Here is a 54,621-nt window from a genome sequence, read left to right as displayed (position 1 = left end):
CGGCGCGTCGTGGACGCGTCGACGGGTTCTCCGCTCCTGGCGTCGATGATGCGCAGCACGCAGCGAGCCTAGGCGCGCCGACGGCCGTACGCACGACAGCCGTTCCGGACAGAACGCCGGACCGCCGTTCAAGACGTCGACAGCCGTTCACGGGAATCATGGAGTGCGCTCGTCCGTTGCAGTACGTGACGGCGAGACGACTCGGCCGAAGGAGGCCCCCGGTGTATGGCGACGACGCGACGGTCCGCAGGATTCTCACCGAGCTCGGCGACACCTGGGCCGTGGTGGGCCTGTCGTCGAACCAGTCCCGCGCGGCGTACGGCGTCGCCGAGGTCCTCCAGCTGTTCGGCAAGCGGATCGTGCCGGTGCACCCCAAGGCGGAGACGGTGCACGGCGAGCAGGGCTACGCCTCCCTCGCCGACATCCCCTTCGACGTGGACGTGGTCGACGTCTTCGTCAACAGCGACCTCGCCGGAGCGGTCGCCGACGAGGCGGTCGCCAAGGGAGCCCAGGCGGTCTGGTTCCAGCTCGACGTCGTCGACGAGGCCGCCTACGCCCGCACCCGGGCCGCCGGCCTCGACATGGTGATGAACCGCTGCCCCGCCATCGAGATACCGCGCCTTCGCTGACCGCGCGCCTCACTCACCTGTCCGGCCACCGTCATAATGCTCGCGTGGTCATACCTTCCCCCCACCCCAACTCCCTTTCCCCGCACCGCTCCCCGGTCGTCATCGTGGGCGCCGGGCCCGCCGGTCTGACGCTCGGGAACGTCCTGCGGGCCGCGTCCGTCGACTGCGTCGTGCTGGAGGTGGAGAGCAGGGAGTTCATCGAGCAGCGGCCACGGGCCGGGGTCCTGGAGGAGTGGGCCGTGCGCGGGCTCGAACGGCGGGGCCTGGCCGGGAACCTGCTGGAGCGGGCCCAGCGGCACACCCAGTGCGAGTTCCGTTTCGCGGGCGGGCGCTACCGGCTGTCGTACACCGAGCTGACGGGGCAGCACCACTGGATCTACCCGCAGCCGTTGCTGGTCACGGACCTGGTCCGGGAGTACGCCGACGTGCGCGGCGGCGACATCCGCTTCGGAGTGCGGGACGTCCGGCTCCACGACCTGGACACCGACCGGCCGGCGGTGTCGTACGTCTGCCCGGACACCGGCGAACGTCAGGTGATCCATTGCGAGTTCGTGGCCGGTTGCGATGGCGCCCGCGGTGTGACGCGTGCCGCGCTGCCGCCGGAGCGGGTCCGCATCGCGCGGCACGACTACGGCATCGGCTGGCTGGCGCTGCTCGCCGAGGCGCCGCCGTCCTCGGACTGCGTGGTGTTCGGCATCCATCCGCGCGGCTTCGCCGGACACATGGCCCGCAGCCCCGAGGTCACCCGGTACTACCTTCAGTGCCCGCCCGGAGAGGACCCGGAGAACTGGTCGCACGAGCGGGTCTGGGCCGAGCTCCAGGAGCGGCTCGGCGCGCGGGACACCCCGCCGCTCACCGAGGGACGGCTGATCGAGAAGCGGGTGCTCGACATGCACAACTACGTGGTCGAGCCGATGGCGTTCGGCCGGCTCTTCCTGGCCGGTGACGCGGCCCACCTCACCGCGCCGATCGCCGCGAAGGGCATGAACCTCGCCCTGCACGACGCCTTCCTGCTCGGCGACGCGCTCGCCGCCTACCTCACGAAGGGCGACGCGAGCGGGCTGAACGGCTACTCGGCCGACTGTCTGGGCCGGGTCTGGGACTACCAGGAGTTCTCGCGGTGGCTGTCCGACGTGTACCACGGGACCGCGTCGGGCGACCCGTACCACGCGGGCACCACGCTGGCGCGGCTGCGCCGCCTGTTCACCTCGCCCACCGCCGCGTCCGCATTCGCGGAGCAGTACCTCGGCATGGACCCCGCCCTCTGACGCGGCACCGGAGTCAGTCGTGCTCCGGCCGCCCGGTGAGCCGGTGGTCGGCGAGGTTCAGCGCCTCGTCCACGACCCTGCGCAGATGGCCGTCGCGCAGGGCGTAGATCACCCGGCGGCCTTCCTTGCGCGTGGTCACCAACCCCGCCAGCCGCAGCCGTGCCAGATGCTGGCTGACCGCGGGCCGCGCCGCGCCGCAGGCCTCGGTGAGAGTCGTCACGTCCGCCTCGCCCTTGCTCAGCGTGTGCAGCAGCGCGAGGCGGGTGCGGTCGCCGAGCAGGGCGAGAAGTTCGGCGGCCAGCGCGAACTGCTCCTCGCCGGGGCTGCGCGGATGCGCATCATGTGCAGGTGATAGGTGCATGCGTGCGCTCATACGCACATAATGGTGCCGAGGACGGCGTACGTCCAGCGACGCGCACCGGAAGGGGAGAAACCGTGAGCGACCGCCACGACCACGGGCACCGGCACGAACACGGCCACGCGCACCACCACCACGACGACCAGGGTCACGGCCACGGCCACAGTCACCACCGCACCGACGGCCTCCGCCGTCTCCTCCCCCACCGCCTGGCCCATCTCCTCACCCCGCACTCCCACGACACGGCCGACAAGGTCGACTCGGCGCTGGAGTCCTCCGCCCGCGGTATGCGTGCCCTGTGGGTGTCGCTGGCGGTGCTCGGCGTGACCGCGCTCGCGCAGGCCGTGGTGGTCGTGATGTCCGGGTCGGTGGCACTCCTCGGCGACACGGTGCACAACACCGCGGACGCGCTGACGGCCGTACCGCTCGGGATCGCCTTCGTGCTGGGCCGGCGCGCGGCGACCCGCCGCTTCACCTACGGCTACGGGCGCGCGGAGGACCTGGCGGGCATCGTGATCGTGCTGACGATCGCCGCGTCGGCCGCCTTCGCGGGCTGGACGGCGATCGAGCGGCTGCTCGACCCGCGTCCGGTGCAGCATGTCCCGGCGGTCGCGGTGGCGGCCCTGGTCGGTTTCGCGGGCAACGAGTGGGTGGCCCGCTACCGCATCCGCGTCGGCCGCTCGATCGGCTCGGCGGCCCTGGTCGCCGACGGACTGCACGCGCGCACGGACGGGTTCACCTCACTGGCCGTGCTGCTGGGCGCCGGCGGCTCGGCGCTGGGCTGGCAACTGGCCGACCCGATCGTGGGCCTGGCGATCACCGCGGCGATCACGCTGGTGCTGCGGGACGCGGCGCGGGAGGTCTTCCGGCGGGTGCTGGACGCCGTCGACCCGGCCCTGGTGGACAGGGCCGAGCGGGCGCTGCGCAAGGTGCCGGGCGTGCAGGAGGTGGGCGAGCTGCGGCTGCGCTGGATCGGGCATCGGCTGCGGGCCGAGGTGGCGGTCGTCGTCGACGGTGAGGTCACGGTACGTCAGGCCCACGCGATCGCCGTCGAGGCCGAACACGCCCTGCTGCACGCCGTACCGCGCCTCACCGCGGCGCTGGTGCACGCCGACCCGGCCCACACGCCCGGCGAAGTGGACCCGCATCTGCCGCTGGCCCACCACGCCACGGCCTGATCGCCGGGGTCAGGCGACGCCCAGCCCCTCCAGCACGACGGCGCCCGGAAGTTCCGCGAAGGCCTTGCCCGGCACCAGCAGCTTGCCGCGCCGCCGGCCGCTGCCGACCAGGACGTACGGCAGGTCGACCACGGCCGAGTCGACCAGCACCGGCCAGCCCTCGGGCAGTCCGATCGGGGTGATGCCGCCGTACTCCATGCCGGTCTCGCCGGTCGCCGTGTCCATCGCGGCGAACGAGGCCTTGCGCGCGCCGAGTCGGCGGCGGACGACGCCGTTGACGTCGACGCGGGTGGTGGAGAGCACGACACAGGCGGCCAGCGTGGTCTCGCCGCCGCGCTTGCCCGCGACGACCACACAGTTCGCCGACTGCTCCAGCAGCTCCCGGCCGTAGTGCTCGACGAAGACCTCGGTGTCGGCCCACTGCGGGTCGGTGTCGACGTAGACGATCTGGTCGGCGGGGACGCTGCCGTGCCAGTGCCGTACGGCGTCGGCGACCGGGCCGGTCAACTCGTCGAGGCAGTCGGGGGCGGGCGTCGCCCGGTCGAAGTGTCCGATGGGTGCGCGCATGTCGGCACGCTAACAGCCGCCGCGCGACCGGCGACGTGGCGTCTCACTGCACGGGCGGCACCGACACGGCCAGCACCATCTCCATCGGTACGTCGCCGTCGTTGCCGTACGTGTGCGGCACCCCGGCGTCGAAGGAGGCGCTGGCGCCGGCCGGGACGCCGTGGTCCACGCCGTCGACGGTGAGCGTCAGTTCGCCGGCGGTGACGTGGACGAGTTCGACCGTGCCGGCCGGGTGCGGGTCGGAGGAGCTGCTCTCGCCCGGCATCAGCCGCCAGTCCCACAGCTCCAGCGGGCCGGGGGCCTCCGTGCCGGCGAGCAGCCGGTTGTAGCTGCCCGCGTCGGTGTGCCACATCCGTACGGCCTGGTCGGCGGGGACGATACGGACCTTGGGGCCCTGCTCGTAGTCGAGCAGGGTGGTGATGCTGACGCCCAGCGCGTCGCCGATCTTGACGACCGTGCCGAGGCTGGGGTTGGTCCGGGCCTGCTCGATCTGGATCAGCATGCCGCGGCTGACTCCGGCGCGGGCGGCGAGGGTGTCCAGGGTGAAGCCGCGCTCGGTGCGCCAGCGTTTGACGTTCCGCGCCAGGGACTGGGTCAGCAGGTCGAGGTCCGACACATTCCGTCCATTATTCTAGATGGCATAGTTCAATCTATTGAACTATGGTGTGGTGCACCCAATCGTTCACTGAACTGTACTGCGAGGCGACTCGATGACGGCACTCTTCGCCCTGGCCACCAGCTTCCTGTGGGGGCTGGCCGACTTCGGCGGCGGGCTGCTGACCCGGCGTACGCCCGCGTTGACCGTGGTCGTCGTCTCGCAGTCGATCGCGGTGGTCGTCCTCGGCGCGATCGTGGTCGCGACGGGCGGCTGGAGCGAGACGGGACCGCAGCTCTGGTTCGCCGTGGGCGCCGGTCTGGTGGGCCCGGTCGCGATGCTCGCCTTCTACAAGGCGCTCGCCCTGGGCCCGATGGGCGTCGTCTCGCCGCTGGGTTCGCTCGGTGTGGCGGTTCCGGTGGGTGTGGGGCTGGTGCTGGGCGAGCGTCCGGGGCTGCTGCAGATCGCCGGGATCGTCGTCGCCGTGGCCGGGGTCGTGCTCGCGGGCGGGCCGCAGTTCCGGGGTGCGCCGGTGCAACGGCAGGCCGTACTGCTCACGCTGCTCGCGGCGTTCGGCTTCGGCGCGGTGATGGCGCTGATCGCGGAGGCGTCGACGACGCTCACCGGGCTGTTCCTCGCCCTGTTCGTGCAGCGCGTCACCAATGTCGTCGCCGGCGGCACCGCCCTGTACATCTCGGTACGGCGCGGCTCCCCCGCCCTGCCCGCGGACGGTTTCCCGTGGGCTTCGCTGCCGGCGCTCGCCTTCGTCGGCCTGGCGGACGTGGCGGCCAACGGCACGTACTCGATCGCCGCCCAGCACGGCCCGGTCACCGTCGCCGCCGTACTCGCCTCGCTCTACCCGGTGGTGACGGCACTGGCCGCCCGCGGCTTCCTCAGCGAACGGCTGCGAGCCGTCCAGGCGGCGGGCGCGGGACTGGCCCTCGCCGGCACCCTGCTGCTGGCGACCGGCTGAGTCAGGCCTCCGGCTCCAGCTCGGCCAGTCGTGCCGCCGTCTCCTCGTCGAGATCCGCGAGCGCCGTCAACTGCTCGGGAGTGACGCCCTCGGGTATCGGCACCGGCGCCGGCGTCCTGAGCGGCGGCTGCCAGCCTTCGACGGGAGTCCAGCGTCGTACGACCCGGGCGGGCGCCCCCGCCACCACCGCATGGTCGGGCACCACCCCGCGCACCACAGCGCCCGCGGCCACCACCACGTTCCGCCCGATCCGCGCACCCGGCAGGATCACCGCGCCGGTGCCGATCCAGCAGCCCGGGCCGATCTCCACCGGTTCCATCCGGGGCCACTGCTTGCCGATGGGCTGGTGCGGGTCGTCGTACGAGTGGTTGGTGGACGTGACGTACACGTACGGGCCGAAATAGCAGTCGTTGCCGATGGTGACCGTCGTGTCGGCGATGACGTGACTGCCGCGACCGAGGACCACACCGTCGCCGACGCGCAGGATGGGCTCGGGGCCGAGGTCGAGGTCGGGCATCAGACCGGCCGTGAGGGTGACCTGTTCACCGACGATGCAGTGGGCGCCGAGGTGGATCCAGGGTTCGCCGAAGACCGTGCCGAGCGGGAAGGCGAGCCGGGTGGCTTCGCCGATCGAACCGAAGTGGAAACGGCCGGGGTTCTCGGCCGTCACCGAACCCACGCGCTGCGCCCAGGCCCAGCCCGCGTGGACGGCGCGCTGCACCTGTCGGTGGCGCCAGGATGAGAACGTGTTCTTGCGCTTCGGCACCCGCTCACGTTACTCAGCGCGGGGTACTGCCATGAGGGCGTGGGCCTGTGATCTTCGCCCTACGGGGTGGCGTACGGTTCGTCTACGACGTTTGGCGGCGAGGAGAGGGCGATGACGCAGAGGGCGCTGGTCATGGGGATCGGGGGCAGGGAGCCGAAGGTGGACGACGATGCGTTCGTGGCGCCGACGGCTTCGGTGATCGGCGACGTGATGCTGGAGGCGGGGGCGAGCGTCTGGTACGGCGCGGTGCTGCGGGGTGATGTCGAGCGGATCTCCGTGGGGGCTCAGAGCAACATCCAGGACAACTGCACGCTGCACGCCGACCCGGGTTTCCCCGTGCGCATCGGCGCGCGCGTGTCCGTCGGGCACAACGCCGTGGTGCACGGGGCGACCGTGGAGGACGACTGCCTGATCGGGATGGGGGCGACCGTGCTGAACGGCGCGGTGATCGGGGCGGGGTCGCTCATCGCGGCTCAGGCGCTGGTGCCGCAGGGCATGGTGGTGCCGCCGGGGTCGCTGGTGGCTGGGGTGCCGGCGAAGGTGCGGCGCGAGCTCAGCGCGGAGGAGCGGGAGGGGGTCACGCTGAACGGGACGATGTATGCGGAGTTGGGGAAGGCGCACCGGGAAGCGCACGGGGCGTGAGGGTTGTGTGCGGTCTGCGGGTGCTCGTGGGTTGCTCGCGCAGTTCCCCGCGCCCTGGGTTCCTTCAGTCCCCGGCGGCGACCGGCTGAGGCTCCGGCTGTACGGCCGCCTCGACCTTCTTCGCCTTCCTCTTAAGGATCAGCATCGACGTGAGGCCGATCGCCACCGCCAGGATCAGGCCCACCCACGAGAAGCGCTTCAGCCACGCCTCCGCGACGACACCCACGTAGTAGATGACCGCCGTCGTGCCGCCCGCCCACAGGATGCCGCCGAAGACGTTGGCGATCAGGAACTTCCAGTACGGCATCCGGAGCACGCCCGCGAGCGGGCCCGCGAAGATGCGGAGCAGGGCGACGAAGCGGCCGAAGAAGACGGCCCACATGCCCCACTTCTCGAAGGCGCGCTCGGCCGTGGCGATGTGCGCCTCGCTGAAGTGCTTCGGGAACTTCTTGCCGAGCCAGGCGAGCAGCGGCCGGCCGCCCTTGCGGCCGATCGCGTAGCCGATGGAGTCGCCGATGATCGCGCCGGCGCTGGCACACGCGCCGAGGACGAACGGGTCGATGTCGCCGTGCTGGGAGGCGAGCAGCGCGGATGAGACCAGGATGATCTCGCCCGGCAGCGGGATGCCCAGGCTCTCCAGGCCGATGACCACTCCCACCAGCGCGTAGATGGCGACCGCGGGTACGGTCTCGAGCCACTCCTGGACGTGCACCGCTGGTTCCTCCCGAACGTCCCTGCACACACGCATACACACGGCGTGCGCCCGGGCCCGGGCGCACGCCGTGAAGCCTACCGGGTCACGATGACACTCCCGGGTCCCACAGATCGCACTGGTGCTCCGAGCCGACGCTCCTGCTGAGCGCGTTGCCGCCCGCGGAGCCGGTGCGCAGGGACAGCACCACCCCGGCACGGCCCGGCATCGCGGGCTGCCCCTCCGCCCGCGGCACCCCGCCCCGGACGAACGACCCCCAGTACTGCACCATCTGCCGGGACAGCGCCCGCTGCTCGGCGTTCAGCGGCGAGTCGAGCCCGAAGTGCTTGAAGAGGTACTGCACCTCGTTGACGTGGGTCGCGCCGAAGTCGAAGTCGGTGGCGAGGTCGCGCAGCGAGGCGAAGGGGGGTGAGGTGCGGTCGGCGAACTCGTACGCGTACACCGGCCCGCGTCCGGCGAGGGTGCGGTCCAGCCGCAGCGCCGGGCAGGCGAACATCGTGTCGCCGAGCGCGGTGCCGTACGCGATGGTCGGCGAGGGGTGCGCGGAGAGCGGGTAGCGCGCCAGGGCCTGCTCGCCGAAGCTCTCGCGCATCACGGTCGGGTACTCCTCGACGGAGAGCGGCGTGCCGTCGAGGTCGAAGGCGGCGAAGGCGAACAAACGTCCTTCGTCCTGGTTCGCCCCGTTCATCACCGGGACGTTCCTGGCGGCGCCCCGGGCGAAGGCCTCTTCCGGCTGGCGCGGCAGGAAGGCCCCACCGGCCACCGGACCCCAGTCGAAACCGGCCTGCGCGGCGAGGATCTCCTCGGCCGGCTTGCCCCGCAGACACGCCAGGTCCGCGCAGCCCAGTTTCTCGGCGAAGTCGGCTCCCTGGTGGACGGCGGCGTCGTGGGTGCGGGCGGCGCAGTCGTCGTAGGCCCCGCTCTGGATGATGCCCGCCCGGAACAGGCCCTTCCCCGTGGGGGAGGCCAGCTGGGTGCACACCGAGCGGCCGCCGGCCGACTCGCCCGCGATGGTGACGCGGGCCGGGTCGCCGCCGAAGCGGTCGATGTTGGACCGGACCCAGCGCAGGGCGGCCTGCTGGTCGAGCATGCCGAAGTTGCCGGAGACACCGTCGCGCACCTCGCCGTCCAGGCCGGCGGCGGCGAGGAAGCCCATGGCGCCGAGGCGGTAGTTGACGGTGACGACGACCGTGCCGGTCTGCCGGGCGAAGGTGTCGGGGACGATGTCCTGACCGGCCCCGGCGGTCAGCCCGCCGCCGTGGAACCAGACCAGGACGGCCCGCCGGGCGGCGCCCTGGGGGACGTACACATTGAGGCTGAGGCAGTCCTCGGTGTGGCTGGGCCGCTCGTAGCCGGGGTCCCAGCTGGACGCCTGCACGCACGTGTTGCCGAAGTCCTGGGCCGTCCGCACCCCCTGCCAGGGCTTCACGGGCCGGGGTTCCGTCCAGCGGAGCCGTCCGACCGGCGGTTCTGCGTAGGGGACGCCGAGGAACTGCCGTCCCTCGCGGGTCGTCTCCCCTCGGACCAGGCCCGCGTCCGTGCGCACGACCGGGTCGGTCTGGTGCGCCTGGGCCGGTACGGGGGCCAGGAGCGCGGCGGCGAGAGCCGTCAGGGCGACGGCGGCGCGGCGGATCATCGGCCCACCTCCACGCTCGCCCGCAGCCGCAGGTCCCGCGACGACGCGCCGACCCACACCGATCGTCTGCCGGTGCCGGGCATCCAGTCGTGCCGCTCGGCGTCCCAGGAGGAGAGGGTGCGCGCGTCGACCCGTACCGTGACCCGCCGCCGCTCCCCCGGCCGCCGGTAGCCGCCCAGCTGGTCGAGCCGGAGGTCGGGCGTGGACTCGTCGGCGTCGGAGACGGTGAGCGTGCCGTCCTTGGTGACGCGGTCACCGGCGGGGCCGTCGGCGAGGCGCAGGGGCGGGACACCGAGGCGGGGGACGCCGGGGACGTGGCCCGCCTGGCCGAGGGAGTCGGGGTCGGTGGCGCCGTGCAGCAGGGGGAGCCTTTCGACGCGGGGACCGGCGCCGGGCTCCGGTCTGTCGGCCGCGTGGGCGCGGATCGGTGGGGTGAGACCGCCGGTCGCGGCGGCGACGGCGATCGTGCCGCCGAGCACGCGCAGGGCGGATCGCCGGGGGACAGTGTCGGTCATGGGCCGTCACTCCTTCGGTGTGCGGGCACGACGATGTGAACCGCAGACACTCGACGGTCCGACTGTGGGTGACTCGTGTCAATGACGCGAACAGGAATGGGCCTGGCGTCGACAAGAAACGAACGCGGGGTCACCCATGGTGGGGTGACCCCGGATCAACTGAGGGAGAGGTTCAGCCCAGCAAGGACTGCGCCAGCGCCGCCCCGCGCGCTGTGACCGCGCCCCGGATTCCGTCCGTCAGGTTGTGCATGCCGGCTTCGAGCACCGCCGGGGCTGCCGGTTCGGCGGGCTCGTCCCGCTCGTCGCAGCAGCCGACCTGGGCGAACCGTGTCTCGTACTCCTCCGGCGCGTCCCCGCCGTCCTGCTCGCGCCCGTCGCGGTCCTGGCCACGCCGCTCGTCGTCACCACCGTGTCGGCCACCGTCCCGCTCACGCCGTTCGGAGTCGTCACGCCGCCTGTCCGGCCGGTCGTCGCGGGAGTCGCGCTCGCGGCCGTCGTCGCGCTTGGGCGAGGTCCCCTCCGACTCTTCGGACTCCTCCGGCTCCCCCGCCTCGCCGTCCACCGCCTCCAAGCGCCACCGCTGCTCCTCGGAGCCGTCCCTCGCGGTGACGACCAGTTCCTCGCCCGCGCCGGGAGCGACGAGTCTGCCCTTGCTCCAGCGGAGGAGCAGTTCGCCGCGTACGGTCAGGTCGTACTGCACCTGGCCGGACGGGGCCCCGCAGTCGGCGAGCGTGACCGTTCCGGACGGGGCGTCGGCGTCGAGGCAGAGCGAGGGGTCGGCGACGCTGCGCAGTTGGCCGTCGTCCTGGTACGACCACTGCTGCGAGTCGGCGGTCGTGCACGCCGCCAGCGTGGCCTCGGCGTTACGGCCGTCAAGGCACAGGCCGATCGAGAGGTTGCGCATGCGCCCCCGGGCGACCTCGACGGGGCGCTCCACGGAGGCGGCGGACGGGGCTGCGGTGGACGGGTGCTCGGACGCCGGGCCGGGGCGGACGGTCCTGCTGCTGGGGGCTCCCCAGGTGGCGCCGGGGTCGGGGGCACCGTTGTCATCGGACCAGCCCCTGGCCGCCAGTACGGTCGCGAGCAGCGCGAGGGAGGTCAGGCCGACGCCGACGGCCACAGTCCTGGCGTGGCGTCGGGGCATCGTGAGGAACCCGGTCCGCGTCGTGGGCCGATGGCGGCCGCCGGATCTCGGGCGAGCGGCGGGGAGGGAGCGCGGCGGGGGTGGCGGTGCCGCCGTGCGGCCGGGACGGGAATCGAGGTAGCGGTGGGCGCCCCAGCCGAGCACGGTCTCGGCGAGCAGGACGTCCAGAGCGCCGTCGAAATGGCTGAGTTGTTCAGCGGCTTGACGGCAGTACCGGCACTGCGTCAGATGCCGTTGCACATCGGGCAGCAGGGAGCCGCCGCGTCGCATGGGGACGTCCAGGAGCCGGTTGTAGAAACGGCATTCCCTGGTGGGCGCGAGTTCTCGGTGGGCGCGGACGCAGCCGACCCGGAATTCCTCGCGGGCCCGCTCCAGGGCGGCGGACGCGGTAAGGGCGTCAATTCCCAGCAAACCAGCCGGTATGGTTATCGTTTCCGTCTCGACCTCGGTGTGCCAGAGGAGGCATTGGGAGGCCGACGGAAGGGCATGGAAGGCGCGCTCCGCCAGGCGCCGCTTTTCGGGCGTCACGGACCTCGCCGCGCGCAGTCCGCGAGCTCCGGTGGGTTTGGCGAGTTCCGGCAGCAGGGCCGTCACATCGTCCTCGGCGGCCCATTCCAGGACCGTGTTCCGGACGGTCATCAGCAGCTGCGGGCGCAGTGCGCCGACGGCCGCCCGGCGGCCGACCACCTGCTGAAAGGCGGCACTGGCCGCCATCGACGCCGAAACCGAGGAAGCGGCCAGACAGATGACGGCGTATTCGTACACCGCGCGCCAGTGCCGGGCCAGCAGCAGCGCGACGGCCCTGAGGTCCGGTTCGGGGTCGGCGAGCCGGGCGAGGAGATCGCGGTCGGACTCCCCCGGGCGCGATCCGGGTCGGGGCGGGTAGGGCGGACGTGGGGGGTAGGGGGGCTGCACTGAACCATTTCCTTCCAAGCCGCAGGGCAGCGCACGGAATGCGCTTCCTTCGGAAAGCAGGTGCTGATTGGTGCGTACTTATGAGCCTGACCTGTGCCTTTACCATCCCGCGGGGGGCATACCTTCGCACACGCGCCGCACAGGAAACAAGGAGTTCGAGTGACCGGGATTCAATGGGCTTGAAATCCCCGGGTGTTACCTCAGGTATCCGCACCCGTATTCGATATCGACAGTGGCGCGGTCCTCAACTTGTGTACGAGGAAGGCCGGTTGACGCACACAATCTCCAACTTCCGGGCAGAGTACGGAGGGTTCTCCCATCCACCTCTCGGTGGAGTCGGTCGCCGACAAGCCCGCCATCCAGTGCGTCGTCCAGGAGACCGCCGTGCCGGCCCGGACGACGGGCAGTGCGGCTGGCGTCGATAACGGCGGGGTCGGCCCAGGTGATGATGTTCAGGGACATGCCACCCATGCCTGCAGTGCACGGCCTGTCGCCTCCGCCCCCGGCGGGCGCCGTTCCACACGGTGATCAGCGCTGCGACGCCGCTGAGGAATCCTCCGGTGCCTGATACTCCGGCGATCACCAGGGTCAACACGCTGACGAGACTGGTCGGGGCCGGTCCGCCGTCATCACTGCTGTGACCGTCAGGAGCGGGCTCGGCGCCACCGTCGGCACCCGGCTCGGCGCCACCGTCAGGACTTGCCGTGCTATCGGTGAATGAATCGGAGTCGGTTTCGGATGCAGGCTGGAGGGAAACGGAGGGGTCGGTGGCCGACCCCTCCACCGCGAGAGCGCAGAAGCAGATCGCGAAGGCGACGAGAGCGATGGTCTGCCAGCGCGGCGCGGAAGCCCTTCGGTTGCCATCGGGCGGCTGGTTTCGCGACGCCCGGCGAAGTCCGCTCAGGACGATTCAGCATCCGACTCACTCCAAACCTCAGCGGGCGCAACGCCTCCGTGGGAACACATGCCTCCATTGCGCCCCAGCTGCCGATGCGCGTCATGGCACTGCATGTCGGGACTTGACGAGGGAGCCGACGAGTCAGCTCACAAGCGCTCTCGCCGGACCGGCTGCGCGCTTGCGGGGCGCAGGAAGATCCGGTGCGGGAGTGGAAGCACGCGCTGACCGCACTGCGTGATGCCGCGCCACTGACGGCGCTCGCGCCTACGGGACAAGGCGGACTGGGCCGTCACAGGTGGACCTGATGGATCTGCGGTGGAGCCGGCAGTCGCCGCAGCTCGGCCGTGCCGCACGATGGTGGCGCGGCACGGCTCAGGGTTTCGTGGCAGGACTTCAGCCGGGGACGGCTTCGGCTTCGGCTTCGGCTTCGGCTTCGGCTTCGGCTTCGGCTTCGGGCGGATGGACTACGGCCTGAGCGGGCCCGACGTCAACCCCCTAATCATCCGAGCCCGAGCTCGACCTCGACCCCCCGCCCGACCGCCCCGCCGCGCGCACCAGTTCGCCCAGCCCCACGGTCACGGCGGCCACCACCCGCACCCAGCGCGGGCCGCCCCGCGACGCCCACACGACGCAGACGCAGCCGCCGACGACGAGCAGGAGAACGACGGACAAGACGAGTATGGCCATGCTGCTCGCCCTCTTTCTGTTGGGTGCGCGCCATCCTGTCAGGAGCCGCAACGGCCGGTCGCATCAGGCCGGTTGGGCAGGGGCCCCGGCGCACGGCCGGGGCCTTCCTCACGGCGGCTCTCAGCTGTTGGGACGCAGCGTCCACACGACGGTCATCTCCGTGGTCACGGCCCCGTCCTCGCGCTGGATGGCGACGGTCACCGGGAACTCCGGCCGTTTGCCCTCGTCGAGCTCGGCGACGACCTCGGCGGCCGGGCGTCCGAGCGTCGCCGTGGCCGTGACGGGGCCCAGGGCGATCTTCTTGAACGCGATCTCGGCGTGCACCGGCAGCGGCACGGCACGCGAGAGCTGGTCACCGAACGCGGCCAGCACGATCGCGCCGCTGGCCGACTCACCCAGCGTGAACATGGCCCCCGCATGCGGCCCGCCGACGTGGTTGCGGTACTCGCTCTGATCCGGCAGCGCCAGCACGGCCTTCTCCGGAGTGGTCTCCAGGTACTCCAGGTTCAGCGTCCGAACCATCGGCACCGTGGCGGCGAGCAACTCGCCGATCGACATCTGATCTGCGCTCATGACCGCATGTTACCCACGAGTAGCTCGCGCTGACCAGATCCGGATCCGGCGTCCGCCATCGAGGCCGCCTGATTTGCTACGTCCCTGACAAAGCCCGGTGACCGAATCGTGTCCCTGGCCCCACTAGGGTTACGGCTCATGTGGCCAGGACAGCAGCCGCCCGGGGGCGAGCAGAACCCGCAAGGGCAGAACAACCCGTATCAGCAGCCGGGGTACCAGCAGCCGAATCCGTACCAGCAACCCGGCTTCCAGCAGCCCAACCCCTACGCGCAGCAGCCGCAGTGGGGTACCCCCGCGCCGATGGGGCCGCCGCAGACACCGCCCGGCGGGAGTGGTGGCGACAACCGGACGAAGCTGGTCGCGATCATCGCGGCCACCGCCGTGGTCGTGACCGCCGGTGTCACGGGCTTCCTGGTCCTCGGCGGCGACAAGGACGACAAGGCCGACGGCGGGGGACAGACGAAGTCGAGCCAGTCGCCGTCGAACTCCGCCGAACCCAGCGCGTCCGGGTCCGGGTCGGACGACAACCCGCGCAACGGCGAGACCGAGAAGGCGACGATCGAGGGCTGGAAGGTCGTCATCAACCCCAAGCGCGGCGTCGCCTTCGACGTGCCGGCGGACTGGGAGGTCGAGTCTCCGGGCGTGACCATCGGCTTCGAGGACCAGAAGTCGGACAGCGCCGAACCACTGATCGTGATGTCGGCACCGGCGTACTACAAGTCGAAGTGGTGCACGACCGACGAGAACAAGGACGGCCGGACCGAGGACACCCACCTGGCCGCCGTGGGCACCAAGGGAGCCGACGGCGCCAAGGACACCGACGAGGTCGCCATCAACACGGTCCCCTGGTGGGTCTTCGGCGGCTACACCCAGCCCGACAAGAAGAGCATCAAGTTCGAGGAGAAGGCCGAGCCCTACACCACCAAGTCGGGCATCGAGGGCAGCATCGCCTGGGCCGAGTCGTCGAACACGCCCCAGAAGGGCAAGTGCGACAGCGACGGCAAGGCGGTCACGTTCGGCTTCAAGAACTCCGCCGGCGACTTCGTGTCGTGGAACTTCTACGGGGCCAAGGGCGTCGAGGGCGAGGTCCCCAAGGCGACCATCATGCAGATCCTGAGCACCGTACGGCTGCACGGGGAGCCCACCGGAGGCTGACCGACAACCGGTTTGGCAAGTCGGGGGTCGGGCGGTGATAGTCGGCCGGTGAACACCGTCGCCGAAGCCTCTCGCCCCGGCCGGCCCGCCTGGGCGGGCCGCAACTACAGCCTGCTGACCGCCGCCGCGGTCGTCACCCACCTCGGCAGCAACGGCGCACTCGTCGCGGCCGCGTTCGCGGTGCTTGAGGCGGGCGGCGACGGTGGCGACGTGGGCCTCGTGGCGGCCGCCCGCACGCTGCCGCTGGTGCTCTTCCTGCTGATCGGCGGCGCGATCGCGGATCGGCTGCCCCGGCACCGCGTGATGGTCGCGGCCAACGCCCTCAACTGTGTCTCGCAGGGTCTGTTCGCCCTGCTCGTCCTCACCGGCGAGCCGCGGCTGTGGCAGATGATGCTGCTGAGCGCGCTGGGCGGCACCGGCCAGGCGTTCTTCGGTCCGGCCGCCGAGGGCATGCTGTTGTCCTCCGTGCGGGGCGAGCAGGTGAGCCGCGCGTTCGCGGTGTTCCGGATGGCGATGCAGGGCGCGTCCCTGGGCGGCGCCGCCCTCGGCGGTGCGCTGGTCGCCGCGATCGGCCCGGGCTGGGTGCTCGCCGCGGACGCGGCCGCGTTCGCCGTCGCCGGAGCGTTGCGCGCCTTCCTCGACGTGAGCCACATCCCGCCGCGCGAGCCGGGCGGCGGGCTGCTGGCGGATCTCCGGGAGGGCTGGCGGGAGTTCGCCGGCCGGCCGTGGCTGTGGGGCATCGTCGTGCAGTTCTCGATCGCCAACGCGGTCGTCGCGGCCGCCGACGCGGTCTACGGCCCACTGGTCGCCCGGGACCATCTGGGCGGAGCGGCGCCATGGGGACTGGCGCTGGGCTTCTTCGGCGCGGGCACGGTCGTCGGCGCGCTGCTGATGACCCGCTGGAAGCCACGTCGGCTGCTCCTCGCGGGCACCCTCGGTGTCTTCCCCCTGGCCCTGCCGTCGGCCGCGCTGGCGGTGCCGTTGCCGGTCGGCGGCCTGTGGGCGGTGATGTTCGTGACCGGCGTGACGGTGGAGGTCTTCGGCGTCTCCTGGATGACCGCCCTGCATCAGGAGATCCCCGAGAACAAGCTCTCGCGCGTCTCGGCGTACGACTGGTTCGGCTCGGTCGCGCTCGTCCCGCTGGCGACGGCGCTGGCGGGGCCCGCCGAGGTGGCGTTCGGGCGGACGGCGGCGCTGTGGGGATGCGCGGCGCTCGTCGTGGTGGTCACGGCGGCGGTGCTGTGCGTCCCGGACGTACGGAACCTGCGGCGCCGTACCCACCACGTGGCCAAGGGCGTGCCGGCCGACTCAGCCGATGCCGAACGCCCCGTCGGGGGGCTCGGGTGAGGGCAGGGCGTCCTCGTCCCGCACCGGCCGCGCACCGCCGATGAACTCCCGCAACGCGGGCCCGTGTTCGACGCGGGCCGGGAAGGCGTCGGCGGCGGTGCGCCGGGCCAGGGCGGCCGTGTCGAGCGGACGGTGCGCGGCGAGCAGCACCGCGTTGCCGAACCGGCGCCCCCGCAGCACGGCCGGTTCGGCGATCAGGGCGAGCTCCTGGAACACCGTGGCGAACGTGGCCAGCTGGGAGCGCAGGAAGGCGAACGGCGTGGCGTCCGCCAGATTGGCCACGTAGACCCCGTCGGCGCGCAGCACCCGCTCGGCCGCACGGGCATAGCCGACGGACGTGAACCCGGCCGGAACCCGTGAGCCGCCGAAGACGTCACCGACGACGACGTCCGCCGAGTCCGCCGGGGCGCCTGCCAGCCAGCCGCGCGCGTCCGCGACATGCAACGCGATCCCCGACCCCGCGCCGACCGGCAGATACTCGCCGACCAGCGCCACCAGCCCCCGATCGGCCTCGACGACGTCCTGCCGCGAACCGGCTCTCGTCGCCGCCACATACCGCGGCAGGGTGAGCGCACCCCCTCCGAGATGCACCACATCCAGCGGCCGCCCCGCCTCCGCGACGGTGTCCAGCACATGTCCGAGCCGCCGCGCGTACTCGAACTCCAGATGCGTCGGCTCATCCAGATCGACATACGACTGCGGCGCCCCGTCGACGGTCAACAGCCAGGCCCGCTCCCGATCGACATCGGGCATCAGCTTGGCGAACCCATGATCGACGGTACGACTGACGGGAATGGCCTCGTTCACCCCTCCATTGTGCGGCTGGTGCAACGCAGCTTGAGGGGCGCGGGGAACTGCGCGACCAGCCACACACGGCCCGCAGTCCCCCACACACAGCACACACCCCTACGAAACGGCGGTCACGGTCCCGGCCCCCACGGTCCGCCCACCCTCACGGATGGCAAACCCGAGCCCCGGCTCCAAGGGCACCTCACGCCCCAGCTCCACGTTCACCGTGACGGTCTCGCCGGGCCGAGCGACCCCCACCACACCGAGGTCGATGTCCCCGACCACATCCGCCGTACGGATGTAGAACTGCGGCCGATACCCGGTGGCGACCGGCGTCGTACGCCCGCCCTCACGAGCCGACAGCACATACACCTGCGCGGAGAACCGACGCCTCGGCACCACACTCCCCGGCGCGGCCACAACATGCCCACGACGGACCGCGTCCCGCGCGACCCCCCGCAGCAGCAGTGCCACGTTGTCCCCGGCCTGCGCCTCCTCCATCGGCTTGCCGAAGGTCTCGAGCCCGGTGACGACGGACTCCAGGTCCGCCCCGAGCACCTCGACCCGGTCCCCGATCCGAACGGTCCCCCGCTCCACCGCACCGGTGACGACCGTGCCGCGCCCGGTGATGGTCAGCACGTTCTCCACCGGCAGCAGGAACGGCGCGTCCAGGTACCGCTCGGGCATGGGCACATACGTGTCCACGGCGTCGAGCAGCGCCTCGATGGACGCCGTCCACCGGGGGTCGCCCTCCAGCGCCCGCAAACCGGACACCCGTACGACCGGCACTGAGTCACCCCCGTAGCCGTGCTGGGTGAGCAGGTCACGCACCTCCAGTTCGACGAGGTCGATGAGCTCCTCGTCGCCCGCGCCGTCCGCCTTGTTGAGCGCCACGACGATGTGGTCGACGCCCACCTGCCGGGCGAGCAGCACGTGCTCGGCGGTCTGCGGCATGATCCCGTCGAGCGCGGAGACGACGAGGATCGCCCCGTCGAGCTGGGCCGCGCCGGTGACCATGTTCTTGACGTAGTCGGCGTGGCCCGGCATGTCGACGTGCGCGTAGTGCCGGGTGTCGGTCTCGTACTCGACGTGCGCGATGTTGATGGTGATGCCGCGCGCCGCCTCCTCGGGGGCGCGGTCGATGCGGTCGAACGGCACGAAGGTGCCGCTGCCGCGCTCGGCGAGGACCTTGGTGATGGCGGCCGTCAGGGTGGTCTTGCCGTGGTCGACGTGACCCATCGTGCCGATGTTCAGATGCGGTTTGGTGCGCACGTATGCCGTCTTGGACATGGCGATACCTCGAAGCGTCTCGATGGTGGCTGGGACCCCGGGGACTGGCCGACCCTCCCCCTGCGGGGTCCGCCGGACGATCCGGGGAGGGTCAGCTTCGGGCGCCGTCGACAGCGGCCAGGAAGATCTCGACGGCAGCCTTCGGGGCATCCGCGACCGCGGATGCTGCGAGGAGGAAGGCGTGCCGGAACATGACGTCGATCATCGCCGACGCCGGGTCGCGCGTCGAATGGTTTTTCCAGGCAGGGGAGTTCAGGCCGTCGCGGCGGGCCCGATGTTTTTCAGCGCCTCCCGCACCGACAGCGGCGCGAACCGGCCCCGCTCCCGCGCGAGGAAGGCGCGTACGGCGTCGGGATCGGTCTTGGCGTACTCCCGCAGACACCAGCCGATGGCCTTGCGGATGAAGAAGTCCGGGTGGCCGGACTGGCGCAGACAGTAAGTGAACAGGCGTTCGACGTCGGTGCGCTCCTTGTAGCGCAGTTGGTGGAGCAGGGCCGCCCGGGCGACCCACAGGTCGTCGTCCACGATCCAGGCGTCCATCCCGGCCTTCAGTCCGGGATCGGCGGCCACCAGTGGGCCGACCACGTGAGCGGCGATCAGGTCGACGGTGTCCCACCACGACACGGTCGTGACGAGTTGCCGGGCCACCGGCAGGAAACCGGACGAGCAGCGGCTCACATGGCGGCGCAGATAGTCGACGGCGAAGTAGTGGTACTCGCGCTCCGGCAGTTGCCAGCAGCGCAGGGCGACGGCGGTGCAGTCGGTCTCGTCCGGGCGGGGCATGCCCTCGACGACCGTACGGGACAGGGTGCGGCGCACGGGCGTGGTCAGGCCGAGGAAGGGCGCGACGTCCTTCATGTACGCCCGCATGGGCGCCGCGCGCGCCGGGTCGGCCGCGGCGCCGTATGTGGCGGTGAGCCGTGCCAGCAGCGTGTCGGCGAGGGTGCTGTGCGGGACACCCACCGTTCCCGCACCTGTGACGCTCATGAGACGAACCATACGGCGATCACACATATCTGTCGGTTAGTGTCACCGAATGCTCGATGCCCACACCCGCTCTGGGGGCACCGCACCGGCCTCTCCCCGGGCCACTGCCACCGAACTCGCGGCCGCCGTCCCCGGTCCCGCCGGCGCCGCGGCCGTCCGCCTCGGCTTCGCCGCCCGCTGCGCGAGACTTCTGTTCTCGCCCTGGGCCCGCTTCTCCGTGCTCGTCGCCCTGCTGGTCGGGGCCGCCGCGGCGGTGCTGCTCTTCGAGCCGCAGCGGCTGCTCGCGCACGGCTGGCCGCCGCAGCTCGGCGGAGTCGTGGCCGCCCTGATCTTCGCGGTCGCGTACGGTCTGATCACCGTCGCGTTCGTGCCGCGACCGCTGCTCAATCTGGCGGCGGGCGCGCTGTTCGGCTCCGAGCTGGGCATCGCCGCGGCGATCGGGGGCTCGGTGATCGGCGCCGGGATCGCCTTCGGACTCGGCCGGTTCCTCGGCCAGGACGCGCTGCGCCCGCTGCTGCGCGGCAAGTTCCTGAAGAGCGTCGACCGGCAGTTCAGCCGGCACGGCTTCCGTTCCATGCTGGCGGTGCGGCTGTTCCCGGGCGTGCCGTTCTGGGCCGCGAACTACTGCGCCGCCGTCTCCCGCATGGGGTGGTTCCCGTTCCTCCTCGCGACGGCGCTCGGCTCGCTGCCGAACACCGCCGCCTACGTCGTGGCCGGCGCCCGCGCCTCGACGCCGACGTCGCCGGTGTTCCTGATCGCGATGGCCGCGATCGCCATTCCGGGGCTGGCCGGCGCGGTGGTGGCCTGGCGCAAACGCCACCACCTGCGCGGCTGACGCCCGGTCAGAGGGCTTACGCGGCTTCCAGGATCATCGCGTTGGCCAGTCCGCCCGCCTCGCACATCGTCTGCAGGGCGTAGCGGGCGCCGCGGTCCCGCATGGCGTGCACGAGCGTGGTCGTCAGACGGGTGCCGCTCGCGCCGAGCGGATGGCCGATGGCGATCGCGCCGCCGTGCACGTTGACCTTCGCGAGATCGGCGCCGGTCTCCTGCTGCCAGGCGAGAACGACACTGGAGAACGCCTCGTTGACCTCGAAGAGGTCGATGTCGTCCAGGGTCAGGGACGCCCTGCGCAGCACCTTCTCGGTCGCCGGGATGACGCCGGTGAGCATCAGCAGCGGGTCGGATCCGGTGACGGCGAAGCTGTGCAGCCGGGCCAGCGGGCGCAGGCCGAGGCGGGCCGCGGTCTCGCTCGACATGATGAGCACGGCGGAGGCGCCGTCGTTGATGGGGCTGGCGTTGCCCGCGGTGACGTTCCAGTCGATCTGCGGGAAGCGCTCGGCGAATGCGGGGTCGTGGTAGGCGGACTTGAGGCCGGCCAGGATCTCGGTGGTGGTGCCCGGTCGTACGCACTCGTCGCGCGCGACCCCGTCCAGGGGCGCGACCTCGGCGTCGAAGAGGCCGCCGTCCCAGGCCGCGGCCGCCTTCCGGTGCGAGGAGACGGCGAAGGCGTCCATCTGCTCGCGCGTGATGGACCACTTGGCGGCGATGAGTTCGGCGCTGATGCCCTGCGGGACCAGGCCCTCCGGGTAGCGCTCGGCGACGCCGGGGCCGAAGGGGTCCTTGCCGGGCGGGACGTTGGACCACATCGGCACGCGGCTCATGGACTCGACGCCACAGGCGACCACGATGTCGTACGCGCCGGACATGACGCCCTGGGCGGCGAAGTGCACGGCCTGCTGGGAGGAGCCGCACTGACGGTCCACGGTGGTCGCGGGGACGGTCTCGGGGAAGCCCGCCGACAGCACGGCGTACCGGGTGGTGTTCATGGCCTGCTCGCCGACCTGGTCGACGGTGCCGCCGACGACGTCGTCGATCAGCGCCGGGTCGACACCGGAGCGCTCCACGAGGGTGCGCAGGGTGTGGGCGAGGAGTTCTACGGGGTGGACGTGCGCGAGCGAGCCGTTCGGCTTGCCCTTGCCTATGGGCGTGCGTACGGCTTCGACGATGACTGCGTCACGCATGCTGCGGGCCTCCTTGGCCGCCGGAGCGATTACCAGTGAGTAGGAAATCTGGATCCACCATAGCTCCGTCAGTTGGAAAATCAAACCCCCACCTAGACTGGGCTGCATGGCCGCCACCAAAGACCCGCGCCCCTGCTCGATCGCCGATGCCCTGGCGCTCGTCGGCGAGAAGTACTCCCTGCTCGTCCTGCGGGAGGTGTGCCTCGGCAACGGCCGTTTCGACCAGCTCGTGCGCAACATCGGCGCCCCGCGCGACATCCTGGCCACCCGCCTGCGCCGCCTGGTCGACGCCGGGATCCTCACCAAGCGGACCTACAGCGAGCGCCCGCAGCGCTTCGAGTACCGGCCCACCCAGGCGGGCCTCGAACTGGAGCCGGTCCTGCTCACCCTCATGGAGTGGGGCAACCGCCATCTCCGCAAGGACGACCGCCCCATGGTCGTCGAGCACATCTGCGGCCACGAACTGGTCCCGCTCGTCACCTGCCAGGCCTGCGGCGACCCGGTCCAGCACGAGGACCTGACTCCCCACCCCCAGTCCCCGGGCTGGACCGTCACCGGCCCGACGGCGGCCTAGCCGCCCGGATACACGTCGAGCCGCCCGCACATCCCGAACTTGCCGCGCGCCGAGGGCTGTTCACTGCGTACGACCGCCCCCGCGAGGTGGGACACATCCCCCCGCTCCAGCCGGTCGAGCTGCTCCCCCGTCGCCGCGGCCGCCGCCTCGGCGCCCCGGCGCCAGCGGTCACGCCACTCGGCGAGCCGGGGCCGTACCAGCGCGCCCGCGGCCCGGTGGAACTCGGCCAGCGCTTCGGGGCCGGACGCGCGCAGCGCGCGGTAGCCCTCCAGGGCGAGGTCGCGCCGGGCCCGGGCCACACGCTCCTGCTCGGCGACGGGCGCGTCCGCCGGGATCGTGGTGGCGGCGGCGTAGGTCTCCGGGTCGGTCAGATACTCCGGCGGCAGGGTGAGCACCGCGTCCCCGGCCTCCGGCAGCCCGCTGTTCTGCATCAGGACGGTGATGCGCAGGTCGTCGTCGTTGACCAGCCGGTGGATCGTGCCCGGCGTGAACCAGGCGACCGTGCCGGCCGCGAGCGGCGTCACCTCGTACCCGGACGTCGTGAGCGTCTGCACCGCGCCGTGCCCGCCCGTGACGACGTACGCCTCCGAACAGGTCAGGTGCAGGTGCGGGGTTCCGCCGCACACGCCGTCCGCGGCCGGCCAGTCGTAGACGGACAGGTGCGACACGGCGACCCCGCCCGGCAGCCCGGTGAACACGCCGGTCAGCTCCTCGGCGTTCACCATGGGTGCGCCTCCAGGTACTTGGCGATCTCGTCGCGCTCCCAGACGCCGTCGGCGACGACGACCCGGTAGCGGCGGGTGAGGGTGTCGCCCGGGGCGAGCTCCAGTTCGTCGTGGAAGGCCCAGGAGGGGGCTACGGCGGCGAACGGCTCGTTGCGGACGAACCAGTGGGCCGGGTGGGCGCCGCCGGCGCCGGTGTGGTCGTTCTCGGGGGCGTGCGCGAACACGAGGGTGGCGTGGCCGTCGACGCCGTCGTGCTCGCCGGAGTACGCCAGCCAGGGCGCCTGCCGGCCCATCAGGCCGGGACCCTCGCTGTCCGGCCCGAGGACACGGCCGTCCCGGAAGGCACGCGGTCCGCGCCAGAACAGGCCCGTGTAACCGGCCATCTCGCGCCCGGCGGTGGTCGGGCTGCCGAAGAGCAGCGGCTCGTCGCGCCGGTTGGTGATGGCGCTGGTCCAGGTCAGCGCCCACGAACCCGCCGCCGGGTCGACGTCGTGCACCTCGATCCGGCGCCGCTCGTCGGCCCACAGCTCGCCGCCGTACGGGTGCCAGGTGAGCCGTTCGGCGATCACGACCCGGGAGCCGTCGGCGGCGACCTCGTCGAAGCCGACGTGCGCCATGGACCCGACGCGCTCCGGGAGGGCGACGTAGCCCTCCCCGTGCACGTATGTGTTGCCGCCCCACAGGTTCTGGCCGGACAGGTGGGAGGCCGTCATCTGCAGGCCCTTGTGCCAGCGGTGGTCGTTGGGCCGGTAGTCCGTGACGACCGCGTTCCCCAGGGTGCGGATCGGGTGCAGATAGGGCTTCGGCGCCTCCCAGGCCGCCTCGGGCCGGTAGACGTAGGAGAACAGGTCGACGCCGGTGGTGGGTTCGGTGACCGTGATCCGGTCGCCGTGCGCGTGGACGATGTGCGGACCGGTCATGCGGGCACCTCCTGGTTCGCGGCGGCCTCGGGGACGACGGGTGCCCAGCCGGGCGCACCTCCGTGCAGGGCCGTGTAGTACGGGTCACCAGGACCGATCTCGCCCCGGCGGACGGTCGTGTCGGTGAACGCGGACTTGTACAGCGCGGTGATCAGCTCCAGGCTCTTGCGCCCGTCCGGCCCGCTGCTGCGCGGCCGCTGGCCCGCGCGCATGCTGGCGACCAGTTCGCGCAGCTGGGCGAGATGCGAGCTGGGCACGTCGTGCCCGAAGTCCTGCCAGAGCACGGCCTCCTCCGCCGGCACGTCGGGTGCCGGGGTGATCCGCCAGTCCGCGTTGGCGTGCCCGTACAGGTGGGTGAGTTCGACGGTGGCGCGCTCGCAGTCGACGCGGATGCGGCTCACCTCGTCCGGGCTGAGGACGCTGTTGACGACCGTCGCCATGGTGCCGTTCTCGAAGCGGACCAGCGCGGTCGAGACGTCCTCGGTCTCCACGTCGTGCACCAGTCGGCCGGCCATCGCGCGCACCTCGCTCCACGGCCCGAGCAGATCGAGCAGCAGGTCCATCTGGTGGATGCCGTGGCCCATGGCGGGCCCGCCGCCCTCGGTGTGCCAGCGGCCGCGCCAGGGCACGGCGTAGTAGGCGGCGTTGCGGTACCAGGTGGTCTGGCAGTGCGCCACCAGCGGCCGGCCCATGGCCTGGTCGGCGAGCAGCCGACGCACATGCGCGGCGCCCGAGCCGAACCGGTGCTGGAAGACGATCGAGGCGTACGGCCCACCGGTCCCGCCCTCCGCCGCCTCGACGGCGTCGAAGTCGGCGAGCGTCGGCACGGGCGGCTTCTCGCACCACACCCAGGCGCCGGCGCGCAGGGCCGCGACGGTCTGCTCGCGGTGCAGGGTCGGCGGTGTGCAGATCGTCACCAGGTCGGGCCGCTGCTCCCGCAGCATCCGCTCCATGTCGGTGTACGCGTGCGGAATCCCGCCCTCCGCACAGAACGCCTCGACGGCGGCCCGGTCGATGTCGACGGCCGCGACGACCTCCGCCTGGCCCTCCTCGGCGAGGCGGGTGAGGGCGGGGAGGTGACATCCGCGGGCGATGCCGCCGGTGCCGATGACAGCGGTTCTGACGGGGCGGTCGGAGAGGGGGGTGGAGGGGGTTCGCGAATTCTCGGGATCGGGGTTGTCGACTGCCGTGGTCGTCATGGATGGCGCGTCAGCCGCTGATGGCACCGATGTCGCGGATGTGGGCATGAACCTGATCAGCACTCCTCCGGGGTCCTGGGCGTATAGCAAGCGCTTTCCCCGGACTGCAACGTAGGCCCGGCACGACCACCGGTCAACACCCCGGACCGATCACCGCCGGCCGCCTGGGAAACCCCTGTGTCGGGCGTGTCGGCACGGGACGCTACGCTGCCCCTCAACACCCGATCGCCGCACGCGGGGGCTCGGTGTGTCCTTCGTCCGTTCCGCGATCGGCACTTGGACTTCGTAACTTCATGTCTTGGTTCGAATCACTCATCCTCGGACTCGTCCAGGGGCTGACCGAGTTCCTTCCCGTGTCCTCCAGCGCGCACCTGCGCCTGACCGCGGCCTTCTCCGGCTGGGAGGACCCCGGTGCCGCCTTCACGGCGATCACCCAGATCGGCACGGAGGCCGCCGTGCTGATCTACTTCCGCAAGGACATCGGGCGCATCCTCTCGGCGTGGACCCGCTCGCTCTACGACAAGGCGTGGCGCAAGGACCACGACGCCCGGATGGGCTGGCTGGTGATCGTCGGCTCGATCCCGATCGGCGTGCTCGGTGTGACGCTCAAGGACCAGATCGTCGGGCCGTTCCGTGATCTGCGCATCACCGCCACCATGCTGATCGTGGTCGGCGTGATCATGGGCATCGCCGACCGGATAGCGGCGCGCGACGAGACCGGCGGACGCCACCGGGCGGCCAAGGAGCGCAAGACGCTGAAGGAACTGGGTGTGCGGGACGGCCTGATCTTCGGCATCTGCCAGGCCATGGCGCTGGTCCCGGGCGTCTCCCGCTCCGGCGCCACCATCACCGGCGGCCTCTTCATGGGCTACAGCCGTGAGGCCGCGGCCCGCTACTCCTTCCTGCTCGCCATCCCGGCGGTGCTCGCCTCGGGCCTGTTCGAGCTCAACGACGCGATGGATACCGGCCATGTGTCGTGGGGGCCGACGATCTTCGCCACGGTGATCGCCTTCGTCAGCGGCTACGCGGTGATCGCGTGGTTCATGAAGTTCATCTCGACCAAGAGCTTCATGCCGTTCGTCTGGTACCGGGTCGCGCTCGGCATCGTGATCGTCGCCCTGGTGACGTTCGGCGTCCTGAGCCCGCACGCGGCGGAGTCGGCGGGCGGCTGAGCGTACGGCCCCCGAGGAACGTATGGCCCCCGAGGCTCGTCCTCGGGGGCCGTTGCTTTGTGACTGAGCGTGCGGTCAGTAAACGCGTCCGGATTCCGGCGGCCGTGACCAAGCCCATACGGGATGAGTAGCCGCCCGGTAGCGCAGTGTCAGTGCTTGCGCCTACGCTTGCTCGCATGTCCCCCGATTCCGTGACCCCTGGTTCCGTGCGCTCTGCTGCCGAGGTGAACGAGGAGATCCGTGCCCTGTGGATGCGCGCGGGCGGCTCGCTGTCGGTACAGGAGCGGGCGGAGTACGAGCTGTTGGTGGTCGAGTGGGCCGCGGCGATCCGCGGCGAGGTCATCGAGGCGGCCTGAGGACGGGAGCCGGTCAGGACCGACGAGGGCACCTGAACGTACGGGCACGCATCTGAACCTACGGGCAGCCATCTGAACGTACGGGCAGCCATCTGAACAGAAGGGCGCTCACCGCCCGCCCGACACCCGTAGCACTGCCCCCGTCGTATAGGACGCGTCCGGCGACATCAGCCACGCCACCGCCGCCGCGATCTCCTCGGCCCGGCCCGGCCGGCGCAGCGGAGTCGTGGCCGCCGCCCGGTGGGCGCGGTCCGGGTCGCCCATCGTGGCGTGGATCTCGGTGTCGATCGCTCCGGGGGCGACGGCGTTGACGCGGACGCCGTCCGGTCCGAGCTCCTTGGCCAGGCCCAGGGTCAGGGCGTCGATCGCGGCCTTGGTCGCCGCGTAGTGGACGTACTCGTCGGGGCTGCCCAGCGTCGCGGCGGCCGACGACACGTTCACGATCACGCCACCGCCCCGCCCGGTCATCAGCTGCGCGGCCCGGCGTGAACACAGCAGCGTGCCCAGAAGGTTGACGTCCACGACCCGGCGCAGATCGGCCGGGTCCGCGTCGGCCAGCCGCCCCAGCGGGCCGGTCACCCCGGCGTTGTTCACCAGCCCCGTCACCGGCCCGAGCCGCTGCTCGGCGGTGTCGAAGAGCCGCTCCACGTCCGCCTCGACCGACGTGTCGACCCGCACGACGACCGAGCGGCCGCCCGCTGCCCGTACCCCGTCGGCCACCGCCTCGGCCGCGTCGGCGTCACGGACGTATCCGACCGCCACGTCGTGCCCGTCGGCCGCCAGCCGCAGGCAGGTCGCGGCACCGATCCCCCGGCTGCCGCCCGTGACCACAGTGACGGGACGTGTCATTCCGAACCTCCTGGAAGCAGATGTGCCAGCGCGTCATCGTCCAACGGATACGGCCGCTCCTCGGGCAACAGCTCCCCCGCACGCGCGAGTTCACCGGCGCGCACCAGCCCGTGGATCTCCCTGGCGAGCGGCGTCACGTCCTCGATGCCCACGATCCACTCGTCGGCGTACCGGGCCGCCGCCTCCCCCGCGAGGCCCAGCTGCAGCGACCGGTGCGGCAGCGGGGTGAGGCGCAGGTCGCGTTCCGGGTCCCACTGCACGCGCGCGGGTGCCGTCCTCAGCTGGTCCTTCCACGCGGCCTGGTCGGCGTGCAGCCCGGGGACGTAGTGCGAGAGGCAGGCGTGACGCAGGGCCCACAGGAAGCCCTCGCGGGTGATCTCGACGGCGAGGACGGTCTCCTGGTTCTCCTTCGTGCCCCAGCCGCAGCGGTACATCATCCACAGGAAGGACGGCTTGACCCAGGTCATGCGCTCGCGCTTCCAGGTGGCCGGGAAGCGGCCGGCGCGGGCCGCCGGTCGTCCGATGCCGGGGTGGTAGGCCTGGTAGACGGTGAGGGTGGAGTCCGTGTGGCGGGCCCGTATGCGGAACTTCGGCTCGGGCCGGTCGGTCTGATCGTTCACGCGGGACAGCCTCGCGCGCCTCGGCCGGTCACGACCACCGAATAACGCCGGTCACGGCCACCGAACGGCGGGGTCACGACCACCGATCAAAGCGGCACGCCCTCTTGGCGCGGCCCGCCCCGTGCCCAACACTGAGCCGATGACGCAGCGTGTGGAGCTCGCGACCGTGATGGACCGGCTGGCCGTCGACGGCCTGGTCACCGACTATGCCGTGGCGGTGGACGACGGCGACTGGGAGGCGTACCGGAAGCTGTTCACCCCGGACGGGCGGGCGGACTACCGCTCGGCCGGCGGGATCGAGGGCGATGCCGGGAGCGTCGCCGCATGGCTGGCCGAGAGCATGCGGGCGTTCGCCATGCGCCAGCACCTCATCGTCAACCGCCGGGTCCGGTTCGGGGTCCTGGAGCGGGACACCGGGGACACGGCCCAGGTCCAGGCCGACTACGTCAACCCGATGCGCCTCGCCGGTGACGGCTCGGCGGCGCCCGACTTCGTGTGCGGCGGCCGGTACGCGTTCGGGCTGCGGCGGACGGACGACGGCTGGCGGCTGCGCGAGGTGGTCGTGCGCGAGAAGTGGCGGCGTGTGTCCCAGGAGCCCGGGGTACCTGTGACCGACTGAGTGGGCGCCCTCTGTACCGAGATCGCCGGCCACGCGCACACTGGATCCACGGGTAGGAGGCGCCGTATGAAGACGCTGGGCCGCTGGCTCGACTCCCCGTGGCGACGCTCCGCGATCGCCGCGGTGGCGGGCGCCCTGCCCATGCTCGCCTTCCCGGCCCCGTCCCTGTGGTGGTTCGCCTGCGTCGCCCTGGTCCCGTGGATCCTGCTCGTCCGCACCGCGGCGACCGGGCGACGCGCGCTGTACGACGGCTGGTGCGGCGGCTTCGGCTTCGTGCTGGCCGTGCACCACTGGCTGCTGCCCAACCTGCACGTGTTCACGTTCGTCCTCGCGGCCCTGCTCGGCGTGCTGTGGGCCCCGTGGGGCCTGCTGGTGCGCCGGTTCCTCGCCGGAGCGCCCTCGCCGGGCCGGATCGCGGCCGCGCTGCTGGTGCTGCCGTCGGGCTGGCTGGCGGTGGAGCTGGTGCGCTCCTGGCAGGGGCTCGGCGGCCCCTGGGGCATGCTGGGCGCCAGCCAGTGGCAGGTGGAGCCGGCACTGCGGCTGGCCTCGGTGGGCGGGGTGTGGCTGCTGAGCTTCCTGCTGGTCGCCGTCAATGTCGCCGTAACCGTCCTGATCGCGGTACGGCGGTCCCGGGTGCCGGCCGTCGCGCTGCTCGCCACGGCCGCGGTCACCTCGGCGGCCTGGATGTGGTCACCGCGGCCCGACGTCGAGGGCGGGGCCCGGGTCGCTCTGGTGCAGCCCGGGGTGGTCAACGGCGTCAGCAGCCCGGAGCGCCGCATCGAGCGCGAGGAACAGCTCACCCGCCGGCTCACCGGCCAGGACGTGGACCTGGTCGTCTGGGGCGAGAGCAGCGTCGGCTACGACCTCGGCCGCCGTCCCGACCTCGCGCGGCGCATCGCGGCGCTGTCCCGCGACGTCGGGGCCCCGATCCTGGTCAACGTGGACGCCCGGCGCTCGGACCGGCCCGGCATCTACAAGAGCTCGGTGCTGATCGGCCCGGACGGCCCGACCGGCGACCGCTACGACAAGATGCGGCTGGTCCCGTTCGGCGAGTACGTCCCGTTCCGCTCACTGCTCGGCTGGGCCACCTCCGTCGGGGAGGCCGCGGCTGAGGACCGCAGGCGCGGCACCGAGCAGGTCGTGATGGACGTCGGCGGCGGGCTGCGCGTCGGCCCGATGGTCTGCTTCGAGTCGGCATTCCCCGACATGAGCCGCAGCCTCACCCGGAACGGCGCCGACGTACTGGTCGCCCAGTCGGCGACCTCGACGTTCCAGCAGAGCTGGGCGCCCGCGCAGCACGCCTCGCTGGCCGCGCTGCGCGCCGCGGAGACCGGCCGCCCCATGGTGCACGCGACGCTGACCGGCGTCTCCGCCGTGTACGGGCCCGAGGGGCAGCGGATCGGCCCGCCGCTCGGAACGGACGCCAGCACCACGCAGGTGTACGAGGTGCCGCTGGCCGACGGGGTCACGCCGTACGTCCGCCTGGGCGCCTGGCCCGTGTACCCCGCCGTGCTGGTGCTGCTCGCACTGGGCCTGGTGGAGGGCGGGCGGGCGGTCAGGCGACCGCGCCGGAGCGCTCCAGAACCGCCAGTACCACCCGCTCGCACAGTTCGTGAGTCGCCAGCGCGTCCCGGGCGCTGAGCAGCTTGCCGGCGCGCACGGCGTCGAGGAAGGCCAGCACCGCCTGTTCGATGCCACGCTGCCGGGCCACCGGCACCCAGTCGCCGCGCCGCCGCAGCGTCGGCTGGCCCTTGTGGTCGATCACCTCGGCGAGGTTGACCACCTGCCGCTTGGTGTCCTGCCCGGAGACCTCGAGGATCTCCTCGGCCGACCCGCTGAGCCGGTTCATCACACCGAGCGCGGTGAACCCGTCCCCGGCGAGCTGGAGCACGACATGGTGCAGCAGCCCTTCCACGGTGCGGGCGCGCACGATCACGTCGTCGATGCGGCCCGGCACCAGGAAGCGCAGCGTGTCCACGACGTGGATGAAGTCGTCCAGGATCATCGTGCGCGGATCCTCGGGCAGTCCGACCCGGTTCTTCTGCATGAGGATCAGCTCGCGCGGATGGTCGGCGCACTGCGCGTACGCGGGCGCGTGCCGCCGGTTGAAGCCGACGGCGAGACTCACGCCCCGCTCCTCGGCGAGCGCCACCAGCCGCTCGGAGTCGGCGAGTTCGTACGCCAGCGGCTTGTCGACGTACGTCGGGACGCCCGCCTGAAGGAGCCGGGTGACGATCTCGGGGTGCACGGCGGTGGGTGCGTGCACGAAGGCGGCGTCGAGGTTCTGGGCGAGGAGCTCGTCCAGGGAGCCGTGGCGCTGCGCGCCGGGCAGGTGCAGGCTGTCGGCGACGCGGTTCAGCGTGGCGGGCGTGCGGGTCTGCAGGTGCAGCTCGACCCCGGGCTGGACTCCGAGCACCGGCAGATACGCCTTCTGCGCGATGTCACCGAGTCCGATGCAGCCGACCTTCACGGGGGCTCCTTCACTGCTTGCCTGCTGGGGTCTGCTCGGAAGCATACGGCGGCCCCGGCGGCCCGCCGGTCGGCGATACCGTCGAAGCCGCGCAGGAACAGTGCCGGTCCGGCCCTCGAACGGGCCGGCGATCATGGCATCGCGCACGGCCGTGCGCGCGCGGGTGGTCATCATGTTCAGCCGCGTGACCTTCACGGCCTGGCGGGCGACGGCCGTCGTAGGGGGCAGCCGGGCGGCGGTGTACGCGGCGAGGTCGAGGGCGTGGTGGGCGAGGACGATCGCGTCCTCGACGGCCTGGTTGCCGCCCTGACCGAGGTTCGGCGGCTTCCCCACCGTGGTGGGCGGGCAGCGGCGGGGATCGGGTCGTGCCAGTCACCGAACAGCCGCAGCAGCTCGGCCGGGGCGGAGGGCCTGCTGGGCGGCCTGGGAGGTCGTAAAACTGCTGGTGGATTCCTCGGCGGTGGGCGAGGATGCCGCCCATGACGACGGAGCGCAGCGAACCCGCACAGAACGCCGACGAACGGAGCATGCTGGAGGGCTGGTTGGAGTATCACCGGCAGACCCTCGCCTGGAAATGCGAGGGGTTGAGCGACGCGCAGCTGCGGACCATGGCCGTGGAGCCGTCCGAGCTGTCCCTGATGGGGCTGGTGCGGCACATGGCGGAGGTGGAGCGGGGCTGGTTCCGCGAGACGCTGGCCGGCGACGATCCGGGGCCGATCTACTACTCCGAGGAGGACCCCGACGGAGAGTTCCACCTCACCGAGGCGGACACCTGGGCGGAGGCGTACGGTACCTGGCAGGCTGAGATCGAGATCGCCCGGCGCAACGCGGCCGGCTTCGGACTGGACGACCTGTCCAAGGGCCGCAGCCGCTTCACCGACGAGCCGTTCAACCTGCGCTGGATCTACACCCACATGATCGAGGAGTACGCCCGCCACAACGGGCACGCGGATCTGATCCGCGAGCGGGTCGACGGCGCCACGGGCGAATGAGCCCTCGGCGGTACGCCCCTGTCCGTCAGCCCGGCCGGGTGCGCGCCCTCCCTGCGGGGGCGTAGTTCACCCGTCCGGAGCAACCTGTGCTTGTCCGCCGGGTCCTGCGGGGCCGGAGCCACCAGAGTTGCGCGGGTGCATCGAACGACGACCACCGCGCTGCTCGTCACCGTGGCCCTCTCGGCCGTCTCCGGCTGTGTGACCGTCCAGCGGGGGCCCACCGCCGTGCCGCCGGTGCCGGTCCAGCCGACGGCGCCGGGCCCGGACGGCCGCACCGAACCGCAGATCGTGCAGGCGCCGGCCCGCGAGGCCCTGGAGATGATCGGCCCGTCCCGCCGACCCGATCCGACCACGCCGGAGCCGCGCCGCCCCACCACGGAGGCCCCGTCACCGACCGGGCAACCCCCGGCCTCGCGCACGGAGTCCCGTCCGCGCCCCGCCCCACCCACTCCCGAGCCCCGCCGCTCGTACCAGCCACCGCCCGCCCGGATCCCGGACGTCTCCGGCACGATCGGCGAGAACACCGACGTGTGCGCCCTGGGCAGAAAGTACGGCGGCTGGCGCCCGGACAGCCCGGAGGCGGTGATCTGCGAGCAGACGTACGGACGGTGAGGGGCCGCGGGCCGCGGATCACGGCGGCCGACGCCGGGGCACCGCTGCACGGCCGCCGGGCACACGGCGCCGCTTCACGGCCGCTGCCGAGGCGGCCCCCAGCCTCCCCCGTCCGGCGAACCCTCTTCCCCGAGCCGTAGCTCCAGTCGTCCGATGGCTGCCCGCACCCCGTCCCCGTACGTGTCGTCGCCCAGGGCGTCCGCCGCCCCACGTGCCTGGCGCAGGTGCGTGCGGGCGGCGTCCGCGTGGCCGAGTTTGACGTAGTCGGCGGCGAGGTTCAGGTGCAGGGAGGGATACAGGGCGCGTACCGCAAGGGCGCCCTCGTCGGCCGCGAGACGGTCGCCGGTCAGCTCCTCGGCCGCGCCCAGGGCCCGCAGATCCCAGGCCAGTTCGTCGGAGGGGTCGTCCTGGGTGTCGGCCATGTAGTGGGCCAGCGTGCAGCGGTGCAGAGGCTCGCCGTCCTCGCCGATCTCCGCCCAGAGCTTCTGGAAGCGATGCCGAGCCTCCTCGCGGTCCCCCGCGTGATGCAGCATGACGACCTGCCCGATCCGCGTCAGCACGGCATCCGGCGCCGCCTGCTCCTGTCGCTCCGCCACCGCGCCCTCCGCGCACTCGCCGACGTCCCGTCGGTCCCGACGCTAACGGCAGCCACCCGCAATCCCGGCGAGGCGGGGCCGACCCGCGACGTCGGCCCGCCCCCGAGCAGCGCAGGTCAGGCCAGGTCGGCCAGGTTCGGGATGCGCCAGTCCACCGGCTCGTGCCCCTGCCGCGCGATCGCCTCGTTGATCTGCGTGAACGGTTGGGAGCCGAAGAACTTCTTCGCCGACAGCGGCGAGGGGTGCGCGCCCTTCACCACCGCATGGCGGGTCTCGTCGATCAGCGGCAGCTTCTTCTGCGCATAGTTCCCCCACAGCACGAACACCGCCGGGTCGGGCCGCTCGGCCACCGCGCGGATCACCGCGTCGGTGAACTTCTCCCAGCCCCTGCCCTTGTGCGAGTTGGCCTCGCCGCCCCGGACCGTCAGCACCGCGTTGAGCAGCAGCACGCCCTGCCGGGCCCACGGCATCAGATAGCCGTTGTCCGGGATCGGCAGGCCGAGCTCCTGCTGCATCTCCTTGTAGATGTTGCGCAGCGAGGGCGGGGTCTTCACCCCGGGGCGGACCGAGAAGCACAGGCCGTGGCCCTGGCCCTCGCCGTGGTACGGGTCCTGGCCGAGGATCAGGACCTTCACCTGCTCGTACGGCGTGGCGTCGAGTGCCGCGAAGACCTCCTCACGCGGGGGGTGGACGGGACCCTTCGCCCGCTCCTCCTCCACGAACTCCGTCAGCTCCTTGAAGTAGGGCTTGTGCAGTTCGTCGCCCAGGACCCCGCGCCAGGACTCGGGCAGCATGGCGATGTCGGTCACGTCAACTTCCTTACGGTGTGCGGTCGGTTCCAGACCACAGAACCTACCGGCGACCACTGACAACGGCCGCCACGGGCGCTGTCACCAGCTCGTCTTCCGGTACAGCTCCCACACCATCATGATCGTCGACGGGTCCAGCGCGCGCTCGGCGCCGGAGATCTCCTCGTTCGCGGCGACGTACTGCTTGCCCTGCCACAGCGGCAGCAGCCGTACGTCCCGGACGAGGATCTGCTGGGCCTCCTCGAAGTCGGCCTCCACCTGGGCGCGGTCGCTCTCGCGGCGGGAGCGCGGCAGCAGCTCCCCGGTGATCTTGGGCGCGGGGTAGGGCGTACCCAGGGCGTTCTGCTCGCCGACGAAGGGGGCGATGTAGTTGTCGGCGTCCGGGAAGTCGGGGAACCAGCCGCGCCCGAACACCGGGTACTCCCCCTTCTGGTAGCCCTCGACGTAGGTCTTCCAGGGCCTGCTCTTCAGGGTGATCTCGAACAGGCCGGAGGCCTCCAGCTGCCGCTCGAGCTCCTTGAACAGGACGGCGGTCTCGGAGCCGTAGCGGTCGGTGGTGTACCAGAGGGTGAGCGGGACCGGGTCGGTGATGCCGGCCTCGGTGAGGATCGCGCGGGCCTTGTCCGGGTCGGGGTCGCCGTAGTCGTCGAAGAAGCCGGTGGTGTGGCCGGTCAGGCCCTTGGGGACCATCGAGTACAGCGGGTCGACGGTGTCCTTGTAGATCCGGTGGGCGATGGTCGCCCGGTCCACGACCTGGGCGACGGCCCGGCGCACGGCCGTCTTCCCGGCCCACTCGTCCCTGGGGTTGAACACCAGGTAGCTGATGTCGGCGCCCGCTCCCTCGACGAGTTGCAGGGTCTCGTCGGCGTCCTTGCCCTGGAGCGCGACGATGTCGTCGGCGGCGAGGCCGCGGTAGGTCACGTCGATGTCCTGGTCGCGCAGGGCCTTGACCATGGCGCCGGAGTCCTGGAAGTAACGGATCGTGACCGCATCGTTTCTTCGCTCGGCGAAGCCCTTGTAGCCGTCGTTGCGGACGAGTTCGGCCCGCGCCCCCTCGTCGTAGGAGTCGAGGAGGTACGGCCCGGAGCCGGTGACGCCGCCGTCCTCGCGGAGGGCGTCGGCCGGATAGTCGTCCGGGTCTACGACGGACATGGCGGGGGTGGCGAGCACGAACGGGAAGGTGGCGTCGGCCGTCTTGAGGTGGAAGACGACCTCGCGGTCGCCGAGCGCCTGCACCCGGTCCAGGCTGCCCAGCAGCCCGGCGGGGCCGCCCGGCGCGTTGATGGCCAGGATCCGGTCGATGGAGTGCTTGACGGCCTGCGCGTCGAGCGCGTCACCGTCGGAGAAGGTCAGCCCCTCACGCAGCTCGCAGCGGTACGCCCGGTTCGTCGAGTCGGTGAACTCGCAGCTCTGGGCGGCGTCGGGCTGGGGCGTGGTGGCGCCGTTGGGGTAGCTCAGCAGCGTCTGGTAGATGTTGCGGAACAGCTCCCAGGAGCCGTCCCAGGAGGCGGCCGGATCCAGCGTGCTGGGGGCGCTGGTGGTCCCCACGACGATCGGACCCCCCTCGGCGGGGTCGCCGTCCGAAAACAGGCTGCACCCGGCCAGCAGGGATATGGAAGCGATCGCGGCCACTTGCCGCAGGCCTCGATTCCGGTTGAACACGCGCACGCTCCTCGATCTGCCATACCAAGGGTCGGCAGACCCTATCGCAGCCGTTGACGGCCTGAACCGTGCTTGCGCGAGGTCGGTGATCAGCTTCCGCATGACGACGTTGTCATCGGCCCGTAGGCCGCCGATATGTCGACAGGGGCACCGTTTCCGTCAACGGAAACGGTGCCCCTGTCCGAAAAGGCACCCGATCCGGTCAGCCGGTCCCGGCGTTGAGGAAGATGCCGCCGTCGACGACGAGCGTCTGGCCGGTGATCCAGTCGGCCTGCGCCGAGGTGAGGAACGCGGCGGCGCCGCCGATGTCGGAGGGCACACCGAGCCGACCCAGCGGGTAGGCGGCGGCCGCCTCCGCCTCCCGGCCCTCGTACAGGGCCTGCGCGAACTTGGTCTTCACCACGGCCGGGGCGATCGCGTTGACCCGCACCTTGGGCGCGAACTCGTGCGCCAGCTGCAGGGTCAGGTTGATCATCGCGGCCTTGCTGATGCCGTACGCGCCGATGAAGGGCGAGGGGGACAGGCCGGCCACGGACGCGATGTTGACGATGGCGCCGCCGTTGTCCTTCTGCCAGGCGTGCCAGGTCTTCTGGGCGAACCCGAGCGCGGAGACGACGTTGGTCTCGAAGACCTTGCGCGCCACGTCGAGGTCGAGGTCGGCGATCGGCCCGAACACCGGGTTCGTCCCGGCGTTGTTGACCAGGTAGTCGACCCGGCCGAAGGCCTCCATCGTGCGCTCGACGGCGACGGCCTGGTGGTCGACGTCGTGCGCCTTGCCGGCGACGCCGATGACGCGGTCGGCGCCGAGCTGCTCGACGGCCTCCTTCAGGGCGTCCTCGTTGCGGCCGGTGATGCAGACACGGTCACCGCGTGCCACCAGCGCCTCGGCGGCGCCGTAGCCGATGCCGCGGCTGCCGCCCGTGACGAGCGCGACCTTGCCGGAGAGTTCAGGAAGTTCAGTCATGTCCGTGCTCCCTAGTCGAGCGGTCCGCCGGCGACGTACAGCACCTGGCCGGAGACGAAGCCGGCCGCGTCGCCCGTGAAGAAGGCGATGGCGTTGGCGATGTCCTCGGGCTCGCCGACACGCTGGACGGGGATCATGGAGGCGGCGGCGGCCTTGAAGTCCTCGAAGCCCATGCCGACGCGCTCGGCGGTGGCGGCGGTCATGTCGGTGGCGATGAAGCCGGGGGCGACGGCGTTGGCGGTGACGCCGAACTTGCCGAGCTCCTTGGCGAGCGTCTTGGTGAAGCCCTGCAGACCGGCCTTGGCGGCCGAGTAGTTGACCTGGCCCCGGTTGCCGAGCGCGGAGGACGAGGAGAGGTTGACGATCCGGCCGAAGCCCGCGTCCACCATGTGCTTCTGGCAGGCCTTCGACATCAGGAAGGCGCCGCGCAGGTGCACGTTCATGACGGTGTCCCAGTCGGCGACGCTCATCTTGAACAGCAGGTTGTCGCGGAGCACGCCCGCGTTGTTCACGAGAATCGTCGGCGCGCCGAGCTCCTCGGCGATCCGGGCGACGGCCGCCTCGACCTGCGCCTCGTCGGAGACGTCGCAGCCGACCGCGATGGCCTTGCCACCGGCCGCGGTGATCTTCTCCACGGTGTCCTTGCAGGCGGCCTCGTCGAGGTCGAGCACGGCGACCGCGCGGCCCTCGGCCGCCAGGCGTACGGCGGTGGCGGCGCCGATGCCGCGCGCGGCACCGGTGACGACTGCGACCCGCTGCTCAGTGGTGGACATTGCTGCTTCTCCTCGCCCTTGGGATGCGGCTCAGCGGCACGCTCCCCGATGAGCGACCGCTTAGTACCTTCAGCAGACGTGACGCTAGAAGCCCTGGCACCCCGTGTCAACGGCCCATCGGGGTGCATGTGATCCCTCACCTCACCAGCAGGTCGAGCAGCCGTTCGGTCTCGGCCACCGGATCGACGGTCAGTCCGGTGTGCACGGGCCCGGGCTGCACGACCGTGGAGCGCGGCGCGATCAGCCAGCGGAAACGCCGCCCGGCGTCGTCGCCCGCCGCCTGCCCGGCCGCTTCCCCTCCCTCGCACACGCCCTCCACCGCGCGCAGCGCGGCACGCACGCCGGCCACGTCCGCGTCCGGGTCGAGGGCCAGCAGCCGCGCCTCGTCCAGATGGGTGCGGGCGCCGACGTAGGCCTTGGCCCGGCAGTACACGAGCACGCCCGCGTTGATGCACTCGCCGCGCTCGACGCGTGGTACGACCCGCAGCAGCGCGTACTCGAAGACGTCCCGGCCGCCGCCCTGGCCGGCCCGGGTGATGTGACGCTCGCTCACTTGATCCCCTCGATGCGTTCGTGGACGACTGCGGCGCGCGCGAGCAGCGCTCGCGCGTAGGCCCGGCGCAGGTCGTCCGGGGTGTCGAAGCCGGGCTCGCCGGTCAGCCAGGCGTCGGGGATCTCGGCGGTGACCTCGGCCAGCAGTTCCTCGGTGACCAGCGGCGCGAGCGCGGCGGCCGCGGTGACGTCCGGCGCGAACGGCCGCAGGGCGTGGTCGGACGCGTCGTACGGGCGGGCGGCGGAGGCCTCGGCGCCGGGCCAGTTGTGGTGCCAGATCATGGTGGCGCCATGGTCGATGAGCCACAGCTCGCCCTGCCACATCAGCAGGTTGGGGTTGCGCCAGGAGCGGTCGACGTTGTTGACCAGCGCGTCGAACCAGACGATGCGCCCGGCTTCCTCGGGGCTCACCGCGAAAGCGAGCGGGTCGAAGCCGAGCGCGCCGGAGAGGAAGTCCATGCCGAGGTTGGTGCCGCCGCTGGACCTGAGCAGCTCCTGGACCTGCTGGTCGGGTTCACCGAGCCCGAGGACCGGGTCCAGGTCGAGGGTCACCAGGCGGGGCACGCGGAAACCGAGCCGACGGGCGAGTTCACCGCAGACGACCTCCGCGACGAGTGTCTTGCGGCCCTGCCCCGCGCCGGTGAACTTGATCACGTACGTCCCGAAGTCGTCGGCCTCGACGAGTCCCGGCAGCGAGCCGCCCTCACGCAGCGGCGTGATGTAGCGGGTTGCGATGACTTCCTTGAGCATCGCCCCAGGTTACTGTCGTGTGACGGGGGCGCGGGTCGGGATCCCGCGGCAGGGCGCTCGGGAACGCGCCGAGATCGACAGGGAACCGACAGGCGTGTTTTACCCACCTCTCGTGCTGGGCGGGCGAGGATTTCGACATCGTCTGAACAGGCAGTCCGCCGGGGCCGTACCTCACGGCGGATCACGAGACACCTCCCGAAGGGAACGCCAGCATGACCAGCGCATCGCCCAGGCCCACGGCAGGACCGAACCGTCGTACCGTCGTGGCGGCGGCCGGAGCGGCGGGGCTCGCCGTCGCGCTGACCGCGTGCGGGGGCTCGGACGGCGACTCGTCCAGCAGCTCCCAGGACAGCGGCAGCTCCCAGGACAGCGGCAGCACTCCGGAGGACGGCGGCAACGCCGCGGCCGGTGCCGCGCTCGCGACCGTCGCCGACATCCCCGAGGGTGGCGGAAAGGTGTTCGAGGCCGAGAAGGTCGTGGTCACCCAGCCGTCGGCCGGCCAGTTCAAGGCCTTCTCGGCCACCTGCACGCACCAGGGGTGTGCGGTGAAGAGCATCGAGAACGGCATCATCAACTGCCCCTGCCACAACAGCAACTTCTCGATCACCGACGGCAGCGTGCAGAGCGGGCCCGCGACCAAGCCGCTGCCCGAGGTGCAGATCAACGTCAGTGGCGACTCGATCACCCTGGCCTGACCGTCAGCGCCGGCGCGTGGGCCTGAGGCACGCCAGCACCTCGTCCGTGGTCGCGACCGTGGCGACCAATGCGAGGGTGTTGCGGATCATCGCGGGGGTGTAGTCGGCGGGCACCCCCGCGATGGCGTCGGCCGGAACCACGGCCGTGTAGCCGCGGTTCACGGCGTCGAAGACGGCGTTGGGCACGGCCACGTTGGCGGAGACGCCGGTGACGATCAGGGTGCGGCAGCCGAGGTTGCGCAGCAGCGCGTCGACGTCGGTGCCCTGGATCGGTGACAGACCGTGCAGCCGTCGTACGACGATGTCCTCCTCGGTGACCTCGATCGGCGCGGCGACGCGCACCGCCGCGGTGCCGGCCAGTTGTTGGACGGGCAGCCGTTCGGCGGCGCGGAACAGGCGGGCGTTGTGGCTCGCGCCGCGGCCGTCGGGGCGGCGTTCGGCGATGGCGTGGATCACCTGGATGCCGCTCTCGTGGGCGGCGGCCACCAGCCGGGCGACATTGCCGAGGGCGCCCGAGGAGCGGAACTCCTTCGCCAGCTCCGGCAGCGCGCTGTCCGGGCCGACGACGCCCTGCTGGCACTCGACGGTGAGGAGCACCGTGGTCGCGGGGTCGAGCAGTTCGCTGAGCTGTTCGAACGACGGCATGGCGCCCCCTGGTGGCCGGCGGTGTGGGAGCGGGTGAGATTAACCACCATTGCACGGGGATGGAAGACGGCCCATTCTTTCTGACGTATCGTCAGGTGCCGTTCTTTCGAGGGGAAGCCGAGGGAAACACATGACAGCCACTCAGCGCCGGGGCCGGAAGATCATGATGACGCCCGGTGAGCTGGACGAGTTCCTCACCAGCCAGCGCACCTGCCGGGTCGCCACGGTGTCGGCCGACGGGGCGCCGCACGTGAGCACGCTCTGGTTCGTCTGGGACGGCACGTCGATGTGGCTGTACTCCGTGGTGCGCAGCAAGCGGTGGGCGGATCTACGCCGTGATCCGCGGGTGGCGATCGTGGTCGACACCGGTGAGGAGTACGACGAGCTGCGCGGCGTCGAGCTGTCCGGGACCGTCGAGTTCGTGGGCGAGAGCCCGCGCACCGGGGAGCTGTGCGCCGAACTCGACGTGCCGGAGATGCTGTTCGCCCGCAAGAACTTCGGCCTGGAGGACATGCCGCACGACGGCCGACACGCCTGGATGCGGCTCACGCCGTCGAAGACGGTGTCCTGGGACTTCCGCAAGCTGGGGTCGCTGTAACACACCCGACGAACACCCTCAGCGCGACTCGAACCGCCGCCGCGGGGGGCCGACCGGCTGCCTCAGCACCCACGGACGCCTGCCCACCCGGGCCGACCGACTCCCTCAGCGCCGTCGGACCCCTGCCCGCCCCGGCCGACCGACTCCTCCAGCACGCCGGGACCGCCGCCCCGCATCGCCCCCCGACTCCGTCCACACCACTCGCCCCGTCGCGCGCCGAGGACCCGCCGACTCCTTCAGCGCCGTCGGACCCCTGCCCGCCCCGGCCGACCGACTCCTCCAGCACGCCGGGACCGCCGCCCCGCATCGCCCCCCGACTCCGTCCACACCACTCGCCCCCCGACCCGCCCAGGCCAACCGACTCCTTCAGCCCCCTCGGCCCCCGACCCGCCCAGACCGACGGACTCCTTCAGCCCCCTCGGCCCCCTGGCCCACCCGAGGCCGACCGACTCCGCCAACGCCCTCGGCCCCTTGGCCCGCCCAGGTGGGCCGACTTCCTCAGCGCCCTCGGACTGCTGCCCCGCCCCGGCCAACCAGCGCCTGGGGTCACGGGCATGCCCCAGCCGGTCGAAGCCCCGCGCCGCTCGGCCCGCCGGCAGGCGCTCAGCCGACGCTCTCTCCCGCCGCCCGCAGGGCCGACACCGCCGCTCGGATGGACGGGCGGCGGTCGGCGTCCGCGCGCCAGACGACGTACACATGCCGCCGCACCCCCTGCTTCAGCGGCACGGTGACGACCCCGGCGGGCATCGGATGGCGGCCCAGTAGTGGGGCGATGCACACGCCCAGCCCGGCGGCGACCAGCGCGAGCTGGGTGTGCGTCTCGGCGGCGCGGTGGCCGAGGATCGGCTCGACGCCACGGGAGCGCAGCGTGAACATCAGCCACTCGTGGCAGAACTCGCCCTGACCCCAGGTGATCCACTCGTCCTCGGCGAACTCCCCGAGGTCCACCTCGTCCCGGCCGGCGAGCGGATGCCCGGCGGGCATCGCCACGTCGGCCGGATCGTCCAGGATCGACGCCTTGACCAGGCCGTCGGGCAGCGCCATCGGCTTGTTGTACCAGTCCAGGACCACGGCGAGATCGAGGTCGCCGCGCACCACACCCCGGATGCCGGGCTCCGGCTCCAGCTCGCAGGTGCGCAGCCGCAGCCCGGGATGGGCGGCGCGCAGCGTGGCGAGCGCGGTGGGGAACAGCCCGCGCGCGGCGGTCGGGAACGCCGACAGCCGCAGCTCACCGGCGACCTGTCCGCGCTGCGCCTCCAGGTCGGACTGGGCGAGGGCGACCTGCGACAGGATGCGCGCCGCGTGCTCGGCGAGCAGCCGTCCGGCGTCGGTGAGCCGGACACCCCGCCCGTGCTTGGCGAGCAGTTGCTGGCCGACCTCGCGCTCCAGCTTGGCCAGCTGCTGGGACACGGCCGAGGTCGTGATGTGCAGCCCCTCGGCGGCGCCGCTCACCGAGCCGTGCCGGGCGAGAGCGTCGAGGGTGCGGAGACGGTCCAGGCTCAACATATAAGCAATGCTACGAGGTACGGCGTGCGAAATCTCGCTTGTGCTACGAGATGACGTCCCGCATGGTTGCTTCCGTGAGCACCGCCACGACCAAAGCCACCGACAGTCCTGTACAAGCACGCGCCCGCCGCACGATCGACTGGCGAATCCGCTTCGCCGCCGTGTCGCTGGTCTGGGGTTTCAGTTTCCTGCTCATCAAGGTGGGCACCGACGGCTACGTCCCCTTCCAGGTGACACTCGGCCGCCTGGTGTTCGGTACGACGGTGCTCGCGGCGGCGATGGCCATGAAGCGCGAGCGACTCCCGCGCGGGGCGCGCACCTGGGCCCATCTGACGGTCGCCGCGCTCCTGCTCAACGCGCTGCCGTTCTCCCTGTTCGCCTACGCCGAGCTGACGATTCCGTCCACGCTCGCCGGCATCTGCAACGCCACCTCACCGCTGTGGGGCATGGCCCTGTCCATGGTCGCCCTCTCCGAGGACCGGCCCACCCGGGTCCGGGTCGCCGGCCTGGGCCTGGGCTTCCTCGGCGTGCTGACGGTGCTCGGCGCCTGGCAGGGCTTCACCGGCGTCGACCCCACGGGCACCGCCCTGGCACTGCTCGCCTCGCTCAGCTACCCGATCGGCTGGATCTACGTCCGGCGCACACTGGCCGGGTCCAGTGACTCGCATCTGTCCCTGACCGGGGCCCAGCTGCTGCTGGCCACGCTCCAACTGGCGGTCGTCACACCGCTGTTCACCAGCATGCCGACCGCCTTCCCGGTGGTGCCGCTGCTCGCCGTCGCGGCCCTGGGCGCCCTGGGCACGGGCCTGGCGCTGCTGATCCAGTACGGCCTGGTCGCCGAGGTCGGCCCGACCACCGCCCAGATGGTCACCTACTTCATCCCGGTCATCGCCACCGCCGCAGGCGTCGCCATCCTCGGCGAGTCCCTGACGTGGTCGACGCCGGTCGGCGCGCTGATCGTCCTCGTGGGGGCGGCCCTGACGCAGGTCAGGCCCCGGAGCTGAGCCGGCGGTCAGTCCTTCGGCGTGCCGATCCGCAGCCGGTTGCCGTCGGGGTCGCGCAGCTCGATCTCGCGGGCCCACGGGGCCTGCCGCACCGGCACGCCGAACTCGGCGGCGACCTCGTCGACGTCGGCGAGCCGCAGATAGACCAGCGTGTCGGGGCGGGCGTCGCCAGTGTGCTCCGACAGGAAGAGGCTCACCGGCCCCCGGGCCACCTCCACGAACGCCGGGAGCCCCGGCTCGAAGCGGTGCTCCCACTGCTGGGCGAAGCCCAGGCGCTCGTACCAGCGGACCGCCGCGGCGGCGTCGGCCACGCGCAGGATCGGGATGACGTCCTCGTCCATGACCCCATCGTTCCAGACGCCGCCCTACACGTAGCTGCGCACCGGCGCCGGGCGGACGGCGGTGGCGATCGCGTCGGCCAGCGGTTCCGTCTCCGCCTCGGTGAGCGTCGAGACGGTGACCCGGATGCCGGGCGGGGCGCTCATCCGGAAGCGGGCGCCGGGGGCGACGGCCCACCCGGCATGCAGCAGGCGGGCGACGGCCGCGGTCTCGTCCGGCACCGGGATCCAGACGTTCAGTCCACTGCGCCCGTACGCCGTCACCCCGCGCCGGGCGAGCGCCTCGATCAGCGCACCACGGCGCCGCCCGTACGCCGCCGCCACTGCCGTCGGGTCCACCGCGCCGTCGGCCCACAGCCGTGCCACCGCCCGCTGGGTGATCCGGCTGACCCAGCCGGGGCCGAGCCGCTGCCGGCCACGCACCCGGTCCAGCGTGACCTCGTCACCGGTGAGCACGGCGAGCCGCAGGTCGGGACCGTAGGCCTTGGCCGCCGAGCGGACGAAGGCCCAGTGCCGGGTGACACCGGCCAGGGGATGCAGGGGCAGGTCGACGATGCCGTGGCCGTGGTCGTCCTCGATCAGCAGGGTCGCCGGATGCCGACGGATCACTGAACGCAGGGCACGCGCGCGTGCGGAGCTCAGCGCGGCGCCGGTGGGGTTCTGCGCGCGGTCCGTGACGACGAGTGCCCGGGCGCCCGCACCGAGGGCGCGATCCACCTGGTCGGGAAGCGGTCCGTCGTCGTCGAGGGCGACGGAGAGGGTGCGCAGGCCGAGCGCCGGCACAAGGTCCAGCAGGCCGCCCCACCCGGGATCCTCCACGGCGACGGCGTCGCCCGGCTTGAGGTGGGCGGCCAGGACCCGCTCGATGGCGTCCAGTGATCCCGAGGTCACCGCGATCGGGCCCGCGGGCACTCCCCCGGCGCCCAGCTCTGCCAGGGCGAGGCGGGCCAGTTCGGGCTCCACGGGCACGTCCCCGTACAGCACCGGCTCCCGGTCCGCCGCATGCGCGAAGACCGCCGCCAGCGACGGCAGCAGCGCCGGGTCCGGGTTCCCGGCGGCCATGTCCCGCACGCCTTCCGGTACGTCCACCCCGATCTCCTCGCGCCCGGTGGTGGCCGGTTTGTGCCGGACCCGGCTGCCCCGCCGCCCGTCGGTCTCGATGACCCCGCGCTCACGCAGGATCCGGTACGCGGCAGCCACGGTGTTCGGGTTCACACCGAGCCGGGACGCCAACTCGCGCAACGGCGGCAGCAGTTGCCCAGGTCCCAGCTCGCCCGCAGCCACCGCGCGCTCCACGCTCGCCGAAATCTCCGCTGCGCCCCGGCCTCTGATCGGATACTCTCCTAGCACAAAACCAAGTATGCACTAGTGCAATGGAGAGCGCCATGCAGGGGACCCAGGAGACGACGTCGCGACCCGCCGCCTACACCCCGACCGACCGGACCGTCCCCACCCGCTCCGCGGAGCGCGCGGCGTACGACAAGGAGCTGGTGCACGCGATACTCGACGAGGGCTACGTCTGCCACCTCGGCTTCGTCCGCGACGGCGCTCCGGTGGTCCTGCCGACGCTGTACGGCCGGGTCGGTGAGCGGCTCTACGTGCACGGCTCGACCGGCTCGCGCCCGCTGCGGATGACCGGCCAGGCCGACCCGGGCCTCCCGGTGTGCCTGACGGTCACGCATGTCGACGCCCTGATCCTGGCCCGCTCGGCCTTCCACCACTCGATCAACTACCGCTCCGTGGTGGTGCACGGCATCGCCCACGACGTCGCGGACCCCGAGGAGAAGCGGCTGGCGCTGGACGCGCTGGTCGACCATGTCGTGCCGGGCCGGTCGCGCGACTCCCGGCCCGCCAACAAGAAGGAGTTCGCCGCCACCGCCGTCATCCGCCTGGACCTCGACGAGGTCTCCGCCAAGCTGCGCACGGGCGGCGTCAACGACGAGCCCGAGGACCTCGCCCTCCCGCACTGGGCGGGCGTGGTCCCGCTGCGCAAGGGGTACGGGACGCCGGTCCCGGACCCCGAGCTGGCGCCGGGCACCGAGGTGCCCGACTACCTCACCGGGCGGTGACCCCACGGGCCGGCCCTCGTGGGGCCGGCCCGTGGGCGGTCAGCCGAGGGCCGGCTCGGCCCGCGCCGCGCGCGCCTCCGCCACCGCCAGCCCGGCGACCGAACCCAGCATCAGCAGGGTGCCCATCAGGGTGGCGGTGGTGAGCTGTTCGCCGAGCAGGGTGACGGCCAGGACCGCCGCGCTGACCGGCTCCAGCAGCATGATCACGGACACGGTGGCCGACCGGACGACGGCCGCGCCCGCGAAGTAGAGGGCGTAGGCGAGGGCCGTGGGGATCGCCGCGATGTAGACCAGCAGCCAGAGCAGCAGGACGGGTTCGGCGGTGTGCGGCACCAGACCCTCCGTCAGCGCGAACGGCAGCAGGCACAGGGTCGTGACCCCGAACGCCCAGACGGTGGTGCCGGAGGCGTCGGCGCCGCCGTCGCGGCCCCAGTAGCGGGTGAGCAGGGTCATCGCGGAGTATCCGGCGGCGGACAGCAGGGCGAGTGCGACTCCCCACGGGCGGACAGCGGTGTCTCCGCCGCCGAGTACGAGCACCCCGAGTCCGGTGAGCGCCCCGGTGACGGCCAGGACGCCGGCGCGGCCGAGCCGCTCCCCCATGGTCAGGCGCGCGCCGAGCGCGATGAGCACGGGGCCGGCGCCAAGGGTGATGACGGTGGCGACGGCAAGGCCGGTGGCGGACACGGCGGCGAAGTAGGCCGTCTGGAACACCGCGAGCCCCAGGCCGGTGGCGCCGACCCGGAGGGCCTTGCGGGTGAGCGGTTCGGGGGCGGCGGTGGCTCGCGGGCGCGGGGCGGGGGTCGCGCCGGGACGCGGGCGCAGGTGACGGGCCGCGAGCAGCAGGAGCAGCCCGACCGCGCAGCGCCAGAAGGACAGGGCGACGGAGCCCATGTCACTGGCGCGGTAGACCAGTGAGGCGGCGGCGCCCGCGGTGCCCCAGGCGGCACCGGCGACGATCAGATAAAGGAGGCCTCGCCCGACGGGCAGGCCGGAAGCAACAGTGGACACGCGTTTCTCCGCAGTTGCGCAAGAGCGCAGAAGATCGGAAGGACCGCCGCTCAGCGGGGTCCGCGGACGTCTTCCGCGGGCAGCACCGTTCCGCCCGGCGGGTTACCGCGGGGCATGGAGGTCCGGAGGGCCCGCCTCAGGCGGCCGGAGGCGGAAGAACGCGTGCGTCCGAATGCATGATCGGCAGCTTAAGCGGCCGTACCCCGGGCGGACAACTCGCGCTCGGGCCCGCCGCCCGCCACCGGCTCCGCGGATCCCTTCGCGGGCGTCGACGACTGCGCGATGAACGCCCCGACGAGAACGACCACACCGCCCACGATCTGCGGCGCCGAGAGGTGCTCGCCGAGCAGCACCCAGGCCAGGACGGTCGCGATGACCGCCTCCAGGCACGCCACCACGCCCGCGACCTGCGGGGAGAGCCGGCGTACGGAGAGCACGCCGGTGACGTACGCGACGACGGTCGCGATCAGCACGATCCAGGCCAGCAGCAGGGTGGCCGGGACGGCGGTGCCGTCCATGTGCGCCGAGTTCGCGAGCACCGACCAGTCCATGCCCCAGGGGCGGGCCACGACGGTCAGCACGGCGGCGCCGATCAGGAGGCCGTACGCGATCACGCCGAGCGGGTCGGGGGCGTCGGCGCCGGAGTCGCTGCCCTGGTCGGACAGCACGAAGTAGCCGACCTGGCAGCAGGCGGCGCCGAGGGCGAGCAGCAGCCCGATGGCGTCGAAGCCGAGACCGGCCCACACCTCGACCACACAGGCGAGGCCGCCGACCGCGAGGACCACGCCGAGCGCCGCCGCCCGCGTCACCGGCCGCCGCTGCACGAACCGCACCCAGCCGAGCACCAGGGCGGGCGCGAGGTACTCGACGAGGAGTGCGACACCGACCGGGATGCGCGAGATCGCGGCGAAGTAGCAGGCCTGCACACCGGCGACGGCCAGCAGTCCGAACCCGGCGAGCAGCGCGGGGCGGCGGCGCAGCAGCGCGCGGTGGCGCACGGCGAGCGGCAGCATCACCAGGGCCGCGCCGGCCACCCGCAGCCACACCACGTGCAGCGGGTCGAGACCCGCCTCGATCAGCGGCTTGGCCGCGACTCCCGATCCGCCGAAGGCGACCGCCGACCCGAGGGCGAGCGCGAGCCCGGCGCCCTTGCCATGGCTGCCCCGACTGCTGACTGACGTATGCACCCGGACATGATGGCAGGCGACGACATGACCGTCACCCCTGATGACTCCTGTCTCATCGGCTGGACGTCCCGACCCCGGTCAGCCACCGGCTTCGGCGCCACCGACGTACTCCTGCGAGCCGTGTTCGATCCGCATGAACAGTTCGGGCACGTCCACCCCGGCACGCTCCAGTACCTCCACGGCCCGCGACCGCGGGTCCACCACGATCCCCACGAGCAGATCGACCCCATGGGCCGGGCCGTCGCCACGGCGGGCGGCGCGCTCCGCGGCGTACGACATCGCCGTGGCGGCCAGCGGCGAGTGGCCCGCGACTCCGGTCACGACCGGGATCGCGCCGGAGTCCTCGACGGTGCTCTGCCAGCGCAGGCCGTAGCCGATGCTGCGCTGCACGAGATAGCCGAGCAGCCGGGCGATCTGGGGTTCGCCGTCGAAGGTGGCGCGCACGTCGGGGTCGTACTCCAGGAGCGAGTGCAGCAGATGGGCGGTGTCGATCTGCCGGTCCCCGTCCCGTACGGCCCGCCTGCGGGCAGCCGCGACCACCGCTGCCAGCTCGGCGCTGAGCCTGGCATCGTCGTCCACACCGGAGTGTTCGTCGGCCTGCTGCCGGGGGATGGGGTATTGCACACCCCCTACCCCATCAGTCCCCCGGGAACAGGTCATCCTCGGCCAGAACCATTTTCGCGTCCCACACAGAGCGGACATCCCGAGCGGGAATCTCCTCCTTACGGATGAGATCAGGCCGTATCGACGGTGGAGCGCCCGAACGCGTCCACTTTTTCTGACGACTCATCAGTATTGAATGTTGCAGACCCTGCGGCTACGTTCCGCGACACCGAAGCCCGACACGAAGAGGTGGTCGCATGGCCGAAGTCAGCGCGGAGGCACGCATCGGGGCGCCGGCCGAGAAGGTGTGGGCGCAACTCACGGACTGGTCCGCGTACGGGGAGTGGAACGCGACCCACACCAGCTTCCCCAAGGGCGGCCCCACGACCCTGGAGGTCGGCGCGACCTTCCAGGAGAACATGAAGCTGATGGGCTTCCCGGCCGAGGTCGAGTGGACCGTGGAGGAACTGACACCGGCCCGGGTACTGGCCATCCGCGGCAAGGGCCCGATGTCCGTGACCGTCGCCACGCGCTACACCCTGACCCCCGACGGCGACGCCACGACGGTGCGCATCGACGGGGAGTTCACCGGCGCGGCGGTGTCCCTGATGGCGGGCAAACTCAAGGACTCGGCGACGGCCGCGCTGAACGAGTCGCTGCGGAAGCTGGCGGGGTTGGTGGCCTGAACGCACGCCACAGGGGAACGCCCCGTGGATCGCTCCACGGGGCGCCTTTGGTGCCGTACGGCTGCTGTCAGTCCTCGTCGGCGAGGATCAGGTACAGCTTCTTGCGGGCCTCGTTGATGACCGTCAGCGCCTTCTCGCGCTGCTCCTTGTCGCCGGTCTTCCAGACCTGACTGAAGGCCTCCATCAGTCCGAAGCCGGCCTGGCGGATCTCACTGAGAGCCTCCCAGTCGACGCCGCGCGAGGCCTCTTCCCAGGGGGCGTCCGGGCCTTCCTCGGCCGCCGCGCGGCCTGCCTCGGTGAGCGAGAACAGCTTCTTGCCGCCCTCGGTCTCGCTGGCGATCAGCCCTTCGTCCTCCAGCAGTTGGAGCGTGGGGTACACCGAGCCGGGGCTGGGTTTCCACGCCCCGCCGCTGCGCTCGGCGATCTCCTGGATCATCTCGTAGCCGTGCATCGGCCGGTCCTTCAGCAGGGCCAGGATCGAGGCGCGTACGTCACCGCGCCGCGCCCTTCCCCTCGGTCCGCCACGCCCTCGTCCGCCCCAGGGGCCGGGACCGAAGCCGCCGAAACCGCCCGGGCCGCCGGGACCGAAGCCGTGCCCGCCCGGACCGAAGGGGCCGAAGGCCGCACGCCGCGCGTCGAAGTCGCCCCGGCCGCGCCGGGGGTCACCGTGTCCGTGTCCACGCTCGTATCCGTGGTTACGCATTGCCATCACTCCATCTTTTGCGTGTTTGTTGATCTAGCGCAGACCTACCGTTGATCTGTCGCGATGCCTCAACGATATATCGCAATAGTTCGGCTGGCAAGAGCCTCGCCGACGACCTCACACAGAGGAAGCGCATCCAAGAACGGTCCAGTGATCGCAAATTGGCCTTGGTCTGCGGCTTTGCCTGGCCCCTACCGTCATGGCCATGCGGATCCGAATCGTCGACGCCTTCACCGACCGTCCCTTCGCCGGCAACCCGGCCGGGGTCCTGCTCCTCGACGCCTTCCCCGAGGACGACTGGCTCCAGAAGGTGGCCCTGGAGGTCAACCACGCCGAGACGGCCTTCGCCCACCCGCTGCCCGAGGGCGGCGAGGCCGACTGGGCGCTGCGCTGGTTCACCCCGGCTGCCGAGGTGGCGATGTGCGGTCACGCCACGCTCGCCACGGCCCACGTCCTGCACACCACGGGCGTCCACCAGGGCCCGGTACGGTTCGCCACACGCAGCGGCGTCCTCGTGGCGTCGCCCCGGGACGACGGCTCGATCACCCTGGACTTCCCCACCGCTCCGCTCACGCCGGTCGATGTCCCCGAGGGGCTCGCGCAGGCCCTGGGCGCGCGGCCGCTGGCGGCCTTCGACACCGGCCCCAACGTCGGTGACCTGCTGGTGGAGCTCGCCGACGAGAAGACCGTGCACGCCCTGCGCCCCGACCACAAGGCCATCGGCACCCACTCGACGCGCGGCATCATCGCCACCGCCCGCGCCGAGGACCCGGCCCTCGGGTACGACTACGTCTCGCGGTGCTTCTTCCCGAACGTCGGCATCGACGAGGACCCTGTCACCGGCAGCGCCCACACCGCGCTGGCCCCGTTCTGGTCCGAGCGGCTGGGCAGCGCCGAACTGACCGGCCTGCAGGCATCGCCGCGCTCCGGCCGTGTCCGCACGGAACTGCGCGGCGACCGCACCCTGCTGAGCGGCCGGGCGGTGACAGTGATCGAGGGCGAGCTGCTCACCTAGGACCTGCTCAGGCCGTGGGCAGCCAGTCCACCTTGCCGGCGAGCAGGGCGTACCCCACGAACGCCCCGATGTCGAGCAGCGAGTGCGCGACCACCAGGGGGCCGACACGGCCCCAGCGGCGGTAGAGGTAGACGAAGACGACGCCCATCACCATGTTGCCGATGAAGCCGCCAATGCCCTGGTAGAGGTGGTACGAGCCGCGCAGCACGGAGCTGGCCAGCAGCGCGGCGCCGGGCGTCCAGCCCAACTGGTCGAGACGGCGCAGCAGATAGCCGACGACGATGACCTCTTCGACGATCGAGTTCTGCAGGGCCGACAGGATCAGCACCGGGAACTTCCACCACACGTCGGGCAGGGCCTCGGGGACGACCGTGAGGTTGAAGCCGAGGCCGCGTGCGGCGAGGTAGAAGGCGATGCCGGTACTGCCGATCACGGCGGCGATGGCGGCTCCACGCCCGAGGTCCGGCCAGGGCCGGGTGCGGTCGAAGCCGAGGGTTCTGAGGCTCTGCCCCTCACGCAGCAGGAAGTGCGCGACGAGGGCGACGGGGATGAGGGCGGTGGTGATCCCGAACAGCTGCCAGGCCAGATCGAGCCAGGGGCGGCCGGGCGCGGCCGAGGCGTTGAGGGTGGCGGCCTGGTCCTTCAGCCCACCCGGTTTGGTGACGGACCCGACGAAACTGATGAGCGCGGACACGGCGCTGGCGCCCAGCGAGACACCGAGCACGAGCAAGGTCTCGTCCCGCAGCACCCGCCGCGACGGCACCTCGCCCGACGCGGCCCCGTCCCCGGTCCCCACCTCACCCTGCACGCCCGCCTCCAGTCGAGTAGTCCAGCGCACATCTTCGCCGAGCCACGAAGATCCCACCCGACAGCCTCGCAGACGCACCTGTGCTTCAGTGCCCTGGGTCGGCACTCACCCCAGCCGCGCAGCCTCCGGCAATCCCACCGGCCATGTGTGCACCGGCTCCCCTTGATGCATCAGCTCGGCATAGCGCCGCGTCGTAGCGGCCAGGGCGGCGTCCCGGGACATGCCGCCCTCCAGGGCCCGGTGGAAGGTCGCGACCTGCCAGGACGCCCCGTTCACCCGGCGCCGGCAGCGCTCGTCGATCACGCCGAGGTACAGGTCCCGGTCGGCCGGTTCGACACCCCACGCGTCCAGTCCGGCCTCGGCAAGCGGCAGCAGTTCGTCACGTACGAGGCTGACCGCGTCGACCTCGGTGGTACCGCCGTACCGCCCCCGCCGCGGCCAGGTGAAGCGCGCCTCGATGCCGTACCGGCACGCGGCGTCGAAGTTGGCGGCGGCCGCCTCGAAGGGCAGCCGGGTCCACACCGGCCGGGAGTCCTCCGCGAGCGCGCGGATGACGCCGTAGTAGAAGGCCGCGTTGGCGATGACGTCGGTGATGGTGGGCCCGGCGGGCAGGACGCGGTTCTCGACGCGCAGGTGGGGGACGCCGTCGGCGATGCCGTACACGGGCCGGTTCCAGCGGTACACCGTGCCGTTGTGCAGCACCAGCTCGGCGAGCTTCGGCACGCCGCCCGCGTCGAGCACGGCCAGCGGGTCCTCGTCGTCGCAGATCGGCAGCAGCGCGGGGTAGTAGCGCAGGTTCTCCTCGAACAGGTCGTACGCCGAGCCGATCCACCGCTCCCCGAACCAGGTGCGCGGCCGGACCCCCTGCGCCTGAAGTTCCGGCGGGCGGGTGTCGGTGGACTGCTGGAACAGCGGCGGCCGGGACTCGCGCCACAGTTCCCGGCCGAACAGGAACGGCGAGTTCGCGCCCATGGCTATCTGCGCGGCGGCCGCCGCCTGCGCGGCGTTCCACACGTCCGCGAACCGCGCCGGCGTGACCTGCAGGTGCAGTTGCACGGACGTGCAGGCAGCCTCCGGCGCGATCGACTTCGACGTGCAGGTCAGATGCTCCACACCGTCGATGTCGAGCGTGAAGTCCTCGCCCCGGGCGGCCACGATCTGGTCGTTGAGCAGGACGTAGCGATCCACGTCGGACAGGTTCGAGGAGACCAGATCATCCCGTTCGAGGGTCGGCAGAATGCCGATCATCACGATTCCGGCGTCCACCTCGCCGGCTTTCCGGTGGGCATATGCCAGGGACGTACGGAGTTCCTCCGCGAGCCGGTCGAATACCCGCCCACCCAGCCGGTGGGGGGCTATGTTGACTTCCAGGTTGAACATGGCGAGTTCTGTTTGGAAGTCTCGACTGGCGATCCTTTCCAGGACCTCGCCGTTGAGCATTCTCGGCATGCCGTCGGCGCCGGCGAGATTGAGTTCGATCTCCAGCCCCATGAGGTTCTTCGGTCGATCGAACCGCTTCTCCTCCAGCAGCCGCTCCAGTCCCCGCAGGCACTGGCGGAGCTTCGTGCGGTAGCGCTGGCGATCGGACAGGTCGAACGCGCCCGCCACGACCTTCTCCCCCATCGAAGCGTCCCTCCTCGGTGGGCGGGCCGATGATCCGGCCGCCGGTGTCCGGGTCAGGGTGGATGATGCCCAGCCCGAGCGATCCATAACGCCCCCGGTGAACGCCTCCAACAGCTACTCTGGTCACTTCGGCCAAAGAAGATCAGCGGCACATTCACCGGGCATGGCGCAGCGTGCACTTTTCGCCGTCGAGGGCCTCGTGAAAAACGCCGACGGGAATTGGCCGACCGCGGCGCGGGCATTCTCCGAGGTCATCGCGGTGTACCCCCTCCGGAATCGGGATGATTTCCACGTATCACCGACCGAATGAACTCTTGTGCGAGTGCCCGGAAGCGGTTAGACGAAACACCGGCTGAACAAATGTCGTATAAACTCGGTCGACAGGGCAGAAGGCTGGCGCCCATGGTCGGAGGAAACTGTCGTCGCGCTCACGCCCGGCAGGCCTCACACCCACGCCATCGTTCGCAGACCCGGCCCCCGCCTCTCTGTCCCCGTGAGCTGACAGCGCCGTCCGCCCCGCCCCCTCGCGCCACCCTGCCTGTCGAATGAGAGGCGACCCACCATGCCGCTGCATGTCCCGCCGGCTCCCGCGCCCGCACTTCGCTCCGTCCTCACGGCCCTCGGTTCCCCCACCGCGGTCCGCGAGGCCCGAACCCCCGCCCTGCGCAGCGCCCAGGGCCCCGTCACGCCCGAGCTGCCTCTGCCGGTCCACGTACTGGACCGGATCACGGCCAAGGGCGAGCCCGTCACCCGACTGGCCGGCTGGCGCTTCCTGATCCGCTCCGGCGACCACGCGGTCGCCGCGGCGGAGACGATGCTGACGCCGGACGGCTGGGCGTTCTCGCACTTCTTCGAGGGGCCGTACGTCGTCTCCACCGAGCGCGCGCTGCGCCAGGCTGAGACGCTCACCCAGTCGTACCAACCGCGCCTGCTGTCCGTGCCGGGCCTGTACATGCTCACGCTCTGGCTGCACGGCGACTGCGCCTCCGACGGCGTAGCCGGCCACCCCGCGGCGACCGATCTGCTCGTCCCGCTGGCTCCCGCCCCGCCCGGAATCGCGGCCAACCGCCCGCACCGGGTCGCCGAACTGCTCCCGGTGCTGACCCTCCGGGTGCCGCCGGCCCCGCCCACCCCACTGCTCGGCTCACCGGCCTGACAGCCGACCGGACATCACGCAGCGAACGTCTCCCGCACCCCGCCGCCGGATTCCCCGGTGGCGGGGTGCGTTGTTGATTGACTCACGAGCAAAGACACTCGCTCGTACGAGTACCTAT

At 71.8% G+C, this 54,621-nt stretch carries 60 protein-coding genes (1 of these 60 only partly in view); 22 read left to right on the top strand and 38 right to left on the bottom strand.

Features of this window, described 5'->3' with window-relative positions:
* On the bottom strand, window positions 1-59 hold the beginning of the coding sequence (locus tag I2W78_RS35065; protein ID WP_196464260.1) for a hypothetical protein. Its footprint begins 655 nt before the window's first position; the window shows 59 of its 714 coding nt (coding positions 1-59); the start codon lies at window positions 57-59; its stop codon lies beyond the left edge, outside the window.
* A 162-nt stretch (window positions 60-221) separates the two neighbouring features.
* On the opposite strand from I2W78_RS35065, the gene I2W78_RS35060 reads away from it, so the two are divergent.
* Window positions 222-629, top strand: a complete 408-nt coding sequence (locus tag I2W78_RS35060) for a CoA-binding protein (protein ID WP_196464259.1) — start codon at window positions 222-224, stop codon at window positions 627-629.
* A 44-nt stretch (window positions 630-673) separates the two neighbouring features.
* Window positions 674-1,897, top strand: coding sequence for a 4-hydroxybenzoate 3-monooxygenase (locus I2W78_RS35055; protein ID WP_196464258.1), 1,224 nt, complete (start codon window positions 674-676; stop codon window positions 1,895-1,897).
* Window positions 1,898-1,910: 13 nt separating this feature from the next.
* Here the strand turns inward: I2W78_RS35055 and I2W78_RS35050 are convergent, their stop codons facing one another.
* Window positions 1,911-2,270 (bottom strand): ArsR/SmtB family transcription factor, encoded by a 360-nt coding sequence (locus I2W78_RS35050; RefSeq protein WP_196464257.1) that lies wholly within the window; start codon window positions 2,268-2,270, stop codon window positions 1,911-1,913.
* A gap of 62 nt (window positions 2,271-2,332) precedes the next feature.
* On the opposite strand from I2W78_RS35050, the gene I2W78_RS35045 reads away from it, so the two are divergent.
* Entirely contained in the window at window positions 2,333-3,433 is a 1,101-nt protein-coding gene (locus I2W78_RS35045) for a cation diffusion facilitator family transporter (RefSeq protein ID WP_196464256.1), read from the top strand.
* Window positions 3,434-3,442: 9 nt separating this feature from the next.
* On the opposite strand, the gene I2W78_RS35040 is transcribed toward I2W78_RS35045, so the two are convergent.
* A complete protein-coding gene (locus I2W78_RS35040; protein WP_196464255.1) occupies window positions 3,443-4,000 on the bottom strand; it encodes a YbaK/EbsC family protein in 558 nt (185 codons plus the stop codon).
* A gap of 43 nt (window positions 4,001-4,043) precedes the next feature.
* Entirely contained in the window at window positions 4,044-4,616 is a 573-nt protein-coding gene (locus tag I2W78_RS35035) for an XRE family transcriptional regulator (RefSeq protein ID WP_196464254.1), read from the bottom strand.
* Window positions 4,617-4,710: 94 nt separating this feature from the next.
* On the opposite strand from I2W78_RS35035, the gene I2W78_RS35030 reads away from it, so the two are divergent.
* Entirely contained in the window at window positions 4,711-5,568 is an 858-nt protein-coding gene (locus I2W78_RS35030; RefSeq protein ID WP_196464253.1) for an EamA family transporter, read from the top strand.
* A 1-nt stretch (window position 5,569) separates the two neighbouring features.
* Here the strand turns inward: I2W78_RS35030 and I2W78_RS35025 are convergent, their stop codons facing one another.
* On the bottom strand, window positions 5,570-6,334 hold the full coding sequence (locus tag I2W78_RS35025) for an acyltransferase (RefSeq protein WP_196464252.1): 765 nt from the start codon (window positions 6,332-6,334) through the stop codon (window positions 5,570-5,572).
* Between the two features lie 111 nt (window positions 6,335-6,445).
* Here I2W78_RS35025 and I2W78_RS35020 point away from each other — a divergent pair, with 111 nt between their 5' ends.
* On the top strand, window positions 6,446-6,976 hold the full coding sequence (locus I2W78_RS35020) for a gamma carbonic anhydrase family protein (RefSeq protein WP_196464251.1): 531 nt from the start codon (window positions 6,446-6,448) through the stop codon (window positions 6,974-6,976).
* Between the two features lie 64 nt (window positions 6,977-7,040).
* Here the strand turns inward: I2W78_RS35020 and I2W78_RS35015 are convergent, their stop codons facing one another.
* From I2W78_RS35015 to I2W78_RS34990, 6 genes are all read right to left on the bottom strand, one after another.
* Entirely contained in the window at window positions 7,041-7,688 is a 648-nt protein-coding gene (locus I2W78_RS35015) for a DedA family protein (protein WP_196464250.1), read from the bottom strand.
* A gap of 85 nt (window positions 7,689-7,773) precedes the next feature.
* Window positions 7,774-9,324, bottom strand: coding sequence for a carboxylesterase/lipase family protein (locus I2W78_RS35010; RefSeq protein ID WP_196464249.1), 1,551 nt, complete (start codon window positions 9,322-9,324; stop codon window positions 7,774-7,776).
* A complete protein-coding gene (locus I2W78_RS35005; RefSeq protein ID WP_196464248.1) occupies window positions 9,321-9,839 on the bottom strand; it encodes a fibronectin type III-like domain-contianing protein in 519 nt (172 codons plus the stop codon). Before I2W78_RS35005 ends, I2W78_RS35010 begins: the two co-directional genes overlap by 4 nt.
* Before the next feature lie 172 nt (window positions 9,840-10,011).
* Complete coding sequence (locus I2W78_RS35000) at window positions 10,012-11,898, bottom strand: RICIN domain-containing protein (RefSeq protein WP_307783917.1); 1,887 nt, start codon at window positions 11,896-11,898, stop codon at window positions 10,012-10,014.
* A gap of 1,393 nt (window positions 11,899-13,291) precedes the next feature.
* The gene (locus I2W78_RS34995) at window positions 13,292-13,483 is read right to left on the bottom strand and encodes a hypothetical protein (protein ID WP_196464247.1); all 192 of its coding nucleotides are present in this window, start codon (window positions 13,481-13,483) and stop codon (window positions 13,292-13,294) included.
* 120 nt (window positions 13,484-13,603) lie between these two features.
* Window positions 13,604-14,041, bottom strand: coding sequence for a DUF4442 domain-containing protein (locus I2W78_RS34990; protein WP_196464824.1), 438 nt, complete (start codon window positions 14,039-14,041; stop codon window positions 13,604-13,606).
* Window positions 14,042-14,194: 153 nt separating this feature from the next.
* Between I2W78_RS34990 and I2W78_RS34985 the strand changes: the two genes are divergently transcribed.
* Window positions 14,195-15,211, top strand: coding sequence for a hypothetical protein (locus I2W78_RS34985; protein WP_196464246.1), 1,017 nt, complete (start codon window positions 14,195-14,197; stop codon window positions 15,209-15,211).
* Between the two features lie 48 nt (window positions 15,212-15,259).
* Window positions 15,260-16,558: an MFS transporter gene (locus I2W78_RS34980; RefSeq protein ID WP_307783916.1), complete on the top strand. Its 1,299-nt coding sequence runs from the start codon at window positions 15,260-15,262 to the stop codon at window positions 16,556-16,558.
* Here I2W78_RS34980 and I2W78_RS34975 read toward each other — a convergent pair.
* The 3 genes from I2W78_RS34975 to I2W78_RS34965 form a co-directional block, all read right to left on the bottom strand.
* Window positions 16,520-17,365: a spermidine synthase gene (locus I2W78_RS34975; RefSeq protein ID WP_196464244.1), complete on the bottom strand. Its 846-nt coding sequence runs from the start codon at window positions 17,363-17,365 to the stop codon at window positions 16,520-16,522. The two genes, I2W78_RS34980 and I2W78_RS34975, sit on opposite strands and share 39 nt — an antisense overlap.
* 99 nt (window positions 17,366-17,464) lie before the next feature.
* Window positions 17,465-18,637 (bottom strand): elongation factor Tu, encoded by a 1,173-nt coding sequence (gene tuf, locus I2W78_RS34970; protein ID WP_196464243.1) that lies wholly within the window; start codon window positions 18,635-18,637, stop codon window positions 17,465-17,467.
* A gap of 252 nt (window positions 18,638-18,889) precedes the next feature.
* The gene (locus tag I2W78_RS34965; RefSeq protein WP_196464242.1) at window positions 18,890-19,624 is read right to left on the bottom strand and encodes a DNA alkylation repair protein; all 735 of its coding nucleotides are present in this window, start codon (window positions 19,622-19,624) and stop codon (window positions 18,890-18,892) included.
* A gap of 49 nt (window positions 19,625-19,673) precedes the next feature.
* Here I2W78_RS34965 and I2W78_RS34960 point away from each other — a divergent pair, with 49 nt between their 5' ends.
* Entirely contained in the window at window positions 19,674-20,459 is a 786-nt protein-coding gene (locus I2W78_RS34960; RefSeq protein WP_196464241.1) for a TVP38/TMEM64 family protein, read from the top strand.
* Between the two features lie 16 nt (window positions 20,460-20,475).
* On the opposite strand, the gene I2W78_RS34955 is transcribed toward I2W78_RS34960, so the two are convergent.
* The gene (locus I2W78_RS34955) at window positions 20,476-21,645 is read right to left on the bottom strand and encodes a thiolase family protein (protein ID WP_196464240.1); all 1,170 of its coding nucleotides are present in this window, start codon (window positions 21,643-21,645) and stop codon (window positions 20,476-20,478) included.
* Window positions 21,646-21,751: 106 nt separating this feature from the next.
* Between I2W78_RS34955 and I2W78_RS34950 the strand changes: the two genes are divergently transcribed.
* The gene (locus I2W78_RS34950) at window positions 21,752-22,219 is read left to right on the top strand and encodes a winged helix-turn-helix transcriptional regulator (protein WP_196464239.1); all 468 of its coding nucleotides are present in this window, start codon (window positions 21,752-21,754) and stop codon (window positions 22,217-22,219) included.
* Here the strand turns inward: I2W78_RS34950 and I2W78_RS34945 are convergent.
* The 3 genes from I2W78_RS34945 to I2W78_RS34935 are packed head-to-tail and all read right to left on the bottom strand — an operon-like array spanning window position 22,216 to window position 25,063.
* Window positions 22,216-22,944 (bottom strand): cupin domain-containing protein, encoded by a 729-nt coding sequence (locus I2W78_RS34945; RefSeq protein ID WP_196464238.1) that lies wholly within the window; start codon window positions 22,942-22,944, stop codon window positions 22,216-22,218. The genes I2W78_RS34950 and I2W78_RS34945 overlap by 4 nt on opposite strands.
* Window positions 22,938-23,864 (bottom strand): DUF6807 domain-containing protein, encoded by a 927-nt coding sequence (locus I2W78_RS34940; protein WP_196464237.1) that lies wholly within the window; start codon window positions 23,862-23,864, stop codon window positions 22,938-22,940. The genes I2W78_RS34945 and I2W78_RS34940 overlap by 7 nt, the downstream gene beginning before the upstream one ends.
* Window positions 23,861-25,063, bottom strand: a complete 1,203-nt coding sequence (locus tag I2W78_RS34935) for a Gfo/Idh/MocA family protein (RefSeq protein ID WP_196464236.1) — start codon at window positions 25,061-25,063, stop codon at window positions 23,861-23,863. Before I2W78_RS34935 ends, I2W78_RS34940 begins: the two co-directional genes overlap by 4 nt.
* 293 nt (window positions 25,064-25,356) lie before the next feature.
* Here I2W78_RS34935 and I2W78_RS34930 point away from each other — a divergent pair, with 293 nt between their 5' ends.
* Both I2W78_RS34930 and I2W78_RS34925 read left to right on the top strand, forming a co-directional pair.
* A complete protein-coding gene (locus tag I2W78_RS34930) occupies window positions 25,357-26,235 on the top strand; it encodes an undecaprenyl-diphosphate phosphatase (RefSeq protein ID WP_196464235.1) in 879 nt (292 codons plus the stop codon).
* A gap of 176 nt (window positions 26,236-26,411) precedes the next feature.
* The gene (locus tag I2W78_RS34925) at window positions 26,412-26,591 is read left to right on the top strand and encodes a hypothetical protein (protein ID WP_196464234.1); all 180 of its coding nucleotides are present in this window, start codon (window positions 26,412-26,414) and stop codon (window positions 26,589-26,591) included.
* 108 nt (window positions 26,592-26,699) lie between these two features.
* On the opposite strand, the gene I2W78_RS34920 is transcribed toward I2W78_RS34925, so the two are convergent.
* Together I2W78_RS34920 and I2W78_RS34915 are read right to left on the bottom strand one after the other, a co-directional pair.
* On the bottom strand, window positions 26,700-27,440 hold the full coding sequence (locus I2W78_RS34920; RefSeq protein WP_196464233.1) for an SDR family oxidoreductase: 741 nt from the start codon (window positions 27,438-27,440) through the stop codon (window positions 26,700-26,702).
* The gene (locus tag I2W78_RS34915; protein ID WP_196464232.1) at window positions 27,437-28,060 is read right to left on the bottom strand and encodes a DUF4291 domain-containing protein; all 624 of its coding nucleotides are present in this window, start codon (window positions 28,058-28,060) and stop codon (window positions 27,437-27,439) included. The genes I2W78_RS34920 and I2W78_RS34915 overlap by 4 nt, the downstream gene beginning before the upstream one ends.
* 139 nt (window positions 28,061-28,199) lie before the next feature.
* On the opposite strand from I2W78_RS34915, the gene I2W78_RS34910 reads away from it, so the two are divergent.
* Both I2W78_RS34910 and lnt read left to right on the top strand, forming a co-directional pair.
* Window positions 28,200-28,679 carry a nuclear transport factor 2 family protein gene (locus I2W78_RS34910; protein ID WP_196464231.1) on the top strand — a complete coding sequence of 160 codons (480 nt, stop codon included), beginning with the start codon at window positions 28,200-28,202 and terminating at the stop codon, window positions 28,677-28,679.
* Window positions 28,680-28,745: 66 nt separating this feature from the next.
* Window positions 28,746-30,320, top strand: a complete 1,575-nt coding sequence (gene lnt / locus I2W78_RS34905) for an apolipoprotein N-acyltransferase (protein WP_196464230.1) — start codon at window positions 28,746-28,748, stop codon at window positions 30,318-30,320.
* Here lnt and I2W78_RS34900 read toward each other — a convergent pair.
* Complete coding sequence (locus tag I2W78_RS34900) at window positions 30,235-31,149, bottom strand: Gfo/Idh/MocA family protein (RefSeq protein ID WP_196464229.1); 915 nt, start codon at window positions 31,147-31,149, stop codon at window positions 30,235-30,237. The two genes, lnt and I2W78_RS34900, sit on opposite strands and share 86 nt — an antisense overlap.
* Window positions 31,150-31,628: 479 nt before the next feature.
* On the opposite strand from I2W78_RS34900, the gene I2W78_RS34890 reads away from it, so the two are divergent.
* Together I2W78_RS34890 and I2W78_RS34885 are read left to right on the top strand one after the other, a co-directional pair.
* Complete coding sequence (locus tag I2W78_RS34890) at window positions 31,629-32,141, top strand: DinB family protein (protein WP_196464228.1); 513 nt, start codon at window positions 31,629-31,631, stop codon at window positions 32,139-32,141.
* A gap of 135 nt (window positions 32,142-32,276) precedes the next feature.
* Window positions 32,277-32,753 (top strand): hypothetical protein, encoded by a 477-nt coding sequence (locus I2W78_RS34885; protein WP_196464227.1) that lies wholly within the window; start codon window positions 32,277-32,279, stop codon window positions 32,751-32,753.
* A gap of 74 nt (window positions 32,754-32,827) precedes the next feature.
* Here I2W78_RS34885 and I2W78_RS34880 read toward each other — a convergent pair whose 3' ends face one another.
* From I2W78_RS34880 to I2W78_RS34850, 7 genes are all read right to left on the bottom strand, one after another.
* The gene (locus I2W78_RS34880) at window positions 32,828-33,349 is read right to left on the bottom strand and encodes a hypothetical protein (RefSeq protein WP_196464226.1); all 522 of its coding nucleotides are present in this window, start codon (window positions 33,347-33,349) and stop codon (window positions 32,828-32,830) included.
* Window positions 33,350-33,465: 116 nt separating this feature from the next.
* Entirely contained in the window at window positions 33,466-34,158 is a 693-nt protein-coding gene (locus I2W78_RS34875; RefSeq protein ID WP_196464225.1) for a uracil-DNA glycosylase, read from the bottom strand.
* A gap of 81 nt (window positions 34,159-34,239) precedes the next feature.
* Window positions 34,240-35,820 carry an ABC transporter substrate-binding protein gene (locus tag I2W78_RS34870; protein WP_307783915.1) on the bottom strand — a complete coding sequence of 527 codons (1,581 nt, stop codon included), beginning with the start codon at window positions 35,818-35,820 and terminating at the stop codon, window positions 34,240-34,242.
* Between the two features lie 202 nt (window positions 35,821-36,022).
* Entirely contained in the window at window positions 36,023-36,784 is a 762-nt protein-coding gene (locus tag I2W78_RS34865) for an SDR family oxidoreductase (protein ID WP_196464223.1), read from the bottom strand.
* Window positions 36,785-36,795: 11 nt separating this feature from the next.
* A complete protein-coding gene (gene fabG / locus I2W78_RS34860; protein WP_196464222.1) occupies window positions 36,796-37,557 on the bottom strand; it encodes a 3-oxoacyl-ACP reductase FabG in 762 nt (253 codons plus the stop codon).
* Between the two features lie 136 nt (window positions 37,558-37,693).
* A complete protein-coding gene (locus tag I2W78_RS34855; protein WP_196464221.1) occupies window positions 37,694-38,110 on the bottom strand; it encodes a DUF3037 domain-containing protein in 417 nt (138 codons plus the stop codon).
* Complete coding sequence (locus I2W78_RS34850) at window positions 38,107-38,859, bottom strand: HipA family kinase (RefSeq protein ID WP_196464220.1); 753 nt, start codon at window positions 38,857-38,859, stop codon at window positions 38,107-38,109. Before I2W78_RS34850 ends, I2W78_RS34855 begins: the two co-directional genes overlap by 4 nt.
* 212 nt (window positions 38,860-39,071) lie before the next feature.
* On the opposite strand from I2W78_RS34850, the gene I2W78_RS34845 reads away from it, so the two are divergent.
* Window positions 39,072-39,554 carry a Rieske (2Fe-2S) protein gene (locus tag I2W78_RS34845; RefSeq protein WP_196464219.1) on the top strand — a complete coding sequence of 161 codons (483 nt, stop codon included), beginning with the start codon at window positions 39,072-39,074 and terminating at the stop codon, window positions 39,552-39,554.
* A gap of 3 nt (window positions 39,555-39,557) precedes the next feature.
* Here the strand turns inward: I2W78_RS34845 and I2W78_RS34840 are convergent, their stop codons facing one another.
* Window positions 39,558-40,199: a cysteine hydrolase gene (locus tag I2W78_RS34840; RefSeq protein ID WP_196464218.1), complete on the bottom strand. Its 642-nt coding sequence runs from the start codon at window positions 40,197-40,199 to the stop codon at window positions 39,558-39,560.
* A 130-nt stretch (window positions 40,200-40,329) separates the two neighbouring features.
* On the opposite strand from I2W78_RS34840, the gene I2W78_RS34835 reads away from it, so the two are divergent.
* Window positions 40,330-40,797 carry a pyridoxamine 5'-phosphate oxidase family protein gene (locus I2W78_RS34835; protein ID WP_196464217.1) on the top strand — a complete coding sequence of 156 codons (468 nt, stop codon included), beginning with the start codon at window positions 40,330-40,332 and terminating at the stop codon, window positions 40,795-40,797.
* A gap of 603 nt (window positions 40,798-41,400) precedes the next feature.
* Here the strand turns inward: I2W78_RS34835 and I2W78_RS34830 are convergent.
* Window positions 41,401-42,303 carry a LysR family transcriptional regulator gene (locus I2W78_RS34830; RefSeq protein WP_196464216.1) on the bottom strand — a complete coding sequence of 301 codons (903 nt, stop codon included), beginning with the start codon at window positions 42,301-42,303 and terminating at the stop codon, window positions 41,401-41,403.
* 62 nt (window positions 42,304-42,365) lie between these two features.
* Here I2W78_RS34830 and I2W78_RS34825 point away from each other — a divergent pair, with 62 nt between their 5' ends.
* A complete protein-coding gene (locus I2W78_RS34825; protein WP_374222713.1) occupies window positions 42,366-43,307 on the top strand; it encodes a DMT family transporter in 942 nt (313 codons plus the stop codon).
* 8 nt (window positions 43,308-43,315) lie between these two features.
* On the opposite strand, the gene I2W78_RS34820 is transcribed toward I2W78_RS34825, so the two are convergent.
* Both I2W78_RS34820 and I2W78_RS34815 read right to left on the bottom strand, forming a co-directional pair.
* Window positions 43,316-43,648: a glyoxalase superfamily protein gene (locus I2W78_RS34820; RefSeq protein ID WP_196464214.1), complete on the bottom strand. Its 333-nt coding sequence runs from the start codon at window positions 43,646-43,648 to the stop codon at window positions 43,316-43,318.
* A 24-nt stretch (window positions 43,649-43,672) separates the two neighbouring features.
* Complete coding sequence (locus tag I2W78_RS34815) at window positions 43,673-44,995, bottom strand: aminotransferase class I/II-fold pyridoxal phosphate-dependent enzyme (protein ID WP_196464213.1); 1,323 nt, start codon at window positions 44,993-44,995, stop codon at window positions 43,673-43,675.
* A 35-nt stretch (window positions 44,996-45,030) separates the two neighbouring features.
* Between I2W78_RS34815 and I2W78_RS34810 the strand changes: the two genes are divergently transcribed.
* Window positions 45,031-45,714, top strand: a complete 684-nt coding sequence (locus I2W78_RS34810; RefSeq protein ID WP_196464212.1) for a pyridoxamine 5'-phosphate oxidase family protein — start codon at window positions 45,031-45,033, stop codon at window positions 45,712-45,714.
* Window positions 45,715-45,753: 39 nt separating this feature from the next.
* On the opposite strand, the gene I2W78_RS34805 is transcribed toward I2W78_RS34810, so the two are convergent.
* From I2W78_RS34805 to I2W78_RS34795, 3 genes are all read right to left on the bottom strand, one after another.
* Window positions 45,754-46,722 carry a DMT family transporter gene (locus tag I2W78_RS34805; protein ID WP_196464211.1) on the bottom strand — a complete coding sequence of 323 codons (969 nt, stop codon included), beginning with the start codon at window positions 46,720-46,722 and terminating at the stop codon, window positions 45,754-45,756.
* Between the two features lie 188 nt (window positions 46,723-46,910).
* Window positions 46,911-47,909 carry an EamA family transporter gene (locus I2W78_RS34800; RefSeq protein WP_196464210.1) on the bottom strand — a complete coding sequence of 333 codons (999 nt, stop codon included), beginning with the start codon at window positions 47,907-47,909 and terminating at the stop codon, window positions 46,911-46,913.
* 78 nt (window positions 47,910-47,987) lie between these two features.
* On the bottom strand, window positions 47,988-48,533 hold the full coding sequence (locus tag I2W78_RS34795; RefSeq protein WP_307783914.1) for a Clp protease N-terminal domain-containing protein: 546 nt from the start codon (window positions 48,531-48,533) through the stop codon (window positions 47,988-47,990).
* A gap of 236 nt (window positions 48,534-48,769) precedes the next feature.
* On the opposite strand from I2W78_RS34795, the gene I2W78_RS34790 reads away from it, so the two are divergent.
* Window positions 48,770-49,198, top strand: a complete 429-nt coding sequence (locus I2W78_RS34790; RefSeq protein ID WP_196464208.1) for a type II toxin-antitoxin system Rv0910 family toxin — start codon at window positions 48,770-48,772, stop codon at window positions 49,196-49,198.
* A 67-nt stretch (window positions 49,199-49,265) separates the two neighbouring features.
* Here I2W78_RS34790 and I2W78_RS34785 read toward each other — a convergent pair whose 3' ends face one another.
* Window positions 49,266-49,901: a PadR family transcriptional regulator gene (locus I2W78_RS34785; RefSeq protein WP_196464823.1), complete on the bottom strand. Its 636-nt coding sequence runs from the start codon at window positions 49,899-49,901 to the stop codon at window positions 49,266-49,268.
* Between the two features lie 205 nt (window positions 49,902-50,106).
* Between I2W78_RS34785 and I2W78_RS34780 the strand changes: the two genes are divergently transcribed.
* The gene (locus I2W78_RS34780) at window positions 50,107-50,916 is read left to right on the top strand and encodes a PhzF family phenazine biosynthesis protein (protein ID WP_196464207.1); all 810 of its coding nucleotides are present in this window, start codon (window positions 50,107-50,109) and stop codon (window positions 50,914-50,916) included.
* A 7-nt stretch (window positions 50,917-50,923) separates the two neighbouring features.
* On the opposite strand, the gene I2W78_RS34775 is transcribed toward I2W78_RS34780, so the two are convergent.
* Together I2W78_RS34775 and I2W78_RS34770 are read right to left on the bottom strand one after the other, a co-directional pair.
* Window positions 50,924-51,724 carry a CPBP family intramembrane glutamic endopeptidase gene (locus I2W78_RS34775; RefSeq protein ID WP_196464206.1) on the bottom strand — a complete coding sequence of 267 codons (801 nt, stop codon included), beginning with the start codon at window positions 51,722-51,724 and terminating at the stop codon, window positions 50,924-50,926.
* A gap of 105 nt (window positions 51,725-51,829) precedes the next feature.
* On the bottom strand, window positions 51,830-53,347 hold the full coding sequence (locus tag I2W78_RS34770) for a glutamate--cysteine ligase (RefSeq protein WP_196464205.1): 1,518 nt from the start codon (window positions 53,345-53,347) through the stop codon (window positions 51,830-51,832).
* A 562-nt stretch (window positions 53,348-53,909) separates the two neighbouring features.
* On the opposite strand from I2W78_RS34770, the gene I2W78_RS34765 reads away from it, so the two are divergent.
* Window positions 53,910-54,503, top strand: coding sequence for a hypothetical protein (locus tag I2W78_RS34765; RefSeq protein ID WP_196464204.1), 594 nt, complete (start codon window positions 53,910-53,912; stop codon window positions 54,501-54,503).
* Window positions 54,504-54,621 lie beyond the last annotated feature (118 nt).

The organism is Streptomyces spinoverrucosus (genome assembly GCF_015712165.1).
In the GTDB taxonomy this organism is placed as follows: domain Bacteria; phylum Actinomycetota; class Actinomycetes; order Streptomycetales; family Streptomycetaceae; genus Streptomyces; species Streptomyces spinoverrucosus_A.
This window is presented reverse-complemented; position numbering and strand designations above follow the sequence as displayed.

Coding starts and splice junctions, on each gene's coding strand:
- I2W78_RS34770 (WP_196464205.1), bottom strand. CDS start 53,347: ATGGGGGAGAAGGTCGTGGCGGGCGCGTTCGACCTGTCCGATCGCCAG.
- I2W78_RS34830 (WP_196464216.1), bottom strand. CDS start 42,303: ATGTTGAGCCTGGACCGTCTCCGCACCCTCGACGCTCTCGCCCGGCAC.
- I2W78_RS34950 (WP_196464239.1), top strand. CDS start 21,752: ATGGCCGCCACCAAAGACCCGCGCCCCTGCTCGATCGCCGATGCCCTG.
- I2W78_RS34780 (WP_196464207.1), top strand. CDS start 50,107: ATGCGGATCCGAATCGTCGACGCCTTCACCGACCGTCCCTTCGCCGGC.
- I2W78_RS34955 (WP_196464240.1), bottom strand. CDS start 21,645: ATGCGTGACGCAGTCATCGTCGAAGCCGTACGCACGCCCATAGGCAAG.
- I2W78_RS34930 (WP_196464235.1), top strand. CDS start 25,357: ATGTCTTGGTTCGAATCACTCATCCTCGGACTCGTCCAGGGGCTGACC.
- I2W78_RS34910 (WP_196464231.1), top strand. CDS start 28,200: ATGACGCAGCGTGTGGAGCTCGCGACCGTGATGGACCGGCTGGCCGTC.
- I2W78_RS34965 (WP_196464242.1), bottom strand. CDS start 19,624: ATGAGCGTCACAGGTGCGGGAACGGTGGGTGTCCCGCACAGCACCCTC.
- I2W78_RS34985 (WP_196464246.1), top strand. CDS start 14,195: ATGTGGCCAGGACAGCAGCCGCCCGGGGGCGAGCAGAACCCGCAAGGG.
- I2W78_RS34810 (WP_196464212.1), top strand. CDS start 45,031: ATGCAGGGGACCCAGGAGACGACGTCGCGACCCGCCGCCTACACCCCG.
- I2W78_RS34785 (WP_196464823.1), bottom strand. CDS start 49,901: ATGCGTAACCACGGATACGAGCGTGGACACGGACACGGTGACCCCCGG.
- I2W78_RS34890 (WP_196464228.1), top strand. CDS start 31,629: ATGACGACGGAGCGCAGCGAACCCGCACAGAACGCCGACGAACGGAGC.
- I2W78_RS35005 (WP_196464248.1), bottom strand. CDS start 9,839: ATGACCGACACTGTCCCCCGGCGATCCGCCCTGCGCGTGCTCGGCGGC.
- I2W78_RS35010 (WP_196464249.1), bottom strand. CDS start 9,324: ATGATCCGCCGCGCCGCCGTCGCCCTGACGGCTCTCGCCGCCGCGCTC.
- I2W78_RS34935 (WP_196464236.1), bottom strand. CDS start 25,063: ATGACGACCACGGCAGTCGACAACCCCGATCCCGAGAATTCGCGAACC.
- I2W78_RS34940 (WP_196464237.1), bottom strand. CDS start 23,864: ATGACCGGTCCGCACATCGTCCACGCGCACGGCGACCGGATCACGGTC.
- fabG (WP_196464222.1), bottom strand. CDS start 37,557: ATGTCCACCACTGAGCAGCGGGTCGCAGTCGTCACCGGTGCCGCGCGC.
- I2W78_RS34945 (WP_196464238.1), bottom strand. CDS start 22,944: ATGGTGAACGCCGAGGAGCTGACCGGCGTGTTCACCGGGCTGCCGGGC.
- tuf (WP_196464243.1), bottom strand. CDS start 18,637: ATGTCCAAGACGGCATACGTGCGCACCAAACCGCATCTGAACATCGGC.
- I2W78_RS34845 (WP_196464219.1), top strand. CDS start 39,072: ATGACCAGCGCATCGCCCAGGCCCACGGCAGGACCGAACCGTCGTACC.
- I2W78_RS34995 (WP_196464247.1), bottom strand. CDS start 13,483: ATGGCCATACTCGTCTTGTCCGTCGTTCTCCTGCTCGTCGTCGGCGGC.
- I2W78_RS35050 (WP_196464257.1), bottom strand. CDS start 2,270: ATGAGCGCACGCATGCACCTATCACCTGCACATGATGCGCATCCGCGC.
- I2W78_RS34850 (WP_196464220.1), bottom strand. CDS start 38,859: ATGCTCAAGGAAGTCATCGCAACCCGCTACATCACGCCGCTGCGTGAG.
- I2W78_RS34925 (WP_196464234.1), top strand. CDS start 26,412: ATGTCCCCCGATTCCGTGACCCCTGGTTCCGTGCGCTCTGCTGCCGAG.
- I2W78_RS34990 (WP_196464824.1), bottom strand. CDS start 14,041: ATGTCGATCGGCGAGTTGCTCGCCGCCACGGTGCCGATGGTTCGGACG.
- I2W78_RS35040 (WP_196464255.1), bottom strand. CDS start 4,000: ATGCGCGCACCCATCGGACACTTCGACCGGGCGACGCCCGCCCCCGAC.
- I2W78_RS34825 (WP_374222713.1), top strand. CDS start 42,366: ATGGTTGCTTCCGTGAGCACCGCCACGACCAAAGCCACCGACAGTCCT.
- I2W78_RS34835 (WP_196464217.1), top strand. CDS start 40,330: ATGACAGCCACTCAGCGCCGGGGCCGGAAGATCATGATGACGCCCGGT.
- I2W78_RS34960 (WP_196464241.1), top strand. CDS start 19,674: ATGCTCGATGCCCACACCCGCTCTGGGGGCACCGCACCGGCCTCTCCC.
- I2W78_RS34840 (WP_196464218.1), bottom strand. CDS start 40,199: ATGCCGTCGTTCGAACAGCTCAGCGAACTGCTCGACCCCGCGACCACG.
- I2W78_RS34865 (WP_196464223.1), bottom strand. CDS start 36,784: ATGACTGAACTTCCTGAACTCTCCGGCAAGGTCGCGCTCGTCACGGGC.
- I2W78_RS35030 (WP_196464253.1), top strand. CDS start 4,711: ATGACGGCACTCTTCGCCCTGGCCACCAGCTTCCTGTGGGGGCTGGCC.
- lnt (WP_196464230.1), top strand. CDS start 28,746: ATGAAGACGCTGGGCCGCTGGCTCGACTCCCCGTGGCGACGCTCCGCG.
- I2W78_RS34765 (WP_196464204.1), top strand. CDS start 53,910: ATGCCGCTGCATGTCCCGCCGGCTCCCGCGCCCGCACTTCGCTCCGTC.
- I2W78_RS34790 (WP_196464208.1), top strand. CDS start 48,770: ATGGCCGAAGTCAGCGCGGAGGCACGCATCGGGGCGCCGGCCGAGAAG.
- I2W78_RS34820 (WP_196464214.1), bottom strand. CDS start 43,648: ATGGACGAGGACGTCATCCCGATCCTGCGCGTGGCCGACGCCGCCGCG.
- I2W78_RS34920 (WP_196464233.1), bottom strand. CDS start 27,440: ATGACACGTCCCGTCACTGTGGTCACGGGCGGCAGCCGGGGGATCGGT.
- I2W78_RS35020 (WP_196464251.1), top strand. CDS start 6,446: ATGACGCAGAGGGCGCTGGTCATGGGGATCGGGGGCAGGGAGCCGAAG.